The organism is Paenibacillus sp. SER-28, assembly GCF_052906305.1.
In genome coordinates this window covers 1-57,671 of record NZ_JBRECM010000002.1, presented here as the reverse complement: position 1 = coordinate 57,671, position 57,671 = coordinate 1, and the positions used below count along the sequence as shown (strand labels likewise).

The 57,671-nt window shown below is 46.1% G+C and carries 52 protein-coding genes and 1 other annotated feature (1 of these 53 running past the window's edge); of the genes, 4 read left to right on the top strand and 48 right to left on the bottom strand.

Features of this window, described 5'->3' with window-relative positions; all coding sequences use genetic code 11:
* Window positions 1–424, top strand: the 3' portion of a protein-coding gene (locus tag ACUYLD_RS05840) for a TraR/DksA C4-type zinc finger protein (protein ID WP_043882260.1). It extends 311 nt beyond the left edge of the window; only the last 424 of its 735 coding nucleotides appear in the window; its start codon lies beyond the left edge, outside the window; it ends in the stop codon at window positions 422–424.
* Window positions 425–446: 22 nt separating this feature from the next.
* On the opposite strand, the gene ACUYLD_RS05835 is transcribed toward ACUYLD_RS05840, so the two are convergent.
* The 37 genes from ACUYLD_RS05835 to ACUYLD_RS05655 all read right to left on the bottom strand — a co-directional run bounded on the left by ACUYLD_RS05835 (window position 447) and on the right by ACUYLD_RS05655 (window position 41,928).
* Window positions 447–794: a DUF5665 domain-containing protein gene (locus ACUYLD_RS05835; RefSeq protein WP_446674599.1), complete on the bottom strand. Its 348-nt coding sequence runs from the start codon at window positions 792–794 to the stop codon at window positions 447–449.
* Between the two features lie 184 nt (window positions 795–978).
* Window positions 979–4,068 carry an isoleucine--tRNA ligase gene (gene ileS / locus ACUYLD_RS05830; protein WP_446674598.1) on the bottom strand — a complete coding sequence of 1,030 codons (3,090 nt, stop codon included), beginning with the start codon at window positions 4,066–4,068 and terminating at the stop codon, window positions 979–981.
* 79 nt (window positions 4,069–4,147) lie between these two features.
* Window positions 4,148–4,427: a binding site (T-box leader), on the bottom strand.
* Window positions 4,428–4,589: 162 nt separating this feature from the next.
* A complete protein-coding gene (locus ACUYLD_RS05825) occupies window positions 4,590–5,099 on the bottom strand; it encodes a DivIVA domain-containing protein (protein WP_023989434.1) in 510 nt (169 codons plus the stop codon).
* 172 nt (window positions 5,100–5,271) lie between these two features.
* Entirely contained in the window at window positions 5,272–6,054 is a 783-nt protein-coding gene (locus ACUYLD_RS05820; protein WP_446674597.1) for a YlmH family RNA-binding protein, read from the bottom strand.
* 8 nt (window positions 6,055–6,062) lie between these two features.
* Window positions 6,063–6,320: a YggT family protein gene (locus ACUYLD_RS05815; RefSeq protein ID WP_023989436.1), complete on the bottom strand. Its 258-nt coding sequence runs from the start codon at window positions 6,318–6,320 to the stop codon at window positions 6,063–6,065.
* A 7-nt stretch (window positions 6,321–6,327) separates the two neighbouring features.
* Complete coding sequence (locus ACUYLD_RS05810) at window positions 6,328–6,780, bottom strand: cell division protein SepF (protein ID WP_250260940.1); 453 nt, start codon at window positions 6,778–6,780, stop codon at window positions 6,328–6,330.
* Window positions 6,771–7,472 (bottom strand): YggS family pyridoxal phosphate-dependent enzyme, encoded by a 702-nt coding sequence (locus ACUYLD_RS05805; RefSeq protein WP_446674596.1) that lies wholly within the window; start codon window positions 7,470–7,472, stop codon window positions 6,771–6,773. Before ACUYLD_RS05805 ends, ACUYLD_RS05810 begins: the two co-directional genes overlap by 10 nt.
* Window positions 7,473–7,480: 8 nt before the next feature.
* Window positions 7,481–8,365, bottom strand: coding sequence for a peptidoglycan editing factor PgeF (gene pgeF / locus ACUYLD_RS05800; RefSeq protein ID WP_348620096.1), 885 nt, complete (start codon window positions 8,363–8,365; stop codon window positions 7,481–7,483).
* 82 nt (window positions 8,366–8,447) lie between these two features.
* The gene (locus ACUYLD_RS05795; RefSeq protein ID WP_172828260.1) at window positions 8,448–8,792 is read right to left on the bottom strand and encodes a YlmC/YmxH family sporulation protein; all 345 of its coding nucleotides are present in this window, start codon (window positions 8,790–8,792) and stop codon (window positions 8,448–8,450) included.
* Window positions 8,793–8,904: 112 nt separating this feature from the next.
* The gene (gene sigG, locus ACUYLD_RS05790) at window positions 8,905–9,687 is read right to left on the bottom strand and encodes an RNA polymerase sporulation sigma factor SigG (RefSeq protein ID WP_007431182.1); all 783 of its coding nucleotides are present in this window, start codon (window positions 9,685–9,687) and stop codon (window positions 8,905–8,907) included.
* Window positions 9,688–9,783: 96 nt separating this feature from the next.
* On the bottom strand, window positions 9,784–10,524 hold the full coding sequence (gene sigE / locus ACUYLD_RS05785; protein WP_446674595.1) for an RNA polymerase sporulation sigma factor SigE: 741 nt from the start codon (window positions 10,522–10,524) through the stop codon (window positions 9,784–9,786).
* A gap of 106 nt (window positions 10,525–10,630) precedes the next feature.
* Window positions 10,631–11,617, bottom strand: a complete 987-nt coding sequence (spoIIGA, locus tag ACUYLD_RS05780; protein ID WP_069289984.1) for a sigma-E processing peptidase SpoIIGA — start codon at window positions 11,615–11,617, stop codon at window positions 10,631–10,633.
* 188 nt (window positions 11,618–11,805) lie between these two features.
* Window positions 11,806–12,930: a cell division protein FtsZ gene (gene ftsZ, locus ACUYLD_RS05775; protein ID WP_013311084.1), complete on the bottom strand. Its 1,125-nt coding sequence runs from the start codon at window positions 12,928–12,930 to the stop codon at window positions 11,806–11,808.
* 67 nt (window positions 12,931–12,997) lie between these two features.
* Window positions 12,998–14,272 (bottom strand): cell division protein FtsA, encoded by a 1,275-nt coding sequence (gene ftsA, locus ACUYLD_RS05770; RefSeq protein ID WP_061828509.1) that lies wholly within the window; start codon window positions 14,270–14,272, stop codon window positions 12,998–13,000.
* Between the two features lie 199 nt (window positions 14,273–14,471).
* Window positions 14,472–15,236, bottom strand: coding sequence for a cell division protein FtsQ/DivIB (locus ACUYLD_RS05765; protein ID WP_061828510.1), 765 nt, complete (start codon window positions 15,234–15,236; stop codon window positions 14,472–14,474).
* A 56-nt stretch (window positions 15,237–15,292) separates the two neighbouring features.
* Window positions 15,293–16,603 (bottom strand): UDP-N-acetylglucosamine 1-carboxyvinyltransferase, encoded by a 1,311-nt coding sequence (murA, locus tag ACUYLD_RS05760; RefSeq protein ID WP_172828261.1) that lies wholly within the window; start codon window positions 16,601–16,603, stop codon window positions 15,293–15,295.
* On the bottom strand, window positions 16,593–17,498 hold the full coding sequence (gene murB / locus ACUYLD_RS05755; protein WP_069289985.1) for a UDP-N-acetylmuramate dehydrogenase: 906 nt from the start codon (window positions 17,496–17,498) through the stop codon (window positions 16,593–16,595). The genes murA and murB overlap by 11 nt, the downstream gene beginning before the upstream one ends.
* 146 nt (window positions 17,499–17,644) lie before the next feature.
* A complete protein-coding gene (murG, locus tag ACUYLD_RS05750; RefSeq protein ID WP_061828512.1) occupies window positions 17,645–18,754 on the bottom strand; it encodes an undecaprenyldiphospho-muramoylpentapeptide beta-N-acetylglucosaminyltransferase in 1,110 nt (369 codons plus the stop codon).
* A gap of 6 nt (window positions 18,755–18,760) precedes the next feature.
* The gene (gene spoVE / locus ACUYLD_RS05745) at window positions 18,761–19,858 is read right to left on the bottom strand and encodes a stage V sporulation protein E (RefSeq protein WP_061828513.1); all 1,098 of its coding nucleotides are present in this window, start codon (window positions 19,856–19,858) and stop codon (window positions 18,761–18,763) included.
* A gap of 49 nt (window positions 19,859–19,907) precedes the next feature.
* Window positions 19,908–21,329: a UDP-N-acetylmuramoyl-L-alanine--D-glutamate ligase gene (gene murD, locus ACUYLD_RS05740; protein ID WP_446674594.1), complete on the bottom strand. Its 1,422-nt coding sequence runs from the start codon at window positions 21,327–21,329 to the stop codon at window positions 19,908–19,910.
* A gap of 4 nt (window positions 21,330–21,333) precedes the next feature.
* Window positions 21,334–22,302, bottom strand: coding sequence for a phospho-N-acetylmuramoyl-pentapeptide-transferase (gene mraY, locus ACUYLD_RS05735; protein WP_013311092.1), 969 nt, complete (start codon window positions 22,300–22,302; stop codon window positions 21,334–21,336).
* Window positions 22,303–22,324: 22 nt separating this feature from the next.
* Window positions 22,325–23,728 carry a UDP-N-acetylmuramoyl-tripeptide--D-alanyl-D-alanine ligase gene (locus ACUYLD_RS05730; protein WP_446674920.1) on the bottom strand — a complete coding sequence of 468 codons (1,404 nt, stop codon included), beginning with the start codon at window positions 23,726–23,728 and terminating at the stop codon, window positions 22,325–22,327.
* Window positions 23,728–25,215: a UDP-N-acetylmuramoyl-L-alanyl-D-glutamate--2,6-diaminopimelate ligase gene (locus ACUYLD_RS05725; protein ID WP_069289989.1), complete on the bottom strand. Its 1,488-nt coding sequence runs from the start codon at window positions 25,213–25,215 to the stop codon at window positions 23,728–23,730. The genes ACUYLD_RS05730 and ACUYLD_RS05725 overlap by 1 nt, the downstream gene beginning before the upstream one ends.
* Before the next feature lie 55 nt (window positions 25,216–25,270).
* A complete protein-coding gene (locus ACUYLD_RS05720) occupies window positions 25,271–27,187 on the bottom strand; it encodes a stage V sporulation protein D (protein ID WP_069289990.1) in 1,917 nt (638 codons plus the stop codon).
* A gap of 81 nt (window positions 27,188–27,268) precedes the next feature.
* Complete coding sequence (locus ACUYLD_RS05715; RefSeq protein WP_254350276.1) at window positions 27,269–29,623, bottom strand: penicillin-binding transpeptidase domain-containing protein; 2,355 nt, start codon at window positions 29,621–29,623, stop codon at window positions 27,269–27,271.
* Window positions 29,624–29,683: 60 nt separating this feature from the next.
* Window positions 29,684–30,064: a hypothetical protein gene (locus ACUYLD_RS05710; RefSeq protein ID WP_061828519.1), complete on the bottom strand. Its 381-nt coding sequence runs from the start codon at window positions 30,062–30,064 to the stop codon at window positions 29,684–29,686.
* A 24-nt stretch (window positions 30,065–30,088) separates the two neighbouring features.
* Window positions 30,089–31,039 carry a 16S rRNA (cytosine(1402)-N(4))-methyltransferase RsmH gene (gene rsmH, locus ACUYLD_RS05705; protein ID WP_254350277.1) on the bottom strand — a complete coding sequence of 317 codons (951 nt, stop codon included), beginning with the start codon at window positions 31,037–31,039 and terminating at the stop codon, window positions 30,089–30,091.
* Window positions 31,040–31,056: 17 nt separating this feature from the next.
* Window positions 31,057–31,494 carry a division/cell wall cluster transcriptional repressor MraZ gene (gene mraZ, locus ACUYLD_RS05700; protein WP_013311099.1) on the bottom strand — a complete coding sequence of 146 codons (438 nt, stop codon included), beginning with the start codon at window positions 31,492–31,494 and terminating at the stop codon, window positions 31,057–31,059.
* A 330-nt stretch (window positions 31,495–31,824) separates the two neighbouring features.
* Entirely contained in the window at window positions 31,825–33,090 is a 1,266-nt protein-coding gene (locus ACUYLD_RS05695; RefSeq protein ID WP_013311100.1) for an adenosylhomocysteinase, read from the bottom strand.
* A gap of 63 nt (window positions 33,091–33,153) precedes the next feature.
* Window positions 33,154–34,785 carry a bacillithiol biosynthesis cysteine-adding enzyme BshC gene (gene bshC, locus ACUYLD_RS05690; protein ID WP_446674593.1) on the bottom strand — a complete coding sequence of 544 codons (1,632 nt, stop codon included), beginning with the start codon at window positions 34,783–34,785 and terminating at the stop codon, window positions 33,154–33,156.
* Between the two features lie 123 nt (window positions 34,786–34,908).
* Window positions 34,909–35,847 (bottom strand): ABC transporter ATP-binding protein, encoded by a 939-nt coding sequence (locus ACUYLD_RS05685; protein ID WP_013311102.1) that lies wholly within the window; start codon window positions 35,845–35,847, stop codon window positions 34,909–34,911.
* An 11-nt stretch (window positions 35,848–35,858) separates the two neighbouring features.
* Window positions 35,859–36,809, bottom strand: a complete 951-nt coding sequence (locus ACUYLD_RS05680; RefSeq protein ID WP_013311103.1) for an ABC transporter permease — start codon at window positions 36,807–36,809, stop codon at window positions 35,859–35,861.
* A gap of 4 nt (window positions 36,810–36,813) precedes the next feature.
* Window positions 36,814–37,746, bottom strand: a complete 933-nt coding sequence (locus ACUYLD_RS05675; RefSeq protein ID WP_023989458.1) for an ABC transporter permease — start codon at window positions 37,744–37,746, stop codon at window positions 36,814–36,816.
* A 197-nt stretch (window positions 37,747–37,943) separates the two neighbouring features.
* Window positions 37,944–39,644, bottom strand: a complete 1,701-nt coding sequence (locus tag ACUYLD_RS05670) for a peptide ABC transporter substrate-binding protein (protein ID WP_250260931.1) — start codon at window positions 39,642–39,644, stop codon at window positions 37,944–37,946.
* Between the two features lie 153 nt (window positions 39,645–39,797).
* Window positions 39,798–40,187: a DUF3397 domain-containing protein gene (locus ACUYLD_RS05665; RefSeq protein WP_250260930.1), complete on the bottom strand. Its 390-nt coding sequence runs from the start codon at window positions 40,185–40,187 to the stop codon at window positions 39,798–39,800.
* A 4-nt stretch (window positions 40,188–40,191) separates the two neighbouring features.
* On the bottom strand, window positions 40,192–41,151 hold the full coding sequence (locus ACUYLD_RS05660; RefSeq protein WP_250260929.1) for a ketopantoate reductase family protein: 960 nt from the start codon (window positions 41,149–41,151) through the stop codon (window positions 40,192–40,194).
* Between the two features lie 126 nt (window positions 41,152–41,277).
* A complete protein-coding gene (locus ACUYLD_RS05655) occupies window positions 41,278–41,928 on the bottom strand; it encodes an RsfA family transcriptional regulator (RefSeq protein ID WP_165178391.1) in 651 nt (216 codons plus the stop codon).
* A 297-nt stretch (window positions 41,929–42,225) separates the two neighbouring features.
* On the opposite strand from ACUYLD_RS05655, the gene ACUYLD_RS05650 reads away from it, so the two are divergent.
* The gene (locus tag ACUYLD_RS05650; protein WP_446674592.1) at window positions 42,226–43,311 is read left to right on the top strand and encodes a hypothetical protein; all 1,086 of its coding nucleotides are present in this window, start codon (window positions 42,226–42,228) and stop codon (window positions 43,309–43,311) included.
* Between the two features lie 99 nt (window positions 43,312–43,410).
* Here ACUYLD_RS05650 and ACUYLD_RS05645 read toward each other — a convergent pair whose 3' ends face one another.
* The 5 genes from ACUYLD_RS05645 to ACUYLD_RS05625 form a co-directional block, all read right to left on the bottom strand.
* Window positions 43,411–44,742: a PhoH family protein gene (locus ACUYLD_RS05645; protein ID WP_023989462.1), complete on the bottom strand. Its 1,332-nt coding sequence runs from the start codon at window positions 44,740–44,742 to the stop codon at window positions 43,411–43,413.
* A gap of 302 nt (window positions 44,743–45,044) precedes the next feature.
* Complete coding sequence (locus tag ACUYLD_RS05640) at window positions 45,045–46,106, bottom strand: LCP family protein (protein ID WP_250268838.1); 1,062 nt, start codon at window positions 46,104–46,106, stop codon at window positions 45,045–45,047.
* A 125-nt stretch (window positions 46,107–46,231) separates the two neighbouring features.
* Entirely contained in the window at window positions 46,232–48,073 is a 1,842-nt protein-coding gene (gene typA, locus ACUYLD_RS05635; RefSeq protein ID WP_061828529.1) for a translational GTPase TypA, read from the bottom strand.
* 291 nt (window positions 48,074–48,364) lie between these two features.
* Window positions 48,365–48,856, bottom strand: coding sequence for a hypothetical protein (locus ACUYLD_RS05630; RefSeq protein ID WP_446674591.1), 492 nt, complete (start codon window positions 48,854–48,856; stop codon window positions 48,365–48,367).
* A 160-nt stretch (window positions 48,857–49,016) separates the two neighbouring features.
* Window positions 49,017–49,676, bottom strand: a complete 660-nt coding sequence (locus ACUYLD_RS05625) for a TerC family protein (RefSeq protein WP_446674590.1) — start codon at window positions 49,674–49,676, stop codon at window positions 49,017–49,019.
* A 217-nt stretch (window positions 49,677–49,893) separates the two neighbouring features.
* Here ACUYLD_RS05625 and ACUYLD_RS05620 point away from each other — a divergent pair, with 217 nt between their 5' ends.
* Entirely contained in the window at window positions 49,894–50,589 is a 696-nt protein-coding gene (locus ACUYLD_RS05620; RefSeq protein ID WP_025722107.1) for a TerC family protein, read from the top strand.
* Window positions 50,590–50,660: 71 nt separating this feature from the next.
* On the opposite strand, the gene thiI is transcribed toward ACUYLD_RS05620, so the two are convergent.
* The 6 genes from thiI to ACUYLD_RS05590 form a co-directional block, all read right to left on the bottom strand.
* Window positions 50,661–51,887, bottom strand: a complete 1,227-nt coding sequence (thiI, locus tag ACUYLD_RS05615) for a tRNA uracil 4-sulfurtransferase ThiI (protein ID WP_069289993.1) — start codon at window positions 51,885–51,887, stop codon at window positions 50,661–50,663.
* Window position 51,888: 1 nt separating this feature from the next.
* Window positions 51,889–53,037 (bottom strand): cysteine desulfurase family protein, encoded by a 1,149-nt coding sequence (locus tag ACUYLD_RS05610; RefSeq protein ID WP_069289994.1) that lies wholly within the window; start codon window positions 53,035–53,037, stop codon window positions 51,889–51,891.
* Window positions 53,038–53,193: 156 nt separating this feature from the next.
* Entirely contained in the window at window positions 53,194–53,886 is a 693-nt protein-coding gene (locus tag ACUYLD_RS05605) for a lytic transglycosylase domain-containing protein (protein ID WP_446674589.1), read from the bottom strand.
* A 221-nt stretch (window positions 53,887–54,107) separates the two neighbouring features.
* Window positions 54,108–54,500, bottom strand: coding sequence for a hypothetical protein (locus ACUYLD_RS05600; protein ID WP_061828535.1), 393 nt, complete (start codon window positions 54,498–54,500; stop codon window positions 54,108–54,110).
* 44 nt (window positions 54,501–54,544) lie between these two features.
* Window positions 54,545–54,772 (bottom strand): DUF1540 domain-containing protein, encoded by a 228-nt coding sequence (locus ACUYLD_RS05595; RefSeq protein WP_061828536.1) that lies wholly within the window; start codon window positions 54,770–54,772, stop codon window positions 54,545–54,547.
* Window positions 54,773–54,959: 187 nt separating this feature from the next.
* Entirely contained in the window at window positions 54,960–55,466 is a 507-nt protein-coding gene (locus ACUYLD_RS05590; protein ID WP_061828537.1) for a YpuI family protein, read from the bottom strand.
* 186 nt (window positions 55,467–55,652) lie between these two features.
* On the opposite strand from ACUYLD_RS05590, the gene ACUYLD_RS05585 reads away from it, so the two are divergent.
* Window positions 55,653–57,533, top strand: coding sequence for a S8 family peptidase (locus tag ACUYLD_RS05585; protein WP_446674588.1), 1,881 nt, complete (start codon window positions 55,653–55,655; stop codon window positions 57,531–57,533).
* The last annotated feature ends 138 nt before the right edge of the window (window positions 57,534–57,671 follow it).

Genomic DNA, 57,671 nt, shown 5'->3' with positions numbered 1-57,671 from the left:
TGAGCGCCTACTGGCTGTTCCCTATACCATTTACTGTAAAGAGTACAGTCCCGAAACAGAAGTGTCTAACCGCCGCCCAGTAGAGGAAGAATTTCTCGCTCCCTCGTTCGGCAGAACGAGTCTGGATGAGCGTGATGATCAAAACGGCTTCGACGGTGAAGATGCTTGGCAGATCGTCGAAAATTGGGGTACCTCTAACACACCAGCCATGGCCGAAAGTGGAGAAATCCACAGTTATGATGATATGGAAATTGAAGCAGGCGACGATAATATGGGCTTCGTAGAGCCATACGAAAGCTTTATTGCTACTGACATTTATGGACAAAATGTATCTGTTATTCGCAGCTCCATTTATCAGCGTTATATCGAAGATGGCGAGGGCGAAGGTCTACTGGAGCCGGATACGCACGAAGACGAATCGTGAACTTCAAAGTGGAGATCGCTGCCTAATAGGTGGTAAGCTCCAATTGTCGCTGTACGATCCGTACAATATCAGCGATATAATCACCGATAATCGGCAAATTCAACGCTCCGAGCACTTGCAGCACATAAATAATGGTAGCAGCAAAAAAAGTAAAACCTAGCGCGATGCCGATTCCCCGGGAAACGCCTGATATTAGATTTAGCCAGAGTAATCGCCAAGGCTTGTTCAGCAGCAAAGCGTAATCTGCAATACGTGTCCGTTCCATCTGCTCTGACACAGCACGTATCAGCTTTTCAACACGACTTAATCGTTCAACCTGATTACCTGTTTTGCTTTTATCTGCGGCTATGGCAGCCCCTTCTCCGTTCATCCCTCGGAGACTCCTCCCCTGTCTACGCCTTGATCGTGCCGTCATATGCACAATCCCCCTTTTCCATGGCTGCCCTGAACGCAGCAAACGAGCCGAAGCACGTAACGGAGAAAACCCGTTTCCGATGCTTAGGCTCGTTTTTATATGCTGCCTGTTATTGTATTATGGGACAGGGGGCTTGTAATTATTCCCCAATATGAACGCCGATGGTTTTACCGTTCACTTCCACATGTTCTGCCGGTTCGGCTTGACCAAATGTCACAGTAGTAACCAATACGTTCTCACGCAACACAGAGTCGAAGCTTTCGATGGCCAGACGCAGCTCATTATCTACATCCAACGTCAACGCCACATACTTTTCAATCGGCAGATCCAGTTTTTTACGATAATCCTGTACCGCACGAACCACTTCACGTACCCAGCCCTCTTGCTCCAGCTCCGGTGTAATGTCTGTGTTCAACGCTACCGTTAAGCCATAACCGGAAGCAGAAGCGAAGCCTTCTTTCGCTTTTTTCTCCACCAGCAATTCTTCGGCCGTAACTTGCAGTTCTTCACCTTCTGGAGAAGCGACGTTTAACACTCCTTTTTCTACAACAGAACGGGTATCCTCAGCAGACATTCCTTTGAAAAAGTTTTGTAGGAAACCGACATTTTTGCCGTATTTCTTGCCTGCTACTTTCAAATTCAGTTTCAGTGTAAAATCTACAAAGCCGCTATCGTCCGTCTCCACATGAATATGCTTCACGTTAATCTCATCTTTGATGATTTCCTCATAGCCACTCAGTTCAAAATCCTGATCCATGGACAGAATCAACTCGGACAACGGTTGACGCGTTTTCAAACCCGTTTCGTTGCGGACGTTACGCGCCAATTCGACGACACGGCGTGCCGTTTCCATATCTCGTTCCAGTTCCGGATCGATCAAGGATTCATTGGCAGTCGGATAATCATCCAGATGAACACTTTCCCCGTTGCTTAGGTTGAGGTAAATATCCTCTGCAAGCAGTGGTGTAAACGGCGCAAGCAGTTTGGCAGTCGTTAACAGCACTTCGGTCAGTGTACGGTATGCATCCAGCTTATCTTCTGTAAGACCATTGCCCCAGAATCGGTCGCGTGAACGACGGATATACCAGTTGCTCAGCTCATCCACAAACGATTCAATTGCTTTAGATGAGTTCAGGAAGTCATTTACAGCCAGCGCTTTGTCCACTACCAAAATGAGGCTGTTCAAACGGGACAAAATCCAACGATCCAACTTATGAGCCGATGGTTTGAACGGATGCTGTGCCGGATCAAATCCGTCGATATCCGCATACAAGGTCAGAAAAGCGTGTGTATTGACAAGCGTATCGACCAGCTTCGATTTAGCCTCGCCTACAATGCCTTTGGAGAAACGTTTGCTATTCCATGGTGCACTATCGGACAGCAATGCCCAACGGAAAGCATCTGTACCGTACTCGTCAATCACTTCCCACGGATCAATAACATTGCCCTTGGATTTAGACATTTTCTGCCCTTGCTCATCCAGTACATGGCCTGTCGCCATGACAGCTTTATAAGGAGCTTTGCCAGTCAGCATAGTCGAAACCGCAAGCAAGCTATAGAACCAGCCACGAGTCTGGTCAATTCCTTCACAGATCATATCTGCCGGAAATTGCTGCTCAAACGTTTCATTATTCTCAAAAGGATAATGATGCTGCGCAAACGGCATGGAGCCGCTATCGAACCATACGTCGATTACTTCCGGTGTACGAGTCATTTCGTATTTACCGCATTGGCTACGAACCTTGATATCATCTACATATGGTTTGTGCAGCTCGATATCCGCTGGTACGTCGCCGATCGCACGTTCCCTCAACTCAGCAATACTATGCGGAGCGAACTGTTCTCCAGTTTCCTCACAAACCCAGATGTTTAGTGGTGTACCCCAATAGCGATCGCGACTGATGTTCCAATCCACCAGTTCCTCCAAAAACTTGCCAAAACGTCCTTCACGTATATGCCCCGGGTACCATTCGACTTCGCTGTTGTTGGCAATCAATTGATCCTTGATCGCAGTTGTTTTGATAAACCAGCTGTCCATAGCATAGTACAATAATGGAGTGTCGCAGCGCCAGCAGAACGGATAGCTATGCTCGTATTTTTCCTTGCTGTACAGCAAGCCTTTTTCGGACAGCATTTTAACAATATCTACATCACAGTCTTTCACAAAACGGCCTGCAAAATCAGTGATTTCCTCTACATAGTTACCTTGAAGATCCACCACGTTGATAAATTCAACACCATTTTCACGGCATACCCGGTAATCATCCTCACCATGCGCCGGAGCCATATGAACGATACCTGTACCGCTGGAGTCTGTTACGAACTTCGCACCCAGAATCTGATTACCCTTCTCAACCTGAAAATACGTAAATGGCGGGGTATACATTTGGCCAACCAGTTCTGAACCGGATAGCGTGCCAATCACTTCATGTTCGCCTTTAATTACGTCCTCAACCAGATTTTTAGCAACGATGTACACACCGTCTTCCTGCTTCACACGTGCATATTCCAGTTCAGGGTTGACGGCGAGCGCCACGTGACTCGGCAAGGTCCAAGGCGTTGTCGTCCAAGCCAGTACATATTCACCACTGCTATGCAGCTTGAATTTGGCCGTGGCGCTCAGATCCTTCACATCTTTGTAGCCCTGCGCTACTTCATGAGAACTTAGCGTCGTTTGACAATCCGGGCAATATGGACTCACACGATGACCACGATACAGCAGATCTTTTTCATGAATCGTCGCCAAAATGTTCCATACACTCTCGATATAGTTATTATCCAATGTAATGTACGGGTTATCGAGGTCTGTCCAATATCCGATTGCTTCGGTTAAATCACGCCATTGTTGCTCATACTCAAACACGCTCGCCTTACATTTTTTAATAAACTTTTCAACACCGTATTCTTCAATTTCAGGTTTGTGGGAGATTCCCAGCTGCTTTTGTACACCCAATTCTACCGGCAAGCCATGCGTGTCCCAGCCTGCCTTACGTACGACGCGGTATCCCTTCATTGTCTGATAGCGACCGACGAAATCCTTAATTACACGGCCCAGCACGTGACCGATATGCGGTTTACCGTTAGCTGTTGGTGGGCCTTCATAAAACACAAAATTTGGCTTTCCTTCACGATTTGTGATGGATTTACGGAATGTGTCCTCCTGCTTCCATTTGCTCAGGATGCGTAGGTCACGAGACCGTGCTTTTTCTTTAACATCCACTCTGTTCATACTGTCATACTCCCTCTCTGCTCATCATTGATTTCTCTAGCATTTCCTAAAAAAAGCAACAAAAAAAGCCCCATCCCTGTAAAGGGACGAGACTGTGCTCGCGTTACCACCCTGATTCCGTAAAAACAGACCATTAAAAATACAGTCTCATTACGGCTCTCTGAGCCCCACTCAACTACAGCAGGGCGCCATTATAACGCATGGCAAACGGTGATTGCTTACACACGCCATAAATCTTAAGCGCTTCAGCTCACTTCTCCGGGAGGATCTTCGGTCATGTTCTGAACGTTGGCTTGCACCGGAAGGCCAACTCTCTGAGGGACAAATCATGACGTACTCGTTCCCATCAACGAATTAAACATGTTAAATTCATCGAAATCAGCAACATCGTTGCCTTGAATAACAATCATCAGCCGACAGACGGATAATCATTGAATTCAGTATAGTATTTACAGTTATAGCCTGTTTAAAGATAAAAGTCAACCCTAACTAAGCCTAATAAAAGCTTGTCAGAAATGAAATTAGTAAATTTCTTTCATCTCACGCTCGCGCTCCAGTACTTCGCGTTCCCGGTTTTCAAGTGCTTCCCAGCCGTCTTGGCTTAACAAGTCAAGCTGTGCTTCCACCAGTGTACGAAACCGTGCTCGGTAAATCGATGCCTGCTTCTTCAGTTCTTCAACCTCCAACGCAATCTTGCGGGATTTGGACAATGCTTCATTCACAATACGGTCCGCATTTTTTTCCGCTTCCTTCACGATCAGTTGGGATTCTTTCTTGGCGTTGTTACGAACTTCATCAGCCGCTTCCTGCGCTACGATAATCGTCTTACTCAGCGTATCCTCAATCGTCGCGAAATGATCGAGCTTCTCCTGTACGTTCAACAACTCGGTGCTCAGTTCTTTATTTTCACGAATAACGCCCTCGTAATCTTTGATCACCTGATCCAAAAATTCATTAACCTGATCCTCATCATAACCGCGAAGCCGGCGGGCAAATTCCTTGTTATGTATATCCAATGGCGTTAATGGCATGCCGTCCACCTCCTATAAGATTGACAAAAAATACATTTTCCGCGTCACGACGCTCACTATCATCTATCGGTCATCATACCCCGTTTTGTGAATACTGTACAGAGCAAAATCGTTCCAGTTCTTCGCTATAGCTTAATTCTTTCGACAGAAAGCTCGTAATTCCTGCCTACAGCTATACAAACTTACCAATTTTGACACGGAATCTTCCCTTTTTTGTCATCCCGTCTGTTTCAAGCACTTTGAAACGCCCAAAACCCTGCATGGAAATAACGTCCCCCGCTTTAAGTGGAGTGGATGGATTCTCCTCCACCTTCCAATTTACCCGGCACCGCCCCGCCCGAATCGGTGTTAATATTTTACTTCGGCTTAGCTTGTACACGTCGCTGGCAATACCGTCTAGGCGCAAAGAAGAGACCGTCAGATCTAGCGCATCTAATGCAACTTCCTTCGTTCGCAGACTCGCGACAGGCAACAGTTCTGTCCATACATGAACACGATGTACCTGCTGTAAATGCATCGTCATAAAATCACCAATCTCTGAAGCTACCAATACATGGCACCCATCATCCAGTACATGAATATCCCCGATTTTCCCACGTTTGATTCCAAGTCCCAGTAGGGCACCTAGATAATCACCATGCTCAAGGGTACCTATTTTATGATCGTCAGATGTGATGGAAAGGACCTGAATCCCCATCTCCTCACCGTCCAAATACGAATAATCGGGCGCAATTAGCGCCCGCTTTCGTTCTGAAGCCATATATCCGCCATCTACCCTAATCGTGACCTTATCTTCCTTCGAAGCAAGTGTCTCCAATATGTACTGTTGGCGCGGGTCCAAAAAATCAGTCAGCTTCTGCTCATGATAAGCTCCCGCATGACTGATCCATTCGGAAGCGCGATCCACATAGTCCCGTTCATCCGGGTGAAAATGCTCATAAATCTCAGTTCGCATAACTCCTCCTAGACGAAATTACCAATTAAAGAAATCAAGCCGTATGACGCAAAACGCAGAGCAATCAGCGCAACGATGGGCGAAATATCAATCATCCCGAAGATTGGCGGTATAAATCTGCGAAAAGGAGACAAATACGGCTCCACAAACTTGGCAAGTAAATCACCAATTACACTCTCTCTGGCATTAGGAAGCCAAGATAGCAGAACATATGCAATGATCATGTACGAATAAATCTGAAATAGCCAGTAAATTACCTCGATCAAGAAAAGTTCACCTCATTCTGTTAAGTTCTTGTTCAGTGTCAGCCAGTATTTCCGTAATAGAGCCTTGAATCTCAACCGTATCTGGTGTACACAGAAAAATATTATTCCCGACCTTGGAAATACCACCACCCAGTGCATACACAGTACCACTCAAAAAATCAATAATACGCAGCGCCTGATCCTTGCGAATTCGTTGCAAATTAACTACGACGGTACGATGGGAACGGATATGGTCGGCAATTTCCTGTGCTTCATCATAAGAACGCGGCTCATACAGGACAACTTTCACATTTTTCTGTGAATGGATGCTGACAACATTAGCGCCCTTCTGGTTCTTACGTTTATCAAAGCTTGGGGTTTCAATTTCTTGATCTTCCGGCGTATTCATAACCTCTCGCTCTATAACTTCCTCTTCTTCCTGAAGCCCCAGAAAGTTCATGAACTTATTCATTACGCCCAATGGAAATCCTCCTCTCGTCCGACCAGTACGGAACCAAGCCGCAGCCAGGTCGCTCCTTCTTCAACTGCTACTTCAAAATCATTGGACATCCCCATTGACAAGTGAACGATGGGTTCTCTGGTCAAGGCTTGTCCATTTAACGTATCCCGTAATTCACGCAATCCCCGAAACACAGGCCGAGTTTTTTCCGGTTCTTCTTCATGAGGAGCCATCGTCATCAAGCCAATCACGTCCACATGCTCCAACTCGCGAATTTGTTCCAAGAAGGGGGCAACCGCCTCAGAGGACAAGCCATATTTGGACATTTCTCCAGAAATATTGACTTGCACAAAAGCTTTAACTCGCAGTCCCAGAGCGGATGCCTTCTTGTCCAATTCCTGAGCGAGCGATAAGCGGTCAAGCGAATGTATAAATTTAAATTTTCCAATTACATCTTTAACCTTATTCGTTTGGAGATGACCAATAAAATGCCACGTTCCCCGGTCACCCAACTTGCTCCATTTATCCGCAGCATCCTGCCAGCGATTTTCGCCCACATGCTCCAAGTTGCTATCCAATACAGATGTCATTGCCACTGCCGAAACATATTTCGTGACAGCGATCACATTAACTTCATCACGCGAACGTCCGCTTCGGGCACATGCCGCTTCTACACGGGCATTCACTTCTTTAATTCGTTCCTCCAAAGACACGGGAGGACTCACCTCTCTTCCAGACCAATCCAACTCGCCATTCTTCCTGTGACGCCGCCTTCTTTGCGATATGAAAAAAACAAATCGCTACGACTACTCGTGCATAAGGTAGTACATTCGATATGGCTCGGCAATATTCCTGCTTTCATCATAATGTGTCGATTGCATTGTTTCAAGTCAAGTAGTGTTTTTCCGTCGGTTAAGGGGAAGTAAACAGAACCTTCCCATTTATCATTACCCGGGCAATCATGCTCCAAAACCTGAATTTGGCTCATCACGTACTCATCCACCTCATAGGATTCAGAACCAATAGAAGGACCGATAGCTGCTAGTATATCAGACGGCTGAGATCCATATTCGTTCTGCATGGTCTGTACCATTTTCAATGCAATTTCCGCAACGGTTCCCTTCCAGCCTGCATGCGCCAACCCAATCACACGGCGCACTGGATCACAAAAATATAATGGTACACAGTCTGCATAAAAGGATGTCAGCAAAATGCCAGGTACATTCGTCAAAAGTCCATCTGTGTCCTGAAAAGCGGATGCACGATCCCTAAAGCCCCGCCCGCGATCAGCAGCCTTGACGACAGCAACATGATGACCATGAACCTGCTCACCGCACGTCCATGCTTCAGCAGCAAAACCAAGCTGCTCAGCAATGAGCTGCCGATTACGAATGACTTTCTCGGGGTCATCCCCTACATGAAACGCACAGTTCAGACTAGCGTAGGGCACCTCACTGACACCGCCATGACGACCTGTAAAACCCGCTGTTAATCCCTGAACCTGTCGCTCCCAAGATTGAATATATAACAACTCCGGTACGGGACGTCCACCATCTTGCATTGGCTTTGCCCCCGTAGCCTCGGTATTCACTACAAATGGTTCCATTCATTCTCACCTCTACTGCCCAGTGTACCAAAAAGCCGCCGCCGTGTCTTCACAACACACTAAAATACGTAGATCTGCAAGTTCAGAAGCCCCTTCGGTCACTCCGCTCTTGACGTTCGATATACAACTTTTCTTCCCCTTCACCCGGCGGCTCTTGCAATCCTTCCAGTCGTACAAGCACAACATCCGAACCAATTTTCACAATGTTGCGCCACGGAATGACCAACTCGCTTCCGCCTCCAAACCAGCCCATAAAACGACTGCTGCCTGGAACCACAATGGCTTCAATTTTCCCCTGCCGCACGTCAATCTCCAAATCACTGATTTGTCCGAGGCGTCGTCCATCTACAATGTTAATGACATCCTTGGTTTGAAACTCGGAAATTTTCATTGCTCTTACTGACGTTTCCGGTGCACTCACACGCATCACATCCTTTATTTCACTATATGAGCGGAAGAGCCCAAAAAATGTCCTGTAAACGCAAAAACGATCCGAGTAGGATCGTTTTTATCGCTGGATCATTCAAGCATTCATTTCATTAGGACTTTACATGTTTTTGCATTTGCTGTATAGCCGACTTCTCTAATCTTGAAACCTGGGCTTGAGAGATACCGATTTCGTCGGCAACCTCCATTTGCGTCTTTCCTTCATAAAAACGCATAGACAATATCATCTTTTCACGCTGGCCCAGGCGATGCATCGCTTCCCGCAGAGCGATTTCCTCAATCCATGAGACGTCTTTATTTCTGTCATCACTGATCTGATCCATCACATAGATTGGGTCGCCCCCGTCGTGATATATCGGCTCGAACAGCGAAACCGGATCCTGAATCGCATCCAACGCGAACACAACGTCTTCTTTAGGCACATTCAGTGCCTCTGAAATTTCAAAAATCGTTGGTTCCCGCGAGTTCAGATTCGTCAGACTGTCCCGCACCTGAAGCGCCTTATATGCAATATCCCGTAACGAACGAGACACACGGATCGGATTGTTATCCCGCAAATAACGGCGGATCTCTCCGATAATCATCGGCACCGCATAAGTGGAGAACTTTACGTTTTGCGAAAGGTCAAAATTATCAATCGCCTTCATTAGGCCGATACATCCTACCTGAAACAAATCGTCCACAAACTCTCCCCGATTGTTAAATCGTTGAATCACACTCAGGACGAGCCGGAGATTGCCATTGACCAATTTTTCTCTGGCTGATCGTTCATTATTTTGCTGAAGTGATGTGAACAACTCGCGCATTTCTGCATTGGTTAATACCGGCAGTTTGGCGGTATCCACACCGCAAATTTCCACTTTGTTTCGGGTCATCGTGTCTTACCTCCCAAGGAGCAACATTAATGTACATTATCTCCTGAGGGCATTTTTTTATTCGCCGTTTCCATCGCTTCCGGATATACCCATGCACTATACCATTTTATTAAATTCTTTTCGTAAGCGCTTTATAATCCGCTTTTCCAGACGCGAAATATACGATTGCGAGATACCCAACAGGTCAGCAACATCCTTCTGTGTCTTCTCCTCTCCGTCTTGTAAGCCGAAGCGCAACTCCATAATCAAACGCTCTCGATCCGTCAATTTATCCAGTGCCTTATGCAATAATTTACGGTCCACCTGCTCCTCAATATTACGGTAAATGGTATCATTTTCCGTGCCCATCACATCAGAAAGCAACAACTCATTACCATCCCAATCTATATTCAGAGGCTCATCAAAAGAAACTTCCGTTCTTGTTTTACTATTGCGACGCAAATACATCAGAATCTCATTCTCAATGCATCGAGAGGCGTATGTGGCAAGTTTGATTTTCTTCTCCGGATCAAAAGTGTTAACCGCTTTGATTAGTCCAATAGCACCGATGGATACGAGATCCTCAATGTTGATGCCCGTATTCTCAAATTTACGGGCAATATATACGACTAACCGCAAATTTCTTTCGATTAGCATCGACCGTACTGCTGCATCTCCAGAAGAAAGTTTTCCCAGCAAATATTCTTCTTCGTCTCTCGTCAGCGGTGGGGGGAGCGCCTCGCTGCCGCCAATATAATAAATTTCTTCATTTTTCAGCCCAAATAAAAATAAAATACGATAATATTGCAATTGCAATGCTAACCTAATTTTCATCTTCAATTTCATCTGTTCCCGCATATCATTCTCCCCCTTTTAAAAATAGTGCTATTGCAGCTGTGCTCCGCCCATTTCACCATTGGATATTTCTCGTCGCCTTCAAACATCATTTTGTGTTTATGCTCCGTCATCCTGATTCTGTAAAATGCTCACCAATATGTGCATCTTGTTTCTGGTTGGTATCAGCACTGCCCTCTTCTTGTGCCGTCACATCCGGGTGGATGATGGCGCGATACTTACCCTCTGCCGACAATGTCCCCCCATCCAAGCCAATCAACACTCGATGATGTACAAAATGAACCCCATTCATCACCACCTCTACCCGGTCTGGTTTAAGGGCCAGCATAAAGGAATGATTGCGGTTAATTCCACGATAGGGGACGAGGCGAACACGATCCTGCCAGCTAAACGATTCGTCCCCCAGTTCCATCACCAGTTGGTCAGCATTACCCTCAGAACATTTTCGGAGCCAGGAGGCGGGCAAATGCGATTCCCACAAGGCCGCCTCCATGACCATCACCGGGGTTCGGGTCAAAGGATCATAGAGCTGATTACCTGTATCCAACAAGCCTGTACACTCAATATGATCCTGCCCAATCCATACCTGCACTTGTCCCAAAAACCCACTCATCCTTTCTGTGCGCTGCTTTGAGGACTGCACAATACGAAAGAAAAGCATCACTCCGCCAAATGCGCATAAAATAAACCAGAATGCGATTTTGAGTTCAAAGGACATTCCGCCCGAAGCGGTGTACCAGATGCCGTTAAACAATTCCCCCGTATTTTGGAGAAAATAATGCATCCCCAAAATGCCACCTGCAGCTACAAAATTGATCATGTAAAAAGCACCCATTGTACGAAGATACTTTTGCATGCTGCCAAATCCAAAAGCCACCAGCAGCATTATGACCGATAAAGCCAGTTTGATCAGGAACGTAAATAAAAAGGACAGTTCCGGCACAAACATCATGACCACATACATTGCGCCGATTCCAGCTGAAGTCATCAACCTCCACCACACTGGACGGATTTTTCTCATCCAAGCGGTGACCATCAGCAACACAGCATCAATGAACAAATTGGCCAAAAAAATCAAGTCGATATAAACAACCAAGGCTTCACCCGCCCAGCGTTTGCAGGATAGGATTAAGTATAGTAGTCATGCTGTTCAAAGTCTGTCTAACGGTGGGAACGGTGACCGACTAATTTTGTCGGAAAGAGGAGAAGCGCCTGAACTGCAGGACACGGAAAACAGAAAGAAGCCCGCATCTCCAGGGAGAATGCGGGCAATCCGAATTGAAACTAGTTATCGTTATTATTATTGCGCGAACGGTTACGTAAGAATGTAGGAATGTCTAATTGGTCACTGCTTTGAGTATTACCAAATGGACGCAAGTTAGGAGAGCCTTTCTCCGCCGATTCGGAAGTAGCCGGGTTGGCTGCCGGTTTACGTCCCGGTGCCGGTTGACTTGGCTTGCCTTCAAAGCCAGTGGCAATGACGGTAACCTTGATCTCTTCTTTCAACTCTTCGTCAATGATAGCACCGAAAATCATGTTTACTTCCGGATCGGAAGCCGATGTTACAATTTCAGCTGCCTCATTAACCTCATACAAGGACAGGTTGTTGCCGCCAGTGATGTTCATAATCACACCACGAGCACCTTCAATGGATGTCTCCAACAACGGGCTCATGATAGCCTTGCGTGCTGCTTCAGCCGCACGATTTTCACCAGTTGCTTCGCCAATCCCCATCAAAGCGGAGCCACGCTCCGTCATGATCGTCTTAACGTCAGCAAAGTCGAGGTTAATTAGACCCGGTACAGCGATCAAATCTGAAATACCTTGAACCGCCTGACGCAGAACATTGTCTGCTTCACGGAATGCTTCCAACATTGGGGTTTTCTTGTCCACAATTTCAAGCAAACGGTCATTCGGGATTACAATCAAAGTGTCTACTTTTTCTTTTAATCCCTCAATACCAAGTTCAGCTTGATTGGAACGCTTACGCCCTTCAAACGTGAATGGTCGGGTTACCACGCCTACAGTCAGCGCGCCGCATTCCTTGGCAATTTCAGCAATGACAGGAGCCGCTCCGGTTCCAGTACCGCCACCCATTCCCGCCGTTACGAATACCATATCCGCACCTTTGAGCGTATTCATAATGAGCTCACGCGACTCTTCAGCCGCTTTTTTACCCACATCAGGGTTAGCGCCGGCACCCAGACCGCGGGTCAGCTTATCCCCAATTTGAAGCTTATGCTCAGACTTTGCTAAATGAAGTGCCTGGGCATCTGTATTGACTGTAATGAACTCCACACCCTGAACACCATTTTCGATCATTCGGTTAACCGCATTGCTGCCGCCGCCTCCGACGCCGATCACTTTAATTTGAGCCAAGCTCTCCATTTCAAAATCAAATTCCAACATACTATTCCATCTCCCCCTCAATGTGCATGGATGGCCCGTCCATGATTGGCATAATTAGCAATGAACGTTATATAAATTCACTGAACATATTTTTTAAGCGTTCAATCAACCCCTGCTTTTGCTCGCCTTCCGCAGCGGGACTACTACTACTTTTGGTTCGGTTAGTCGGCTTCTTGGTACTTCCGCCACTGTTGCTAACGCTAGTCGATCTTCCGCGATAGTAACGAATAGCATTATGCAAGATTCCAACTCCGCTCGTGTAGCCCGGATCCCTTACACCGATAAAATCAGGTACGGCGATCCTTACGGAAGCGGCCAGTTCGCTTTGTGCCACCTGAAGTACACCAGGCATGGAGACGGTGCCTCCGGTAAGTATATAACCTCCCGGAAGCTCTGTGTAACCCAAGCGCTTAACTTCCGCCTGAATGAGTTGAAAAATTTCCTGCACTCTCGGCTCAATAATAGCAGCCAAATCCTGCTGGTTGAATTCCTTATCCACATTACTGCCGATACGCGTCACTTTAAAGACGACATCGGCTGCCGCATCATCATACCATGCGCAGCCGTATTTAAGCTTTACTTTTTCGGCTTGATCGGTAAGGGTTCTCAGTCCGTAGGCAATATCATTGGTTACAAATTCTCCACCAATCGGAAGTGTTGATGTGGCAACAATCGTTCCTTCCTGGAAAATGGCAACATTCGTAGATCCTGCACCAATATCCACCAGCACTGAACCCATCACCTTTTCATCCTTCGAAAGAGACAATTGTCCGGCTCCAAGAGGCAGCAAGACCAGATCTTTAATCCTCAAGCCGGCTTTCTCAACGCAGCGCAACAGATTATGTATCGGGGTCTTGCCTCCAGTAACAATCGTAGCCTCTACTTCGAGACGAACTCCAATCATACCGCGAGGGTCCTGAATGCCTTCAAGGCCATCCACGACATACTGCTTGGCTACCACGTCAATAATTTCTCTCTCCGGTGGTACGGCAATAACCTCAGCTGCCTTCAGTACACGCTCAATGTCCTCCTCACCGATTTCACGGTCCTCGTTGGACACGGCTACTACGCCATGACTATTTTGCAGGCCAATATGATTGCCTGAAATCCCCACATACACTTCTGTTATTTGAATACCAACCATGCGTTCTGCGTGATCCACGGCGTTACGGATTGATTGCACGGTTTGATCAATGTCTACAATTGCACCTTTGCGAATCCCTTCCGAGTCGGCAGATCCAACTCCAATAATATTAAAGGTTCCATTATTCATTTCCCCAATAATAGCCCGAACTTTGGATGTACCGATGTCCAAACTAACAATGATGTCATTGTTGCTCAAGTCTGTGGCACCTCCTGACTCCAAAATGAATTTCGTTCTTTAAACACACTCTGTACATATTCAACAAACTCCATGCTTTCCCTCTTTTTTCTACAAATTTTTTAGAAGCCAATTTATGGTTGCAGTCACATAAAAATTTGAAGAAAAAAGAAGGAGGCAAGTCTATTACCCATAAAATCAATTCTAGCATTTTTTCACATCACTGAGTAGTATCTTTTTCTTGGCCCTCTTCACTCGTATCCGGTTTGAACGGAACGTAGGAATCCGCCTCCAACATGGTGATCAAACCTGGATCTTCTGTTTCTAGCACCTGGTTCAAATAGCTGATTTTAGAATTCAGTAGAGAAACAGTTGTAATAACCTCAAACTGGGAACGTGTGTACATTTTGATGCGATCCGGAAAAGAAGGAATCGGTGCGGGAATGATTTCCGAAATATCGGCTGTCCATTCCCCCGGAATGCGCGATAAAGCATCACACAGCTTCGCTTTGTACGGATCATCAGATTTCCATTTAGTCAAAATAGGCTTCTCAACAGCTATTCCGCTACTTCCCACGCTCACGCTTGTCCCATTCGCTAGAATAGCACGAAGGCTCCCATCACTCTGCAGCTCGTAAGCGACCGTAGCAAACTCTTTAATGTGAATAGCAATAATACCCGGAAACTGCTTGTCCACTGTGACTTGCTGTATCGATTGAATTTCCCGCAGCTTCTCAGAGATGTCGGATGAACTGACTCCGAAATACTGGTCTCCAACAGCCAGACCGCTTCGATTAAGAAGCTGATCTCGGGTCGAAAATACATTACCATCAAAACGAATTTCAGAAACCCGACTCAACGAAGAACGGAAAAAGAGAACAGCGAGCAGTACGATAAACAACAAAATGAGAAGAATAGCAATCTTCCGGCTTGTTCTTTTTTTCGTTCTGTTCTTTTTAAGAACAGGTATTTGAGCATTTGGCATAGCTTCTCTCCACAAAAGCCTTTTGTCCCCCCGTTAACGGAGGGACATTACAGGCATTAATTTACGAAATCCAGGTGCTCCGGCACCGGAGACTGACGGCTCATTCGGGCACCCAGTCCCTGGAAAAGACGTTCGATCCGGTCATACCCTCTGTCAATATGATGAACCTGCTCGACAATAGTACGTCCTTGAGCCGCTAGACCCGCTATGACCAGCGCTGCCCCTGCCCGCAGATCGGTAGCCTCTACCGTAGCCCCGTACAGACGAGAAACTCCTCTTATAAAAGCAGCATTTGCATCAACCGTAATATCAGCACCCATTACATTTAGTTCATCCACATGTTTGAATCGGCTTTCGAAGACGGTCTCTTTCATGACACTAAATCCGTCCGCCAAAGAAAGCAGAACCATGACCTGAGATTGCAAATCTGTCGGAAAAGACGGGTAAGGGGAGGTAACGATCCTCTCCACTGCTTTGGGACGACTCATACAACTTACGGTCATTATATCATTCAAGATGCCGATTTGAACACCAGCCCGCCTGAGGACGTGAATCAGAGCAGACAAGTGGGATGGATTGCAGTGGGTCAGCGACACACTTCCTCGTGTAGCTGCAGCTGCAATCATAACCGTTCCAGCTACTATGCGGTCAGGAATGACCTCATACGTACACGGATTGAGGCGGCTGACCCCCGTGATTGTAATCGTGTCGGTTCCAGCACCAATAATACGGGCTCCCATGGCATTCAAGAAGTTTTGCAGATCCTGAATCTCCGGTTCCCTCGCTGCATTGGTGATCGTTGTTCGTCCTTCAGCCAACGCAGCGGCCATCATAATATTTTCCGTTGCACCTACACTCGGGAAATCCATGTGGATGTCCGAGCCGATTAGCTTGTGGGCTCGAAACGTAATTTGCTCGTCTTTTTCCTCTATCTCTGCGCCAAGAGCTTTTAAGCCCTCTAGGTGAAGATCAATTTTGCGCTCGCCTATGGCGCAGCCTCCGGGCTGGTAAATGGAAACTTCTCCATATCTGGCGAGCAGCGGTCCCATCAGAAAGATAGATGAGCGCATTTGCTTCATCAAATCTTCCGGAATTTGGAACGTTCGGACGGACGACGTATCCACGTATACCGTTTCCTCTTCATGTCGGCATGTACAGCCGAGTCTTTCAAGGATGTGCAGCATGACCTTAATGTCTAAAAGATGGGGCACATTCCGAATTTCTACCTTACCTTGTGCAAGTAAGCTCGCTGCAAGAATAGGTAGTGCCGCATTTTTTGCCCCATGGATACGTATGGTGCCTGACAGGGGACGGCCTCCCTCAATCACCAATTTGTCCAATGTATCACCTCCGAGTTTACCGCTCACCCACTACGAAAACCTCCGGAACTAGCTTGATGCCGGTTTGAGATGATATTGTACTTTGAATATGCTTCATTAGGGTAAGCACGTCCTCTGCTGTCGCTTGACCGGTATTTACAATGAAATTGGCATGCTGTACAGATACCTCAGCGCCTCCCGCCTTCAAGCCCTTGAGACCTGCGCTCTCAATAAGACGAGCAGCATAGTCACCTGGAGGATTACGGAACACGCTTCCTGCACAAGCTAACTGTAGCGGCTGGGTCAGCCGACGGCGGTCTTTAAAAGCCGCAAGCGCTGATGAAATTTCCTCCCGATCGCCCCGCTTCATCCGAAACACTGCCTCTGTCACCATTCCACGTTGCTCATGCAACACGGAGTGACGATAGCTGAAATGCATATTGTCAGCATCGTACACAGCCAATTCCCCTGTATCCAGCACAATCTCAGCGGACTGGAATATTTGTGACACATCAGACCCATGGGCACCGGCGTTCATGTAGACAGCCCCACCGACTGATCCTGGGATACCACCAGCAAATTCAAGACCGGACAGGCCCTGCTTGCTGGCCATAACGCACAGTTTGACCAGTGAAACGCCTCCTCCAGCAACGATCTGTTCATTCTCAAAATGAACATAATCAAATCCTGGCCCCAGCTTGATCACAAGTCCCCGTATCCCTTTGTCAGAGACGAGCATGTTGGAGCCCCGCCCCAACTGCATCCAGGGAATTCCGTGCTCGCTAGCCAGCTTCAAAACTCTTGCCAGCTGCTCTTTGGTATCCGGGATGACAAGTGCATCCGCAGGGCCTCCAATCTTCCATGTCGTATATTTGGACAGCGGCTCATGCTCCAGCACTTTTCCGATATCATGCTCCGCTAATAATGGCATCCATTGCTGCATTGTACTGAAACCTCCTTGTTGCTTGCCCCGCATGGTTGTAAGGCTCTCACCTGACAACCGGCAGCCTGAGTGATGGTCACAATCTATAGGGTATCCTATGTAAATACCATCCGGTGTGTGACAACCGCCCAATTCTGCGCTGCAGACTACCTTTTATGGGCAAGACGTTCCATTTCTTTTACTAAAATATCTGCTGAGTCAGGCTTGCCGAGCGCAGACGCCGACTCTGCCATGCGACTTCGCCGTGCCTCATCCTTCATAATTCCCGCTATAGATTGAAACAGAGCCGGACCACTCAGTTCCTTTTCTACAATCATGACGGATGCGCCTGCCTTTTCAAGTGTACGAGCATTAGCCTCCTGATGGTTATTCGTCACATTAGGTGATGGGATCAGAATAGACGGAATGCCCAACGATGTGATCTCTGCCAAGAAGGAAGCACCTGCGCGATTAACAATTAATGAGGTACAAGCCAGCACCTCTGGCATATTGTGAATATAGGGAAGCACATGTAGATGATTGGGCAATGAGCCGATCTGATTCCGTATGCTATCCAGCGTTTGCTCATAATAAGATTCACCGGTTACATATACAAAATGGACGTCTTTCAGTTGTGAAAGTTGCGGAGCCATTGCAATCATGGCGTCATTAATGGCCTTCGCTCCCCTGCTGCCACCGACCACAAGGACGACCGAACTGTTCATCGGAACCCCAATTGTAGCAAATCCCCGATCCCGGTTAGCCAAACGAACTGTTGTAGCACGCGGGTTCCCAGTGTACAGTACATTTTTAGCTTTGGGGAAAGCTCCTTCTGAGCCTTCAAAGCTAACAGCCACTGTATCCACATAGCGACTCAGAAATGTATTAGTCAACCCTGGAATTGCATTTTGCTCATGAATAATGCTGGGAATTCCCAACTTGGAAGCTGCATAAACGACGGGTCCGCATACATATCCCCCAGTGCCAATAACGACATCTGGCTTAAATTTCTTTAATAATGCTTTGGATCTGCGAACCCCTTTGAAAAAGCGCATGATCGTTTTTATATTTTCCACAGACAAGCTGCGGCGAAATCCTGTGATATCAATAGCCTCAAATGGAATTTTTTCCTGAGGAACCAACTTGCTTTCGAGTCCTCGTTGACCGCCAATGTATAAAAATTCAGCGTCCGGATCAATCTCTTCGCACTGTCTGGCTACGGCCAGCGCCGGATAAATATGCCCTCCGGTACCGCCGCCGCTCAACACGACGCGCATAAACGTTCACCTCGCATAACGTGATAAATTTAGTAAAATGCCCAGAGCTGTTAGCATTAAGGTCAGAGAAGAACCTCCATAGCTGATTAAGGGCAGTGTTATTCCTGTCACCGGCATTAAACCGATAACGACACCAATATTAATGACGACCTGTACGGCGACCATTGCGACAATACCCACCGCAAGCAAACTGCCATAGGTATCCGGAATAGTTATAGCGACACGCATTCCTCTCCATACGAGGACCAAAAAGAGCCCCAGCACCGTCATTCCACCGATAAAGCCAAGCTCCTCCGCCAAAATGGAAAAAATAAAATCAGTTTGCGGCTCAGGAACGTAGCTATATTTTTGTCGACTCATGCCGAGTCCCAAGCCCGCCAGCCCGCCAGGACCAATCGCATATAGCGATTGAATAATTTGATAGCCTGCGCCAAGCGGATCGGACCAAGGGTCCAGAAAAGCGGTGATGCGCTGGAGTCGATAAGGCGCAGCTGCAATCAGTGCAGCAAACCCTGCTGCTCCCGACAAAGCCAGCAGACCGAGATGCTTCATACGCGCGCCTGCCGTAAATACGATGAGCATGGACGCTCCCATCATTACCGTGCCTGTGCCCAAATCGGGCTGGAGCATAATAAGCCCAAAAGCCAGTCCCATGAGTCCAAGCGGGGGCAACAGGCCGCGCGTAAAAGAGCTAATATCATAGTCAGGACGACTGAGCCAACGAGCGAGAAAAAGAATCATACCCAGCTTCATAAACTCGGAAGGCTGAATGCCGAAAGAGCTAATACCGAGCCAGCTTCGTGCCCCGCCTCTTACTACACCAATGCCGGGAATTAATACGGCAACCAGTAGCGCTAGACAGATCAACAACACGACCTTGGCATATTTCTGCCAGATCCGGTAGTCCGTTCTGGCAGTAAAGTACATCGCTACAAGGCCGAGCCCTGCAAACAGCAATTGCCGCTTTACAAAATAGTAGGAGTCCCCGTACTCGTGAAAAGCGAGGACGGCGCCCGCACTGTATACCATAACCATGCCGATGGCTAATAAGCTTACAATACAAACGAAAAGCCATAGATCCGGCGCTGGACGAGATTGCTTCATCAGGAGGCCACCCCTTGCATAAAAGTAGGGGCTTATCCAACCCCCCTACTTACAATTTATGCGCCGCCTCTTTAAAAATACGTCCACGCTCTTCATAGGATCGGAACATATCCCAGCTTGCACAGGCGGGTGAGAGTAATACTACATCTCCCGTCTCAGCAAATTCAGCAGCCTTGTTCACAGCCTCCACGAGCGTAGCGGCGGCATCCTCCCCATTATCGACGACCTTGACATGCTCTATTCCAGCCTGATGGGCCCGCTCAGCCAGCTTATGCCGTGTCTCACCCAAGAGCACAACGGCTTTCACACCTTCCTGCAAGGAAGGTACGAGCTCTGTATAATCAGAGCCGCGATCCAATCCTCCGGCAATGAGTACAATGGGTTGCTTAAAGGAAGATAAAGCCATCATTGTTGCTTTCGAATTGGTTGCTTTGGAATTATTGTAATAAGCTACACCAGCGTGTTCTAAAACATATTCAAGCCGATGTTCGACGCCGCGAAAAGTACTTAATGGTTCCGCCAAATTTGCTGGTTCTGCGCCTGCAGCAATGGCGATTGCGCAAGCAGCAAGAGCATTTTCTACGTTAAAACGACCCGGAAGTCCAATCTCAGCTACGCCTATAATGGGATGCAGCACACCATTTCCATCGCGGTATACGATGCTACGTTCAATATCGTCCTTCACATCCGGTATGTATGGCGGGTCAGCGAACAACCCTTCCTGCAAACGTTCTGTCATAGAGAACGGAAGCAGCTTCGCTTTTATATAGGGTACGAGCTCCCCGCAGACGGGGTCATCCCAGTTCACCACCGCAGTATCCGCTGCCGTTTGATTGGCAAATAGACGCGCCTTGGATGCAACGTAGTCCTCCATGCCTCCGTGGTAGTCCAAATGGGTCTCAGCTACATTGAGCAGGCAGGCCACAGTGGGCTTGAAATCTTTTGTTCCTTTTAACTGAAAGCTGCTCAGCTCCACAACCATCCACTCGTCCGACTTGGCATCCACAGCCGCCTCACATACGGGCGTACCGATATTACCAGCCACGATTGGATTCATGCCGGATGCTTCCAACAGCTTGCCTACCCAAGTGGTCGTGGTCGTCTTTCCGTTGGAGCCAGTAATTCCGATGATCGGAGCTTTACATAGATGGTAGGCGACCTCAACCTCGGTCACGACCTCAATGCCGAGCTCGACAGCTTTCTGTACGGGAGGGGCCGTATAAGGAATCCCTGGATTTTTGACAACCAGCTTCACTCCAGGATGAATTAGCCCTTCTGGGTGACTCCCACATAAAACGGAAATTCCCAAAGCCTCTAATTCAGAAGCTTCGGGACATTGTTCCCTATCCTTTTTATCATTGACTGTCAGCTTGGCTCCGGCCTGGTGCAGCACCTTGGCAACTTGCACGCCGCTTTTAGCCAGACCGATAATGACGACTTCCTGATCTCTGTATGCGTCTGGATGGTTCATTTGTCTACAACCCCTTGTTGAGATAAAGTCCGAGTCCTGCCAACAGCAGTCCTACAGCCCAGAATGTAATGACTACGCGCCATTCGGACCAGCCGGACAGCTCGAAATGATGATGAATCGGGCTCATTTTAAAAATACGCTTGCCACGTGTTTTAAAGGAAGCTACTTGCAAGACTACGGACAGCATTTCAATTACGAATACACCACCGATAATGAGAAACAAAATTTCGCTTTTCGTAACGATGGCAATGGCACCTATGGCGCCTCCGATTCCCAGCGAGCCTGTATCACCCATAAACACCTTGGCAGGATGAGCATTATATACAAGAAATCCGAGTACAGCGCCAATCATAGCCGCTGAGCATACTGCTGCCGGAAGCGAGGTCGCCTGAATCGCGACAATGGCATAAGCAGCAAAAGCAATGGCACTTGTACCGGACAGCAGCCCGTCCAGCCCATCCGTGAAATTGACAGCATTGCTAATCGCCAGCATCATGATAATGATGAACGGATAATAAAACCAGCCGCCCCAATCAAATGACCATGACGTTCCAGGGATGCCGATCGCAGTACTATGATCATTGCTAAGCAGAAGCCAGCACATAATTGCGCCGAACAATAATTGCCCAAACAGCTTTTGACGCGCCGTCAGACCTAACGAGCGTTTGAATACAATTTTGATATAGTCGTCCAAAAAGCCGATCAGCCCAAAACCGAGCGTAGCAACCAACAGAACGTAAAAGTCCGTATTTTTGATAGCTGAAAACTTAAGAAAGGTCAGCGTAAAAGCCACCAGAATCACGATACCGCCCATTGTAGGCGTACCTATCTTTTTAAGATGGCTTTGTGGCCCGTCATCCCGGACCTGCTGGCCGAATTTCATTCGCCGCAGCAGCGGAATGAGCAGTGGAGCGGCAATGACCGCCAGTATAAACGATACGACGATCGTCAGCAGTAATAATTGAATATCCATGGGAGTCTCCCTCTCGTCAACATCAGTTCTGTAGCGGACCGTTTTTCAGCGCATCCACAATTTCTTCTAGTCGCATCCCTCTGGATGCCTTAACCAGCACAATATCATTGGCGTGGAGATGAACCTGCAAATGCTGGATCAGCTCTTGCTTATCTGTATAAGCGTGCACGTTAGCAGTTGGCATCAACCCTTGCGCACCCTGCGCAATCGAAGTGCCTAACGCACCGTAGGTATACAGTACCTCTACGTCGTGCTTTGCCGCGAAAATTCCAATCTCCTCATGGAATTGCTTTTCCTCAGGTCCCAGCTCCAGCATGTCACCAAGCACGGCGACTTTACGTCCGTCCGTTTTATACGCAGACAACGTCTGAATAGCAGCCTTCATTGAAGCCGGGCTGGCATTATAAGCGTCGTTTAGCACGGTAAGTGCATTAGGACATTTCACGACCTCAATGCGCATGCCCGTCAGTTTTAAAGACGACAACCCTTTACGTATATGGTCTGCATCGACATTGAAATGACGCGCTACCGCCAGTGCTGCCAAACCATTTACAACATTGTGCTGTCCAAGCAAGGGAAGCCGGAAAGCCTCTTTGCCAGATTGGGCTGTTATGAATAAGCTACCTTCTTCATCCGAAGTGATTTCAGTCGGATAGTCATCGTTGCCTGTAGCTAGCCCGAACGTAAACAATTTTAAACCTTCAGGCTTGACCGTTTCAGACTCCGCCAACACTTGTGAAAGCAGTGGTTCATCCCCATTGTAGATCAGCAAGCCACCAGGCTTAAGACCACTTGTAATCTCCAACTTTGCACGAGCGATTTCCGTTCGAGAACCAAGCTGCAGCAAGTGCGATTCGCCTATGTTCGTTATGATAGCTACATCTGGTTGGGCGATATTAGCCAGCAGACGAATCTCTCCGCGCCCACTCATGCCCATCTCCAGAATGAGAATATCTGTATCCTGCGGCATGGAAAGTACAGTTAAAGGCAAACCAATATGATTGTTATAATTTCCTTCGGTTTTGTGTACTTTAAAAGTCGTGCCCAGCAGAGCGTTTACGATGTCTTTCGTTGTCGTCTTGCCATTGCTTCCCGTGATCCCAACGACAGAAACGCCAATTTCGCGTAAGTATGCAGCTGCTAGATGCTGAAGGGCTTCTAGCGTATCCTCTACCTCAATAGCGTTCTCAGCCGGAGGTGCTCCATGATCCTTTTGCCATAAAAATGCAGCTGCACCTGCCTCGCTTACGATCTGCTGCACATAATTATGTCCATCAAACCGTTCGCCCACGAGTGGAACAAACAACCCTTGGCTCTGCAGCCTGCGAGAATCTGTAAAAACGCCTTCGACCATCTGTTCGGCGTCCGCTTCTCCGTGAAGTGTTCCTCCACACATAGATGCAATCTGACCGATTGTTCTTTTCATCACTTGGATAAACCCCTTATCGCTTCTTTGGCTACGATGCGGTCATCAAATTCATGCACCGTTTTTCCGATCAACTGGTAAGTCTCATGACCTTTTCCCGCAATCAATACTACATCGTCAGGGCTTGCCATTTCAACAGCTTTATGAATTGCAGTTCTGCGATCCACGATCAATTCGTATCGTTCTGCGGGTACACCTTCGTCAATCAACCCTTGTTCGATGTCTTTCAAAATCACTTTCGGGTCCTCTGTTCGCGGATTATCGGAAGTAATAAACGAATGATCGCTGTAACGCGCAGCAATTTTCCCCATCAACGGACGTTTTGTACGATCTCGGTCACCGCCGCATCCAAATACACACCATACTTTACCGACCGCAAATTCCTTTACGGTGCGAAGGACATTTTCCAATCCGTCCGGTGTATGGGCATAATCTACAATAACAGCAAAGGGCTGACCCGCATCTACAGGCTCTACCCGCCCATCTACGCCTGCGATAGACTCTAGACTGCGCTTGATATCCACTAGCGAGATTCCTTCCAGTAAAGCAGCGGTAATGGCCGCCAGTGCGTTGTACACATTGAACTTGCCCACCATTCGAAGTTCAATATCGGTATCTCCTTTAAAAGTAGACACATGGAAGGAGGTTCCCTTGGAACCTATAGTGATACGAGATGCCTGCACATCAGACTCCTTTTCCACGCCGTATGTAATCACTTGGGCCGCAGTTTGAGCCTGCAAATAGGAAGAAGCCGGATCGTCTGCATTCAGAACAGCATATTTGCTATCTGATGCATCCCGCGAGAAAGCATTTCCCAACCTAGAGAACAAAAGTCCTTTTGCAGCACGGTACTCCTCCATTGTGTTGTGGTAGTCCAGGTGGTCCTGCGTCAGGTTTGTAAATATAGCGGTGCGAAAATCAGTTCCTTTGACGCGGCCCTGCTCCAACGCATGTGAGGATACTTCCATGACACAGCATTGAACCCCCTGCTCTGCCATATTTCCGAGATAACGTTGCAGTTCCACCGCTTCGGGCGTAGTGCCAGACATTGGGTAAGACTGACCTCCGTAACGCATTTGAATCGTACCAATCAGTCCGGTGTTCACCCCGGCATCCTTCATGATCTTTTCAATCAGATAAGTTATCGTTGTTTTACCGTTGGTTCCGGTTATGCCGATCATGCGCATACGTCGGCTCGGTGAATCAAACATATAATCCGCCAAAACCGCCATGGCATGTCGTGCATCCTTAACTACAAGCTGCGGAACAGGTACATCCAGTTCCCGTTCAACGACCAAAGCTGCCGCCCCGGACGCAATTGCCTGCTCAGCATAGTCATGTCCGTCCACTGTAAAACCTGGCAAACATAGAAATAAATCTCCCTGTTGCACTCGACGTGAATCCGCCCCGATTCCTCGGCAATCCACTGTACCGTCACCCACCACACGGGAGACGGCCAGCAGTGAAGCCAATTGTTGAAGCTGCATCTTTCATTCCTCCATTGCTCTCTCGTTATTCATAGTATGGTATAAAATGAACCTATCAATCCCCCATGTAAATACGGATCGTTGATCCCCGCTCCAATCTGGAGCCCGGCTTCGGCGCCTGACTCACGACCGTCTTGCCTGACCCAGATTTCACGAGCATAAAGTTCATATTCATATCTTCGTACAAATCAGCTGCAGTAGCACCTACCAGATCAGGTACCGTTTCGATCGGATTTTCTCCATACTTGTACTCTTTGGCAATTTGATTGGTGCGAGGCGGTATTTTCAAGGCAATCAGCGCGTCCTTTAAAATATTTTGCACGATTGGCGCAGCAACCACCCCGCCGAATTGAATGCCCTTCGGGTTATCGACAGCGGTATAAACGACGATTTGCGGATCATCCGCCGGTGCAAAACCAATAAAGGATACAATATGCTCCGAGGAAGAATAACGCCCGTTAATCACCTTTTGTGCTGTCCCCGTTTTACCTCCCACCCGGTAGCCTTCAATAAAAGCAGGACGACCTGTACCTTTAGCAACGACGCTTTCCAGCGCTTCCCTTACCTGTCGGGAGGTTTCCTCTGAAATAACCCTACGTACCAGTTCTGGCTCTACTTTTTCCAGCACTTTTCCGGTTCCCGGCTGAACCCAACCTTTTGTAATGTGAGGCTTATAAAGATTACCGCCATTGATTGCCGCTGATACAGCCGTAACCTGCTGGATCGGAGTAACAGACACCCCTTGACCAAAAGCGGTTGTCGCCAGCTCTACAGGACCGACCTGAGGTAGTTTGAACAAAATACCGTTGCCCTCACCAATCATGTCGATCCCCGTTTTGCTGCCGAAGCCAAAATTGCGAATGTATTTGAACAGTGTTTCTTTACCTAATCGCTGCCCCAATGTTACAAAACCGGGGTTGCAAGAATTCTCCACCACTTGAAGAAAAGTTTGGCTTCCATGTCCGCCTTTCTTCCAGCAACGCAGTCGTGCTCCACCGACTTCAATATATCCCGGATCAAAAAAACGGTCATTTTTGAGATTGACCTTCTTTTCTTCCAAGGCAGCCGCCAGTGTAATAATTTTGAAAGTAGACCCAGGTTCATATGTCATCCAGATAGGCAGATTTCGATTATAGATTTCAGGCGCATATTGCTTGTATTGCGCTGGCTCATAGCTTGGTCGTCCAGCCATGCCTAATATTTCACCCGTCTTAGGGTTCATAGCTATAGACAATGCGGACTTCGCCTGAAATTTGACCATGGCTTGGTCAAGCTCCCGTTCCATAATGGACTGCACAGACTTATCAATGGTTAATTGTAAATTTAGTCCATCCTTCGGTTCAATGTATTTTTCAGAAGAACCAGGCATTAGACGACCACCTGCATCCGATAAATACGCAATGCTTCCGTCGATTCCCCGAAGCTTACTGTTTTGCTGCTTCTCTACGCCTGTCAGCCCTTGATTATCAATTCCTGTAAACCCAAGAATATGAGCCGCTAGATCACCATAAGGATAATAACGTTTGTTGTCTTCAGCAACAACGATACCCGGCAGCTTCAAATCACGAATTTGCTGCGCTTTCTCCATCGTAATTTTTCGTCCGCCGGGCTGAAGTTTTTGGCTTGCTGTTCGTTTGGTAATCAGCTTGAGTACTTTATCCTCACTCATATCCAGCAAGGGCGCTAGCCTGCGTGCCGTTTCTTCCGGCTTCTTAATTTGTACTGGTATCGCCATGACTGTCGGCGAACTGACATTATAGGTGAGCGCCGTACCCTGCCTATCCAAAATTTCGCCACGCTTGGCGGCAAATGGAATATTGCGGCGCCACGAATCCTCAGCCTTGGCCGAGAGCTCGCCTCCTTTACCCAATTGAACATAGGCGAGCCGGATCGACAAGGCTGCAAACAGTACAAATAATCCCATTAGCCCCCATACTAGCCTCCGCCGCATGGTCACGTTAGATTTTTTCAAACGCGCTCCCTCCGTTCCTCAAATACTCATGACATGTCTTACCTCATGAATATTCAAAAGAACGGACATTAGAACAAGCTATCAGTTATCCTCGCCTTTAATCGCAGCAGCACTTTCCTCATCTGCAACAGCAGATATTCCTCCCTTAGGAGCTTCCGAGTCTGTTCCAGCATCAGCAGTAGTACCGGAATCGGTTTTAGTATCGACCTCCGTTTTTGTTGCGCTGCCGGTCTGGTTAGCTGCAACTCCATTGGTCGAGTCCTGTGTTTCCTCCGGTTTCACTCCGGTCACCGTTTCTTTGGCCGGCTGAAGCGTCACGCTGACGATCCGCTTTCCATTTACCATTTGCGCCTTTTGAGAGACAACATAACCTTCGCCACTTACCTGCACACCAACCTTCATAAGGGTCAGAACTTGAAGTGTGTCACGCAACGAAACACCTGTAAAATCAGGAATAGTCATGTTGGCACTATCCTCAGTCAGCAAGTAAATGCGTTGTCCGGGTTTCATTTTGACGCCTGCTTCAGGATACTGGCGAACAATTTTGGAGCCTTTGCCTACCGTTTCATAGGCAATTCCCTGTTTGAGCAATGCATTTTGCGCATCCTTCTTCACCTGACCAGTTAATGTTGGTACCGTTGGCAAATTCACTGTTTTTACAACAGTGGCACCTGATTTATTCGTTTTAGTTCCCGTTTTTGGAACCCCCATATATTGCAACGATTGGGATACAATTTTTTTAAATACAGGTGCTGCTGCTGTACCGCCGCCTACCGATTTGTTAGGTTCGTCCATAACAACCAAAACAGCTATTTTCGGATCATTTACCGGTGCAAAACCTATAAAGGACACGACATCCTTCGAATGGTCATATACTTTTCCGACGACCTTCGTCGCTGTACCTGTTTTACCAGCTACACGATATCCGTCAATATAAGCAAGGCGTCCCGTACCAATTTCTTGGTCAGATACGACCTGCTCTAGATAGCTGCTTGTCTGGACTGCCGATTCCCGAGTAATCACTTGACGGACTTCCTTCGGTTGAATCGTCTGAACTTCGCCTGTATCTGGGTTGATGATTTCCTTCACCAGATGAGGCTGCATCAGCTTCCCCCCGTTAGCAATTGCCGAGATGGCAGCTACCTGCTGGATTGGCGTCACCTGAACACGTCCGTGTCCATATGAAGCGGTTGCGACCTCGGATTTGTACTGGGTATGGAACGTAATAGCCCCGGTAGACTCACTTGGAAGATCAATGCCCGTTTTCACGCCGAATCCAAAGTTATTAATATATTTCTTCAGTCTCTCGCCACCCAACTTATCCAAACCCAGATGGACGAAACCAACGTTACTTGAGCGCTTGACTCCCTGAAGATAGGTTAACGTTCCCCAGTTGCGGCTTACATCACGAATATCCCAGCCTCCGACCCGAATCATACCAGATTGGTAAGATTCATTTGGATTGAACACCTTTTCTTGAACCGCAGCTGCCAAGGTTACAATCTTAAACGTGGAGCCAGGCTCGTAGATAGATTGAGTAGCATTATTACGGAAATATTCCAAGGGTGTACTCCCATATGTATTGGGATTAAAATTCGGATAAGTTGCCATACCAAGAACATCCATCGTCTGGGGATCAGCAGCTACTACAGTCATCGTTTTCGGGTTGTATTTTGCAATAGCTTCCTGCATGGCATCCTCTATATAATACTGAATCGTATCGTCAATCGTCAGCTTTAAATTTTTACCATTTTGTGCCGGCTCATAGACACTTTCCGATCCTTGAAGAGGAACTCCCTTCCGATCCCGCTGATACAGAAGCTTTCCAGCCGTCCCCGAGAGCTCTTTATTATAATAAGCTTCCAACCCCATACCTGCTGTGCCATCTTTTCTTTGATAGCCAAGAACATGGGAAGCCAGCTTATTTTCCGGATAATAGCGTTTGGATTCTTGAACGGTGTCCACAGCTCCAATTACTTCATACTTATCCTTCAAATACTCTTTGAACGTATCCACTTGTGCCTTGATCTCAGGATCTACCTTCCAGCCCCCATTACGAATCTCGCGATTTTTTAAGTAGTTCCCCTTTTTATCCTTTGCAGAAAGATGTCCTCTCAGCTCATCCTCAGGCGTTTTGAGTAACTGGTGCAGCTTAGCTACAACCTCATTCTCCAAATCATACTCCTGAATGATGCTAGGATTGACAACTACCGTATAAGCCGGTGCATCCGTAGCCAATACGTTTCCTTTACGGTCCGTAATGGTTCCACGCTTGGGCTGAATCACCTGATCTCTTTCTACTTGATTAACTACCAGGTTATGCCAGTACTCCCCGCTCACAACTTGAATCCAAAATACCTTAAGTAGCAGAACAAGAAAAAAGAGGGTAATACATCCCCCTATTAGCAGTGTGCGAAGCTTTATTCTTTTGACCATAGCTCAAACCTCTCTGCAAAAAAATGTACGTCAGAGCATAGCTTGATGCTATGCCCTTAACTATTTGGCAGCCTGCTTTTCCACACGAATGGGCTCTCTTGTTGGTTCGATATATCCCTGTTGCTTTGCAGTCGGCACGATCTGATTTTCCAGACGCTCCTTTTGCATCTTCAGTTGGGCGATATTGGTCTGTAATTTGGAAATGTCCTTGCTTGCCGTATTAATCGAATAATTGATTTGATAAATGTGAGCGTACCTGCTAATCAACATACCAGCAATGACAATGCACGCTACAAGTGTCAATAGATACAGCAGCTTTTCTCGAATCGGCAGCTCTCTGCGGCGTGTAACGACTTTGGTGGTCTCACGATACCGTTGTTGCTGAACCTGTTCCTGACGGGCTCTTTCTTTTACAGCCAAATTACCGCGTGTATAAGCCATGTCGCCTCTCCTTCTCCATTAAATTTACAATTTCTCGGCAACTCTCAGCTTCGCTGACCGGGACCGAGGATTAAGCTCCAGTTCCTGCTCTGACGCCACAATCGGCTTACGGTTCACCAGCTTCAGATCGCCTTCCATTTTGTCTTCCAAAATAGGCAAATCAGATGGATAGATGCTTTTCGCCAAATACTCCTTGAAAATATGCTTGCATATCCGATCCTCCAGAGAATGGAATGTAATGACCGAAATTCTGCCTCCTGGAGCCAGACATCTTACTGCCTGATGCAAAGTATCTTCCAGTGCACCCAACTCATCATTCACAGCAATCCGCAAAGCCTGGAAACTGCGTTTAGCCGGATGTCCCCCGGTTCTGCGTGCCGCAGCCGGAATTCCTTCTTTGATAATATCGACAAGTTCCCCAGTTGTGTGAATAGGCTTGTTCAATCGACGTTCAATCATGATCTTTGCGATCCGCCGTGAAAACTTCTCTTCTCCGTAATGAAACAAAATACGCGCAATCTCTGCTTCCGACCATTTATTGACAATTTCGTAAGCCGTAAGCGAGCTACTCTGATCCATCCGCATATCAAGCGGCGCATCATGATTGTAGCTAAATCCCCGTTCCCCCTCATCGAACTGGGGCGAGGACACACCCAGATCGAACAAAATACCCTGGACCTGCGGGACGCCGTCTTTCTCGGGCAATCCCAATTCGGTCAGCTTGTCCTGCAAGTGGCGGAAGTTGGATTTCACTAATGAAATCTTGCCTTCATAGGCTGACAGCTTCTCTCGCGCATTGTTCAATGCCCAGTCGTCCTGATCAAAGGCAATGAGCCTTCCCTCAGGGCCAAGCTGTGATGCAATGACGGAACTGTGTCCTGCCCCTCCCAACGTGCAGTCCACATAAATCCCGTCCTGCCTGATGTTTAGTGCCTGTGTTGCTTCTTCTTTGAGTACGGTAATGTGGTGAAACAAACGGCTGACCTCCTAAATTACAATTCAAAGTTGAAATCAACCAATTTCTCAGCAATGTCGTTAAATGCTTCTTCTGATTGGTTGAAATATTGCTCCCAAGTGTGCTTGCTCCAAATCTCTACACGGGTGGACACTCCCAATACGACGCACTCTTTAGTGAGCTTGGCGTATTCGCACAAATTCCCCGGTAAATTTACCCTGCCCTGTTTGTCCAATTCGCATTCAGTCGCCCCCGAGAAAAAAAAACGGGTAAACGCCCGCGCATCGGCCTTCATCAGAGGCAGTGCTTTAAGTTTTTTCTCCATGACAGCCCACTCATCCATGGGATACACGAAGAGGCATTGGTCCAACCCGCGGGTAACCACGAACGAGGCACCAAGAAGTTCACGAAACTTGGCCGGTACAGTAAGCCGACCCTTCTCATCAATGCTATGTTGGAACTCCCCCATAAACATTGGTTTCGTCACCCCTTACCCCATTCTCCCACTTTGGCCCACTTTCCACCACCTAAGCATAATAGATTCGCTTTAAAAAATCAAAGACCTCTTTTTCATTACCAAAAAGTGATAGAAGCCGGATCCATACCATTATGTCTGTTATTGTAGCCCCGCGTCACAAGATGCAAAAAAGCCCCTTATCCCATGAAGCCGGCCCCCGACAATATGCATCAGGTTTCGAAACAACACGGAATAAAGGGCTTACTCTCTGTCCATTATGTCAACCTAAACAAATACTTGCATTAAAAACGCAACACTTTGCAGCGAAAATCGTGATGGAAAATCCGATTACGCGTTCCAGCTGTCCAAATAGATCTTTTGGTCTTCAGTTAACGTGTCAATTTGGATTCCCAGACTATCAAGCTTGAATCGAGCTACCTGCTCATCAATTTCATAAGGTACATTAATAACGGCTTTGCCTAGTTCATTGTAACGATCATTCACATATTTCAAGCCAAGCGCCTGAAGCGCAAATGTCGTATCCATAATTTCCGCAGGATGTCCATCAGCAGCAGCCAGATTCACGAGGCGTCCTTCTGCCAGCAAATACATTTTACGTCCATCTTTAAAACGATATTCCTCGATATTGCGACGCACCGTACGAATGGATTCGGAACGTTTAGCAAGCTCAGGCTTACTAACCTCCACATCAAAATGCCCTGCGTTACACAGCACAGCTCCATCCTTCATCACATCAAAGTGTTCTCCTGTAATTACAGCCTTGTTTCCAGTTACTGTAATAAAGAAGTCGCCCAGTTTGGCAGCCTCTACCATCGGCAAGACATGGAAACCATCCATATGGGCTTCTACTGCCTTGATCGGATCAACTTCGGTTACAACAACGTTGGCTCCCAGCCCTTTCGCACGCATTGCAACTCCTTTGCCACACCAGCCATAACCTACCACAACCACTGTACTTCCTGCTACAACCAGATTAGTCGTACGAATAATGCCGTCGAAAGCTGACTGTCCTGTACCATAGCGGTTATCAAACAAATATTTGCAGTAAGCATCATTAACAGCGACCATCGGAAAGTGAAGTTGCCCTTCTTTTTCCAAAGCCTTCAAACGAATAATGCCAGTAGTTGTCTCCTCTGCTCCCCCACGGATCGTAGAAATCAGATCAGGCCGTTCGGATTGCAACAGAGTAACCAAGTCACCACCATCATCTATAATGAGATCCGGCTTTGTTTCCAGTGCCTTAATTTGCAAATTCTTGAATTCTTCTGGGTCTGGATTGTATTTAGCTAATACCGTAACGCCATCTTCAACTAATGCGGCACAAACATCATCTTGTGTAGACAATGGATTACTCCCCGTAATAGTTACCTGCGCTCCACCTGCTTGTACCACTTTAGCTAGGTAAGCCGTTTTGGCCTCCAAATGTAGACAGATGGTTACCTTCAGACCAGCAAAAGGTTGCTCTTGCTCGAATTGTTGACGTATACGGTTCAATACCGGCATATGGGCTTCTACCCAATCAATTTTCAAATGACCTTCAGGGGCCAATTTAAGATCGTGAACTATGCTATTTTGTAGAGAATGGGAAGTCATACTTTGTTTCCTCCTTCATATTGGTTGAATTTGCACCATGATAAATCCTATATAAAATAACAATCATACATAAATAACACGATGCGTACCTGTCAGATCCAATGGTACATTCATAATCGTATCAATCAAGCTGAGACCATGACGATTTAGAAAATGATAGACCGTATACGCCCGCTCCTGCGGCTGTCCAAATGGAAAAAGCGACCATTCAATACGATCCCACTGGCGAAGTGCTGTTTCATTTTGCCGAAGCAACGCTTCCTGAACTTTTGCCTCCAGATAGGCGATCTGTGCCAGAATCTTCTCGCGGTTGGTTTCTCCGAGCCGTAGCAAACCTTTTTCAATCAAACCTGTCTGCTGCACAAGTGGTTCGTACATGCGGACAAAAACTTCCTTAGCCCCGGAAAACTGATCCTGCATTCCAAGCTGATCTTGAGTGGCAATCCATTGCTTTTTCCGTTTCTCAAGTCCGTCTCTAACTTGACCAAAACTTAATTCATACTTAAGCATATGCTTCTCCACACCTGGCTCTACCAACGTAAAAGACATCCGTGGCAGCAGTATCGGCATCTGTATCTCCAACACCCCGAAAGCATCCCGTGTAATCGCCCAGTAAGCAATCTCTCCTAGACCCAGCACAGATGCCAGCACCGGAAACAGTGAATCCTGCATTAGAGGACGAGTTAGCACATTGTTACTAAAACGTTCGGGATGTCTATCTATCTCTTCAAGCAGTTCATCCACAGTAAACGCCACCAGACCGTGTCGATCCGTGAATAGTCCAGCTTTTTTGAAAAGCAGCAAGCGTTCATCTTCATGGATATAAAAGAGATTCGCGCCACCTTCATGCACATCGGCTTGTAAATGATATCCATAATCTACGATTCGTGTGGCAGCCGTCCGATAAGCCTGCTCCAACTCATCATTGTGCTGAACCAGCCGCTTAAAAACGGATGCTTCCAGCTTGCGTAGCGAAGGATCTGCTGAATCCAAGAGTACTAATCCATAGGTACCGAACAAAAGGCCCAGCAACTTGGCAAAGGCTTCACTCAGTCCATATGAATCCGTTATCCCGTTCTCAATCATGCGCATTATATCAGCCTTATGTTCTGAATCTGGCAAGCTTTGCTCTATATCCGCTATCACTTGCTTCCATTCAAAAGAGTCAACTTTAATGGCACTAACCGAAGAACGGCGTTCAGGTTGCTTATTCAGCTTGATTTTGACGGCTTGTGGGTCATTTGCCATTACGTATGTATGATTGACCTCGTCCCAGTCATGATCTTCGCCAGCAATCCAGAAGACGGGAATAACCGGACGTCCAAGCCGTTCCTCTGCTTCTCTCGCCGCCTTAATGAGGGTAGCGGCTTTGTAAATGACCAACATCGGACCTGTGAACAGTCCGCTTTGCTGACCGCCAGCTACTACCAGAGCATCTGGACTTTCCAGACGGTCCAATGAAGCACGAACCGCCTCATACGAATTGTATTTCTCATTGTATATACGAAGACATGCTACGACATCCTTACGGTTTAATCGCAGATGCCCCGTCTTATCCAGCCACTTCGCCCGTTGGGCATAAGCATCGGCTTGCAGCACATTATATTCATACAAGTCGCTTGCGCGTCCTGTACCCTGTATATAATCTTCTGCCAAAGCCGACCCTCCGCGAAGCGTTTCCGGAATTATTTTCATGGGTCTGCCTCCTGTCTCCACCAAAACCTTACTGCTTGATTGTACCGAAAGCCTATGTCCACGTCAAAGCTTCCTACAAAAAAAAACCGCCGAATAACTCGGCGGTTGGTGCATAAAACAAGATCAGGCGTAAGGCTCAGCTACAAAATGTCCTTTAGACACTTCGATGAGCGTGGCATTTTCCAGGTTATAAGCCCCTGTCTTACTGCCAGATGCATCATGAATCGGGCCTGCTTGGTCGCCTGGCATAATAATCCGTTTTTTGTTGGCTTCTACTTCTGGATCAGGAAGTGGGATCGCCGACAAAAGCATTTTCGTATAAGGATGGATCGGATTTGCATACAACTCAGCACTTTCTGCAAGCTCAACCATTCTACCCATATACATTACAGCTACCCGATCACTGATGTGCTTGACCATCGACAGATCATGCGCAATGAATAGGTATGTCAGACCCAAACGTTCTTGAAGCTCTTTTAACAGGTTGACAACCTGAGCCTGAATAGATACGTCAAGAGCTGAAATCGGCTCATCACAAATGATGAATTTAGGATTAACAGCCAGTGCACGTGCAATACCGATCCGTTGACGTTGACCACCAGAAAACTCATGCGGATAGCGTGTTGCATGGTCAGGGTTCAAACCAACCAGATCAAGTAACTCTTCAATCCGTTTCTTGCGTTCTGCACGGCTACCCGCCATATTGTGAATATCCAGTGCCTCACCAATAATATCAGAAACGGTAAAACGCGGGTTCAATGATGCATACGGATCTTGAAAGATCATCTGCATATCACGGCGCATTGCTTTCATTTTACTTGGTGATAATTTGTAAATATCCGTACCGTTAAAACGTACGCTACCTGCTGTAGGTTCATACAAACGCAAAATCGTACGACCCGCTGTAGACTTACCACAGCCGGATTCGCCAACCATACCCAGCGTTTCACCCTCGCGAATATAGAAATTCAGGTTGTCCACCGCTTTGAGCACACGGTTTTTGCCAACATTAAAATACTTTTTAAGACCTTCAACCTCAATTAAATTGTTGCTACTCACCATGATCTCACCTCCTATTTCTTCAACTTCGGATCAAGCGCATCACGCAAGCCGTCGCCAAAAAGGTTGAACGCAAGCATAATCAAACTGATCAAACCTGCTGGGAAAAGCATCCGCCACGGGTAATACATCCACCCAGTCAGAGCTGATTCAATCATTGAACCCAGCGACGCCTGAGGAGCCTGTACCCCTAATCCAAGGAAACTCAGGAATGCCTCAGAGAAAATAGCACTTGGAACTGTCAAAGTCAGTGTGACAATGATCGGTCCTACCGCATTAGGCAACAAGTGACGGAACAGCAAACGACCAGCACCTGCACCCATTGAACGGGAAGCGAGTACGAATTCTCGGTTTTTAAGTTGTAACATCTCACCACGTACAATCCACGACATGTTAATCCACCCTGTTACACAGAGCGCAATAATAATTGTAGTGATACTTGGCTCCAGTACAACCAGCAACAGGATCGTAACAAGCAAGTAAGGAATGGAGTACAAGATTTCAGAAAATTTATTCATGATTTCATCAACGCGGCCACCAAAGTAACCCATAATTCCACCATAAATAACTCCAATCATCAAGTCAATCATTGCAGCAGCCAAACCAATAATCAAGGAAATCCGAGCGCCCATCCAAGTACGTACAAACATATCACGCCCCAGATCATCTGTTCCGAACCAATGTTCCGCCGAAGGAGGAAGATTGGTGCTCAACAAATCATTCGTGCGGTCATCGTATGGGGACAGCATCGGACCAACGATTGAAGCAAGCACAATGAGAACCAAAACACTCAAGCTTGTCATAGCCAGTTTGTTTTTACGAAGTCGCTCCCAAGCATCTCGCCAAGCGGATAAGCTTTCGCGCTGAATAACTTCAGACTGCTTTTCATCCGCCCCGACCTTCTGGAAATCTTCCGGTTTCACCTGAAGCTTATCCAAGTTCACAGCATTATCTTTAACAGACATAAAGTTATCCCTCCTTCCCGCCAGTAAGCTTAATCCGCGGATCAATAAATCCATATGCAATATCTGTAATAAAACGCGCCACCATCAGCAAAATACCGTAAAAAATAGTAACTCCCATAATCATGGTATAATCGCGGGTTGTAATACTATCTACGAATACCTTACCAATACCGCCAATCCCGAAGATACGTTCAATAACAACTGAACCCGTAATAATATTGGCCGTCATTGGTCCCACATAGGTAACAACCGGCAGAATAGCATTACGAACAACGTGTTTGAACATAATAGTAATGGATTTCAAGCCTTTAGCCTTGGCAGTCTTAATGTAATCTGCATGAAGCACTTCCAGCATACTAGAACGCGTTAGTCGAGCGATAAACGCAATAGGGGAAGCAGATAGAGCTGCAACAGGCAGAACGTAGTCCATCGGACCGTCAAAGCCCATAACATTAAACCAACCTAACTGTTGAGCGAAGAAAAATTGAATCAACGATGCCAGAACGAAGCTGGGAACCGCAATCCCCATGATAGCTAATACCATTGCAACGTTATCTATTAGCCTACGATGATACAAAGCTGCTAGCATACCTAGCAAGAGACCGACAATTATCGACACGATTATGGCAACAAAACCCAGTTTAAGGGAAACCGTAAACGTTTGTCCGATAATGTCAGTTACACTTTGATTCAGCTTTTTCATAGAAATACCAAAATCACCTGAAGCAATATCACCTAAGTATTTAAAATATTGGACATATACAGGCTTATCCAGCCCATATTGCTCCATTAACCGGGCTTGAATCTCAGGAGAAGTCGCTTTTTCACTCATGAAGGGGTTACCCGGAATTGCTTTCATGAGAAAAAACGTCGCAGAGATCAGAATGAACAAAGATAGCAGCATGTAGAAAAATTTACTGATCAAATAACGCGTCATTGCCCGTTTACACCCCCCATAAATTTTTTTCGACACCATTCGATTTTATCGAAATAGAATTGGACTGTCCAATCTACTTATTTGCATGGTTACATGATGATGGAAAAGACCATGACACACAAAAAAAACGGGATATATATGGTTCTATCCACATATATATCCCGAAGTAACTATGAAACTTCAGAATCGAGCTTTAGTTACTGTGTAATATACGCTCTTGTGAAATCAACTGCTCCACTAAAGTCAAGCCCAATGTCTTTTACATTCGGTTTTGTTAAAGAAACATTTGAGTAGTAGTAGATCGGAAGCATTACCATATCATCTTGAACCAGAATTTTCTCCGCTTTCGCAAAATCTTCCATGCGTTTTGCTGGATCAGTTTCTTTCTTAGCTGCTTCAATCAAAGCATCATATGCCGGGTTAGCATAACCTGCATTGTTGTTGCCATTGCCTGTTGTCCACATATCCAGGAATGTCATTGGATCATTATAGTCAGCAGACCATCCACCACGAGCGATTTGGAAATTCAGCTTGTTACGTGTTTGGATAAATACGCCCCACTCTTGGTTTTGGGTTTTGATGTCAACGCCAAGGTTTTTCTTCCACATATCAGCAACTGCCAAAGCAATCTTTTGGTGACTCTCACTGGAGTTATACAGCAATGTTACCGGAGGAAGTGTAGTTACGCCTTCTTCCTTCATACCTTCTTGAAGCAATTTTTTCGCTTCAGTGAAGTCTTCTTTGAAGTAATCATCTTTATTCTCAGTGCGGAATTCTTGAGATACTCCTTTGATACCTGGAGGTACAAAGCCGTATGCAGGAATTTGACCGCCCAATGTTACTCTTTCAACGATTGGTTGGCGTTGAATAGCCATTGCAAACGCTTTACGGATTTTAACATTGTTAAATGGTTTTTCAGTTACATTAAACAGATAGTAGTACGTACTTGCAATCCCTTTTGCCTTAAATTCGTTAGGCAGTTCTTTTTTCACAGCCGGAATTTGGTCGGTAGGAATTTCACCGTTTGGCATACCTGCGTAATCGAGTTGTCCACTTCTATAAGAAGCCAGCTCTGTTGCACCGCTATTTACAAGGGACATCGTAATTTTGTTCAGCTTGATATCATCTTTACCCCAATAGTTTTCACTCTTGGTTACTTCGATCTTTTGACCGCTGTCCCAAGTCGTTAATGTGAAAGGTCCGTTAGTGATCATGCTATCTTTCTTAACAGCCCACTTATCATTACCTTTAACAGAAGGATTTACAGGATAGAAAGTGTAGAAAGAAGTCAATCCCAAGAAGTAAGGAGTTGGGTGCTCCAACTCTACTTGCAATGTATGATCGTCAACAGCTTTAACACCTACATCTTTAAAGTCTGTAACTTTAGTGCCTTTAAAAGATTTCGAAGTGCTCAGGTTGTAACCCTCAGCATTTTTGATATAGTACAATTGGTAAGCATATGGAGGTGCAGGAGCCGTGGAAGGATCCAATACCCGTTGCCAAGCAAATACGAAGTCGCTTGCTTTGACTGGGTCGCCATTACTCCATTTTGCAGTATCACGAAGCTTGAACGTATAGGTTTTGCCGTCATCGGAAATTTTCCAAGATTCAGCTACGCCAGGGATTTCTTTGCCGTCAGGACCCATACGTACGAGACCTTCATACAAAGTTTTCAGAACCGTGTTAGTTTGACTATCCTGAGCTTGTGCCGGATCGAACGTTGGCGGCTCGGATGCAAGGTTAATGCGCAAAATTTGCTTGTCGGCCGCAGCCGGCGTAGTCGAAGTGTTTTCTTGTGCGCCCTTACCATTGTTATCGTTCTTGCCGCCGCAACCTGCGAGCAGTGCGCCAACTGCAAGAATGAGTGTCAAAAGGACTAAAAAGCTTTTCCTTTTCATCTAGCGTTTTCCCCCTAGTTCTAAAGTGGTATATGTTTATAGATTATACAACCAGCGGTCAAAAAAATCTACATTACATTTCTTCAAATTGAGCTTTTTTTTCAAAAAAACATGATTAATTCATATTTTTTCACCTTTTCATGTCACCTTATATCACACGGTATTGAATATATTCTTAAATATACCAACTACAGTCAACAAAATATACGCCAATGTCATCGCCATAAAAGTTAATCTCCAGACCGCTCTACATAATCTTTTACCATCAACCTTCCCTTTTATTCGATTTTGAGCTCCTCCAATTAAACCCAAGGCCAGTAATAGGAGCAGTAGAATCAAATAAAAACCGAATCGAGATGTAAAAATGACGTTAAAGAGTGCTGCGACGGAAAATATCAGAAAAAACGTGGTAATATCCATAGAAGTAAGTAACGATTTCTTTTTTTCCATTTTAAGAATGTAGCGACAAACCGCAAACACGATCAAAAACGGAAAAAAGGGAAGAATACTGAAAGTGATAATAGTACCTTGTATAAGACTCAACTGATCACCCCTCTTTTAGCCGCATGCCTTCAATTAATTGCCACAATAACTCATGAGTTGGTGCAGTAACTCCAGCCCGATCTGCCATCTGCACCAGTTGTCCGTTAATCGAAGCAACTTCCGTCATGGACTGTGCAAGTACATCAGCTAGCATGGACGAGTGATTCTCTGCCGTTGCCCGGCATACACTCTTAATTTGCTCCCACCATGCGTTTTCCCAGTGGATACCATGAGCTTCATACACTTGAATGCCTTCATCGTACAGCCTGCGCATCATATGTATTCGAATAGGGTCCGAAAGCAGCTCGCCATTACGAACTCGCCATAACGCCGTCAGCGGATTGATCACAGCATTGATCAACAACTTGCGATACATACCGTTCTCGATTTCTTTCGACAAGCAAGCGTCAAATCCTGCTGCAACCAGCCGATTTAGCACACATTGATTAAAATTATTGTTCTTCGGCTCCTCCTCTTCCTCCGAACATCCTATTTCAGTAACACCCGATCCTGCATGTACAATAGATGCTACTCCCTGCCTCTTGGCTCCTTCAGTCGTCACAGCAGGGTATACTACAGCTTTAGGCCAAGCCTTTCTAATGCGTTCTATATGGCCGATTCCATTCTGCAAGCAAACAATTCCTGTAAATCTATCCTTTTGAGCTGCAGGCTGGATCTGTTCTAATACTTCCTCAATCGCCCCCTGTTTGGTCATAAGCATTATCCATCGTGCCGGAGCCTGTGAATTTAACAGTTGCCAATCTGCCAATGGCGCTACCTTCAATTTATTCCCGGACACATGTACTGCCGTCTGTCCCTCCTTATCAAACACAGTAATCCCTTCACGAGCAATGATGCGTGCCTGCTCAAGTGTACGCGTCCACAGCCTTACTTTTGTACCTGAGGCAGACAACCTCCCGGCAAACAACAATCCAAGCGAACCCGCTCCAATAATATCAATCACCTTTGTATCGTCTCGCTTCCATCTTTTTTTCTACTATATCATATGCACTCTAAAGAAATACAAAAAACGCCAACTACAGCAAAGCGCTAGTTGACGTTTTATTTCAATATTGCAGAAGTAATCTTGTTACTCAATGCGCTCCAGATTCCCATTGGCGTCCATTTTGAATCTGGATTTAAGCTCTTCCTCATCATCAGTGATTAAAGCCAAGCGCCGAGCCCGGTCCATAATCTGAATCAGAGCTTTATAATCATCATTCACAACACGATAGTCGGTTTGCACCTCATTCACTTCTTTGGACAGCCGGTCATTAATGGAGCGAAGCTGATTCAATTCTTCTTCCTTTTCCCGTAAATCTTTCTCCAGCATCTTAATCTGCCGATTCGTTTCCTGGACGGATCCCTTCCATTGACGCAAGAAGCGAATTACTGCATCAATAGATAACGTATCCTCACTCGTACCATCCGTTCTGTACCCACCTTCGACTGCATCAAGCGAGGCAAAAGCCGCAACCTGTGATACACCTACCGGGTTCTGCTTACGGATATAACTGCGCTTCTGGCGCTGTGCTTTGGCAATGCTAATCGCTTCATCATAACGTTTGCGCACGCAGCTGTTCCAACGAAAGCCACATGCTGCAGAGGTTCTTCCGATTTTTTGACCAACCTCCTCAAACGCAGCGAGCTGCGTCCCACCTTCACGGATATGCCGCAATGTCACCTCCGCCAATATCAAGTCATCTTCCACACTCCATGCATCTTGTCTTATTGCAGTCATGCCTCTAGCCCTCCTAACAACATCCTGAAATAACCGTCTTCATGAACCGATCTTGCCGGTATTTGAATAGGGTATAAAAGCTGTTTATTCATTCCTATGCCTCTCGTAGAGTTCATAGAATCTATTTGATACTAAATTGTATTTCCATTTCTGCAAGAACTCATACGTGAACGTAAACAGTTTCGGGTTTCAAGCATGCTCAGACTGCTGTACAATAAAATGAATGGTTAAAGAAACAGAAAGGATCATATACATTACTATTAGTTTTTTTCGGGAATACATAAAAGGGGAAACCAAATGAATAAACGAATAAAAATCACAATCAGCACCCTGCTGACCACCATTATGTTGCTAACTTTCATATATGTAAGTCCTACTCTGGCCGCTCCCTCCCATGAAGAAAGTCAGATTTTACAAGATAGCCTGTCGATTGTAGAGATAGACCATGAAATTGAGCGAATCAGTCAAGAGCAGCAGACTCTTTTGCAGCGTCAGCGGGAATTGCGAAGTAATCTCACCGTTCAGCAAGAGCAAATGACCATACAACGGAAGCGTGCAGGTTCTGTGCTGCGATCGTATTATATGGGAGAAAGGGACAAGCTGTTGAGTGTAGTGCTAGGGGCGAAAAGTATAAGGCAGCTTCTCTCTCTGTACGATTACTACTTATTATTGATTAGTCACGATCAGGATGTGCTTCAAGAATACGAATCCAATTATCAATCTATGCGAAAAACAGAACAACAAGTCACCCAAGCCTCAATGGAATTGGAGACAGTCAAAACAAACTTACTGGCACAACGTAAACGAATTATCCTGCTTCAGTCGCGTGTAAATAACGGCGTTAACGCCAGTAATGACCCGGATACCCTACGCAAGCTTATTGGCGAAATGACAGCTTATTGGGAGAATGTAGGTGTCTACGAGGTAAATAAGCACTTTAAAGCATTAGCTCAAGCTATGCAGGATTTACCGCAATTCATTCAACAACAACAAGGTGCCATGGTTACAAATGGAAAAGTGATTACGATAAGCATTCGCGAAGAGGACTTTAACCGTTTTTTAAAGTCAGAAAATGAATTGTTTAATCACTTCAACTTTACATTTGCACAGGATCGAATTATGGTAGAAGGTCAGCAGGGAACGATGAAATTAAGAGTAGAAGGTCACTACACGGTAGAAAATGAACCGAAAAATGCAATTTTATTTCATGTAGATCGATTGGTATTTAATGGTCTGGAACTACCTGATACGACCCGCAACAAGCTAGAAAAAGATTTTGATCTAGGTTTCTACCCACAGCAGCTTATTTCCTATGTCAAAGCCACAGAAGTACGCACTTTAGCAGGAATGCTTGAAGTTAAGCTCGAATTAAACTTTAAGTAGACTTTTGCTCACCGTTCATTGTTCTGAATTTTACGTATACAAAACAAGAGACCCCGGGATACTCCCGAGGTCTTTATTATTGTCATAACGATAGGGATTTTATAGCAGATCGGCTGCCAACTGCGCGAGCTTGGAGCGTTCTCCTTTTTCCAACATAATATGCCCGCTAATTCCTTCTTGCTTAAACCGCTCCACCACATAGGTTAGACCGTTACTGGCTGCATCCAGATAAGGGTGATCAATCTGCTCCGGGTCTCCCATCAAAATAATCTTGCTTCCCTCACCCACCCGGGACACAATCGTTTTGATCTCATGTCGGGATAAGTTTTGCGCCTCATCGACTATAATAAATTGCCCAGGTATCGAACGCCCGCGAATATAAGTAAGTGCCTCCACCTGAATACTGCCCAAGCCCATCAAAATTTTGTCGATATCACCTGATTTTTTGGCATCAAACAGATACTCTAGATTGTCGTAGATTGGTTGCATCCACGGGCGAAGTTTTTCATCCTTTTCTCCCGGTAAATAACCAATATCCTTACCCATAGGAACAACAGGCCGAGCAATCAGCAGTTTCTTGAAGCGATGTTCATCCTCTACCTTAAGCAAACCTGCCGCCAGCGCCAGCAGCGTTTTGCCCGTACCCGCTTTTCCTGTAATGGTCACGAGGGGGATATCGTCATTAAGCAAAAGCTCCAATGCCATCCGCTGTTGAGCATTACGCGCGCTGATTCCCCATACCGATTCGTTACTTAAGTACAGCGGCTCTAATCGCTCTGCCTCCTGATTTACTTTCAGCAAAGCTGATTTTCCAGTTCCCATTTCATCTTTCAGAATGACAAATTCATGTGGATACAGCGTATAAGGTAGTTCCAGTGGCTTGATTGGTAAAAAACGGTTAGAGTAAAATTCATCTATGATGGACGGGTGCACCTGTATTGCCGAGTATCCGGGATATAGCTCACTTAGATCGCCTGTTCTATCGGATAGGTAGTCTTCGGTCAGCAGTCCCAATACATCTGCCTTGATCCTGACCAGCACATCTTTACTGACCAAAACGACCGAACGTGGTTCAGGCTGCTCCTGCTCTTCCAGATGATAATTTAAGGCAACCGCCAAAATCCGGTTATCGTTCGAAACCTCCCCGAACATCTCCTGAACTTTCAAAAAACTTCGGTGGTTTAACTCAACCTTAAGCCTTCCACCTTGGGGAAGTGGAACGCCACTATGCAGATGACCCACTTCTCTCAACCCGTCCAACAATCGCGATACATTGCGGGCATTCCGTCCAATCTCATCCGCGTTGCGTTTTTTGGAGTCGATTTCTTCCAGAACTACAGCTGGAATAACAACTTCATGTTCTTTGAAGGTAAATATGGCTTTCGGATCATGCAGCAGCACATTCGTATCCAGCACAAAAATTTTCTTCATTAAATCCCCTCCAAAGCGGCGTGGACAATCTCGTGTTTCATACCTATACCTATTCACCGGGTACCTAATACTTGCTGATTCCCTGAAAAAAGAACCCCAAAGCAGCATAAAACAACGAAAAGTTGTAAGTGAAGATAGCCTCTGAGCCTGTCCATTTTTGAAATTAGACACAAAAGGCCCAGTGATTGCTCACTGGACCTAGACTTGGTTCACTATAACTTTAGACATACCTCAACCCCCTTATGTTATATAAGAGCTTTACTCGCTGCGAGTATAACATAAGTGGGAAGAAAGATACATACTCAGGAATTGGAAGAAGCTGCGGTATTGTCGCTTGCTTTTTTAGCTAATTCCTCTTGTAGCGCTTGCTTGGCCAAATCGAGCTGTTGCTCATCAATGTACACATACGGGCTACGCCACGTTCCTGCTACAGGATTGTATTTCACATTTTGCTTGGAAATATTCCAATAGGTTTGTACGATATTTTTCATTTGCTGTGACTCGATATCTGTCATCATATTCTTATCAACCGATTTAATAATTGCACTAAACTTGGTCAAAGCGTTAAAGGATTGCATTTGGTCAATTAGGGAATGAAGCACCTGATTTTGTCGACGATTACGATCAAAATCGTCAGATTCAGCTGTTCTCGGACGACAATTCGATTTGCGGTAGCGAACAAAATCAAGAGCCTGATCACCGTTCAAATGCTTGGCTCCAACTGTCAGGTTAATATCGGTACCATCTGCACGGTCACGATAACACATGTTTTTATCAACCGTCACATCTACGCCACCCAAATTATCTACTACATCTCTAAAGCCCTGGAAGTTAATAACCGTCACATAATCAATATCAATGTTTAAATATTTGCCAATCATCTTCTTCATTTGTTCTTCAGCAACTTCGCCAGATTCTTTCTCTCTAGCCTTAAACACCGGATAATACTCATTCAACTTGCGAGGTTTATATCCATCCATTTCTAGACGCGTATCGCGCGGTAAGGACACGATGGTAGACGATTTGGTATTAGGGTTCAACGTAGCTACCATAATAACGTCGGACAAATAAGTCGGATGATCAGGGCGGTAATCGGTTCCTAGCAATAAGATAGTCAAAGGCTTAGCTTCTGCCAATTGTGTTTTGGGTACTTCCTTGTTGATCCCCGTATCCAAAACTTCTTCTACCTGATTGTAAATATAGTAGGTATAACCACCTGCTGCCAAAATACCTATAATAAGCAGAAACAAGACAAACTTCATAAACGATCTGAAAAAGCTTTTTTTCTTTTTCGTTTTTTTCGGTTTGGCGGATTTTTTCCCGCTTTGTGTCCGGGGAGGCAATCCGTTCGAAAGATTACTCATGCTTCAACACCTTTTCCTGCGTTTTGAGAAATATAGCTTTCTCCAAGTTTACAATCCTAAAACACACACAGCGGCGCATCCCGTTCCCGGGCGTCGCCGCTGTGGCCAAAGACCAATCCAATCAATTACATATTTGCTTGTGCTGTTTTACGTTGTTTCTCCGCACGCTCGCGTTCACCTTTGTTCAAGATCTTTTTACGCAAACGGATAGCGTTAGGTGTAATTTCGCAATACTCATCATCATTCAGATATTCTAGCGCCTGCTCCAAAGAGAAAATAACAGGTGTTTTCAGTTTAACTGTATCGTCTTTTGTTGCTGAACGAACGTTTGTCAGTTGTTTTTCTTTACAAATGTTAACGACAATGTCGTTATCACGTGTGTGCTCCCCAACGATCATACCCTCATAGATTTCAGTACCTGGCTCCAGGAACAAAATACCGCGGTCTTCCACGCCCAGCATACCATAAAAAGTAGAGCTGCCGTTTTCCGTTGACACGAGTACACCCTGATGACGTCCACCTACTTGACCGCCAACAAATGGTCCATAGCTGTCAAACGCATGGTTCATTACGCCATAACCACGAGTCAAAGTCAGGAAGTTTGTAGTGTAGCCGATCAGACCACGTGCAGGGATCAAGAATTCCAAGCGAACCTGTCCGGTGCCGTTATTAATCATGTTAACCATTTCGGCTTTACGGGAGCCCAAACTTTCCATAACCGCGCCCATGCTTTCTTCCGGAATATCAATAAGGAGACGTTCGATTGGCTCCATTTTCTTACCGTCAATTTCCTTGACGATAACTTCCGGCTTGGACACTTGCAGTTCGTAACCTTCACGACGCATGTTTTCAATCAGGATACCCAGATGCAACTCACCACGTCCGGATACAATAAAGGCGTCTGGGCTATCTGTTTCATCAACACGTAAGCTGACATCCGTTTCGAGTTCTTTCAGAAGACGCTCACGCAATTTACGTGATGTTACCCACTTACCATCGCGACCTGCGAATGGGCTGTTGTTAACCAGGAAGGTCATTTGCAGTGTTGGTTCATCAATCTTCAGTACAGGCAATGCTTCAGGATGATTTGGATCAGCAATGGTTTCACCGATGTTGATATCTTTAATTCCCGCAATCGCCACAATGTCACCAGCGCCCGCTTGGTCAGTTTCAATACGTTTCAGACCTTGGAAGCCAAACAGCTTCTCAATACGCGCTGATTTACTGCTACCATCACGCTGCATAACTGTGACTGCTTGCCCCTGCTTGATGATACCGCGGTTTACACGACCTACTGCAATTCGGCCAAGGTATTCGTTATAGTCCATCAGTGTTACGAGGAATTGAAGAGGCTCATCTACTTTCTCAGTTGGAGCCGGAATGTGCTCTACAACTGTTTCGTACAATGCTTGCATGTTATCGTCTTGCTTTTCAGCATCCATGCTGGATGTACCGTTCAGCGCCGAAGCGTACACAACAGGGAATTCCAATTGCTCGTCATTCGCACCCAGCTCGATGAACAGATCCAGTACTTCGTCAATAACTTCTGCCGGACGAGCTGCCGGACGGTCAATTTTGTTTACTACAACGATTGGCGTCAGATTTTGCTCCAACGCTTTACGCAGTACGAATTTCGTTTGCGGCATGCAACCTTCGTAAGCATCAACGACGAGCAAAACACCGTCAACCATTTTCATAATCCGTTCCACTTCGCCACCAAAGTCGGCGTGCCCCGGTGTATCTACAATGTTAATCAGATAATCTTTGTAAGTGATAGCTGTATTTTTAGCCAAAATCGTAATACCGCGTTCACGCTCCAGATCGTTGGAGTCCATGGCGCGCTCCTGAACAGCCTCGTGTTCTCTAAATGTTCCGGACTGTTGAAGCAGCTTGTCGACAAGCGTCGTTTTTCCGTGGTCGACGTGGGCAATAATCGCAATATTGCGAATGTTTTCTCTAGCATGCATGGTTTGTATCCATATCCTTTCCGTATATCAAAATAGTGTCTCTATCCTGAAGCAGTGCTGATTCAAGGCTAACAATCGTTCTTTAGGCCCACTCCCTGCCAGCCTTCTATATGTTTCAGGCTTTGTACAGACAGCTTCTCTCTCCGATTCGCGTGAAAACCTTAAAATAAGCGTCAGAAATCATTCCGACGCTCTTATCATATCCATTATATTATAGTTGAAATATGTCATAAAGCAAGACATTATTGCCTGTTCCGTAATTTACCGCCATAAAATCTCACAGCTTGTCGTTTACCTTTTGCGTTTGCCACGGTTGTCTAGGACCAACCAGATTCCAGCGCCAATCAGTAAAACTGCAATAACATATATGATACCCGTTCTTAGGGAGGTAATAACCAATAAAAGCACCGATACCAAGCCCAATATTACGCCCCCTGTATATACATTGCGAGAAAGCGAAATATCATTAATGGCGTACTCCCATAATCCAATCGCCACACCTAGAAGTAACAAGGGCCATAAATAGGCCATTAAATGCCAGCCCCAAATATTGCAGAGCAAAAATAAGAAGCCATAAACCGACAAAATCCCTGCCGGCAGCAACATAAAGGGTGAAACTTTACGCTTTATGTACATTGCATGCAGTACGATTCCAGGTATTAAAAACAGCAAAGGCCAAAAGTTTCGTCCCAAAAAGGAGAACGCCCCCAGTTTCCCCAACAAAATAATCAGTCCTACGGCAACAATGCCCACTCCGATCATACGCTCTTTTCCGGAATTCATCGTGGTCTCCTTTGTTTGCTGAATTTGTTTTTAGGTCTCTTAATGTGATTGTTTTTAAGTATATTTTTGTGAATATAGAGTCTTTACAAAAACCGAGTAAACCTGGCATTTGCAAAAACTCTATGTCTATTTTAGCCGATGTTTTCCAAAAAAACTACGTTCAAATATGGCGAGCTCGTAACTGACGATATATACCTGCAACGACAACTGCTGTTGCCAAGAGTCCCGGTAAACATGCATGTATAAGCTCTCCCGTACCTGCTAACCATACACCCAATCGGGGATCACGCAGTAGCATTTCTCCTGCCGTAAAAGCCAGGATTGCAGATCCGAGCAAAACAAGTACAGGGAACCGATGAAGCCAGATCGCAATCACGTTGCTGCCCCAGACGACAATTGGAATGCTAATCGCAATACCAATGACAATAATGGCGATATCCCCATCTGCTAGGGCTGCAATAGCTAATACATTATCTAGACTCATCACAAAGTCCGCTACCAGAATCACCTGTATAGCCTTCCATATGGTTGTTTCTGCTCTTACTCCCACATGATCCTCATTCTCATAAAGCAGCTTAAACGCAATCCATAACAGAAGTAGACCGCCTGCCGCCTGAATAAAGGGTACGCCCAGCAAAATGACAGCTACAAAAGTCAAAACACAGCGCAGGAGGACTGCTCCGACTGCCCCCCACCATATAGCTTGACTCCGCTGCCTTGCAGGCAAGTTTTTGCTCGCCATGGCTATAACAACTGCATTATCACCGCTTAACACCAAATTAATCATTAATATTTTCAACAGCAAAATGATATGCTCCATGTGTACAAACACCCCCATCCTACTTGTATGCGAAATAGGACGAGGCTATGCTTATAAGCCTTGTCAAATAAGTCATCATTTATTAAAAATTGATGTCAAATTTGTTGAGCAAAGACCTTGAAATCAATAACAAACAGCAATATAATGAATCGTATTTCCGAAAAACGGGTATTAAAATAAACAACATACAATGATTTTAGGATGTTTAATCAGGGAGATGAGAACGATTGATATGTCCGGACTTCAGTTCTTTTGGCTACTGCTTAATGTGATATTTATTGACCTTCTGCTCGCAGGAGATAATGCGATTGTAATTGGACTTGCCGCCAGAAAGCTGCCTCCTGCAACGCAAAAAAAAGCGATACTGTACGGTACCGGTGGTGCCCTTCTCATTCGCATAGCAGCCACCATTGTGGTACTCTGGTTGCTTCAAGTACCATGGTTGTTACTCATCGGGGGTGTCATGTTAGTCTGGATCGCGTATAAGTTGCTCGTAGACCAGGAGGACCATACCGAAGTCAAAGCGGGAACAACGTTATGGGGTGCTATCCGCACGATTGTTGTAGCCGATGCGGCTATGGGTCTGGACAACGTGATTGCTGTTGCTGGCGCGGCCCAGCAGCATTTGCTCCTTGTAGTGCTGGGACTATTAATCAGCGTACCGATCGTTGTATGGGGAAGCACTCTTTTTATCAAGTTGATCAATAAATTCCCTTGGATTATCTATTTAGGATCGGCTGTGCTTGGTTATACAGCCTCTAATATGATTACTGAAGAACGTAAGCTGGAACCCTACTTTACTGAGCACCCTGCGCTGCGTATCTTGTTTATTGCCGCAGTCATGGCAGGTATTTTGCTCACAGGATATCTTCAAAATCGCAGAGCAGTGTCCAGTCGAGAAAAAGCCGTCTAAAATCATTCAAAAACTGTTTTAATTAAAATAAAAAGGCAGACCCAAAATAGCTGGCGGGTCTGCCTTTTTGTTTAAAACCAATCTTCCTGTATAACTTCCTCTTTGCGCCCCTCTATAGCTCCGCCTGCCTCCAGGACAAGCGTCTCTGTTGTAGCCACAGCCTGTTCAATCAACACATTTAAATCCCGAATAGAGGCTTCAATTTTTTGAACAACCCACAAATTTGGATTGGTCGTTGGGGATTTAGGAACAAACAATGTGCAGCAATCCTCATAGGGGAGTATCGATAGATCGTAGGTGCCAATCTGCTTTGCGATTTCCGTGATCTCCTGTTTATCCATCATTACGAGAGGTCGTAGCAATGGTAATTCTGTCGAGCGGCCAATCACATTCATGCTGGATAACGTTTGACTAGCGACTTGCCCCAGACTGTCGCCTGTCACGAGTGCCAGTGCTCCTTCACGCTCAGCCAGCATCGTTGCAATTCGCAGCATAGACCGTCTCATTAGCGTAATAATCAGATTATCCTGTCCAGTGCGCGTAAAGGCCGTCTGCACCTCTGTAAACGGTACAAGGTGGATTTTGATCCGACCCGCATAGCCTGCTAATACCCTTGCCAAATCAATAACCTTTTCTTTCGCACGTTCACTTGTAAATGGATAGCTATAAAAATGTACACATTCGATTTCCAATCCTCTACGCATGGAAGACCATCCTGCTACCGGGCTGTCAATTCCACCAGACAGCAGCAGCATAGCTTTACCGTTCGTTCCTAACGGAAAGCCCCCTACAGCCATAATAACATCGCTGAATATATAGGCCGCCTGCTCTCTAACCTCCACACGTAACTCAATATCTGGCTGATGTACATCGACCCTCAACGCTTGAAACTCTCGTAATATAGGAGAACCAATTAAATGATTCATCTCTTGTGAGGAATGAGCAAACTCCTTCCATACTCTGCGGGCATTTACCTTGAACGTCGTTCCCTCGGTCACATTCAGCTCACGCATCAAAGCTACAGCGGTCTCAATGATAGCACCCAGCTCGACAGGAGCCATTTTGACAGGACTTATTGTCGTGATGCCAAACACTTTTTGTAACACCTGAATGATCTGTTCATAAGGCTCTCCTCCAAGAACCACATAAATCCGTCCAAATTCCTTCCGCAAAGAAGCACCGGGAAAGGGTTTGAGCAGCAGCTTCACGTGATTCAGTACTGCCTTTTCAAAACGAGTCCGATTCTTCCCTTTTAATGTAAATTCACCAAAGCGAAGTAACAGCATATCATAGTGCATTTTAACGTTTCCACCTTTCAAGGGATTCCAGCTTGGCTACAGCCTTTCGCAGTGCAAGTATAAGCTCATCGATATCCTGTTCCGTATGTTCATCACCGAAGCTGATACGAATGCCGCCAGACGCTTCTGCCTCATTGCATCCCATCGCCAGCAGCACCCGACTGGGTTCAGCCAATTTCGAAGAGCAAGCCGATTTGGTGGATACTACCACACCTAATTGCTCCAGCGTATGCAGCATTACCTCGGCTTTCATGCCCGGATACGAAAAGTGGACAATATGCGGCGCTTCTTCCCCGCTATTCAGCCGCAGTTGAGGGAGTGTCTTCACTTCTGCGACCACCCGTTCTCTCCACTCGGTCATACGGCGTGCTGTCTCTACTTGCCGTTCGCCCGCCAACCGTATCGCCTTAGACATACCGACAAGCACCGGTACATTTTCCGTACCTGCACGAAAACCCTGCTCCTGAGAGCCGCCACTATGCAGTGGGAAAAGCTCTACACCTTCCCGAACGAATAGTAGTCCAGCACCTTTGGGTCCACGCAACTTATGCGCAGAGAGGCTGTACAGATCAGCCTGCCATCCCCGGATATCAACCGGTAGCTTTCCAAACCCCTGTACACCGTCAATATGAAATAGTACACGGGGGAACTGTTTCTTCAGCGCAACTCCGATATCATGCAACGGTTGCACCCTTCCCGTCTCATTATTGACATGCATGATACTGACTAAAATCGTATCTTTACGGACAGCGGCACAAACCTGTTCGGCGCTCACATGCCCTTCTGCATCGACAGGTAAAAATGTAACCTCAAATCCCAGATTTGTCAGTTGTCTGCAAGCTTCATACACCGACGGGTGCTCTGTCGATACAGTAACAATATGCTTGCCTCTGGTCTGATACTGCAAAGCTGCTCCCTTGATAGCAAGATTGTTGCTTTCCGTTGCCCCAGATGTGAAGACAATCTCTGATGGATACACTTCCAAAGCCGCAGCACATACTTCGCGCGAACGCTTAAGTAACTTATCCGCATCCTCTCCATATCGATGCATCGAGGATGGATTCCCGTAGTGGCGTCTCATGATCTCGGCAACTGTTGTAATCACCTCTTCAAAAGGCGGAGTTGTCGCGGCATAATCAAAATATTTCATTGCACTCCCCTTTTCCGCTCTATAACTGCTGCAACAAAAAAAGACCAAAACAGGGAAAGGCCGCTACATTATAGCGACACCCTTTCCCCATATTGATCCTGTCTGCGGACCTAATCTAATTGAAATTACGCACTTTTTCGTTGTAAGCTATAGGGCTTAGATCGTATATTTTTCACGTGCATTTTGAATTTTGGTAATATATCTTTGCGTTTCCACCGGAAGCTTGTCCAGTACAGCCATTAACTGTTCATCACTATTTACACCAAGCCGCTGCACCCGTCCGGGACCTGCATTATATGCAGCCAGCGCCATATTTTCTTGTCCGTTAAATCGTTTAATCTGGTAGGACAAATAACGAACACCGGCATCAATATTTTGAACAGGATCATATGGGTCGCTGACTCCCAGGCCTTGAGCCGTAGCATCCATAAGCTGCATAAGCCCTTTGGCTCCGGCCGAAGAAGTGACCGACGGATTAAACGAAGATTCCGTATCAATAACCGCTTTAATCAACGCTACTGGAACGCCGTATTTCTGGCTAGCCTCGTTAATCAAATCATCATATGCTGTAGGTGTTGTGGGTCCGTCTGTTGCTGTGCTGGAAGGAGCGCGGTACAATGACGAAGCCGTTCCCCTCGAAGGTCCCAATTGAAGCCATAGCAAACCGTTTTCGTCTCTGGTAACATCACTTGAATTTTCTCGTGTCACAGCACCATCTGTTTCCAATTGACCTACTTGTTCCAGTAATCCGGAAAAAGCGTCCGTTGTACCCGTCTGGGTTGTAGCACTCATATTATTTAACAGCTGCATGTCTAACATGGACTTGGACACGCGCGGATCAATTTGCATGTGGTGTTCCCAACTTTCTATAGTTGTTATATCCCAAATAGCTTGTCATTACTGCTATGATACAACTTTTTACTATGTACTTCCATACCTTTTAATGAAAAAAAGCTCCGTTTCTGTCGAAAAGACAGCGGAGCTTTATAAATCAGCTTTAATGTAATTATATCACTAAGATGATTTTTCTCGGATATACAAAAGAAAACTGAGCTTGTTCTCCAGTAGGGTCAACGAACAAACGGGATAAAAGCAAAATAACTCAATGTCGCCAGCGCCCCAAGACCAATCGACCAAATGCCGGTCGTTTTGCTGCCATTCACATAAGCAAAAAAACCTAAAACTGCAGCAATAGGTCCCAGCACAATTGACCACATAAATAATGAGGCAATTCCTGCAGCCAGACCAATATAGCCAGAAATACGGCCACTATTGTTTATAACCTGCTCTTCACCCTTAACCTCATGTCGAGTCACAGCTGAGCCGGGAGCAACCTCTGCTGCATATTCCTCACGATCATTACGGCGCTTGGCAGATCGTTCATGAATGTGACGGGGGTAATCTACACGTTCGCGGCTAACATGCTCTTTACTCTGATGCTTGTCATTTTCATGATCTTCCATAATAAACTGCACCTCCAAATGCGAAATGAATCGCGCAATAAAATTTACACGGACTTCGGCTTAAAAGTGTGGCAACAGGTTGCGGCTGACGTGGCAGCCTTATCACGTTCTTCTGAACTGAAGCTTTCTCCCGCATATTCTTCTTTAAATTTCTTACCGGCATGACCATCAACTTCAATCATGATCAAATCTGCCTTGCAAAAGTTGTTTTCTCCCCAATAATGGCAATTGGCTACGCTACACTTAACGATTGGCTTGGCCTCTTGGCTCATGATTATCACCTCGGATACATTGTCCCCCCGCTACCCTGCACCTATGCGTTCATGGTATATGGCAGTTGGTGACATACGAAAAAAGCCGCTTCCTTCACCTCCTCCAAAATGGCAGGAAGCAAGTAGAAAACGGCTTGCTTGTCTTGTTTTAGTTTTTGATTAGAAATGATCTTCCCCGTTGAATGCTTTAGGCATGAGTACGTCGAGTCTGCATCCGGCGCTGAGTCAAATAGTCACTTTCATAATAAGTCAGATCATCACGCAATTCTTCAAAATTTTTCGTAATGTCCATGATCACTTCGCGAGCGGCTGGCACTGGCGTTTTACGGAAGCGAATAGCATCTTGTCCCGTATACGCATAGCGTCCATCCTCTGCGTAAGATTCATTTTTGGGATAAAAAAAGCTGTTCACGCAGTCATGGTAAACGTTATACAATGCCTTTTCCGCAAAATCGACGTCAAAATTGGCACGGCGTAAAGCCACACCCAGCTTTTCATAAGATACTTCGGAAAAAACAAGGACATGACGGAGATCCGACAAAAGGCCTTTGTAAAAAAGCACGGACTCCTCATTGCCATCTGCAGCAAGTTGCGGCAGAGCATGCTCATTGAGGAATGTTTCCACCCGTTTCACGGCAGTTTTCAGTCTCTCCTGCGCCGACTCACATAATTTTTGTACGTTGACTGCTGACATCAAGGCAGCTCCCCCTTATTTGTTGCTTGTTCATCAATTTGATTACCCGAAAATAGTCCCTTCTAACCGAAAGAGCTGTAATTTTCAGTATTTATCCTACCACAAATGAGCATTGAAAGGTATAAAAACATGCCAACCTCCTCACGCTAAACCATAAATTTATGAATACTCAAGGAGGACGGTCCCATGTCTCGGCGAAAATGGTTAAAACCCCTGCTCGGAGCAGCTGCCGGGGTGCTTCTCATCACACTGATGCTGCCTTCCCGTGATCACCGCCATACACCGCAGCCCGAATATACGGCCAAGATGGTGCCACAGCAAGAGAAGCAGCTCAAAAAAGGAATGTTGGCTTTGGACCTGTCCGCTACGGATACCCTCACACGCATGGATGCAAGGCAGGATATTCAATACGTGATGCGGGAGCTTGATGGTAAAACTGCTGATCAGAAAAGGCAGTTTACCCGCACGCTCCAGCAATCGCACAGTCATCTTCATACGTTACTGTGGATTCACACACGCGACGGGAACACGAGCACCTATACGGGCGGTAAATCACAAGCTCGTCTGCTGAGTCATCCTCAAATTAAAAGCAGTTTGGCCGCGGCTCGCCGTTCCGTTATGCAAAATAAATCCTACGAATCTGCTGCATTTCAGGCTGAAGGCGGTAAATATTTTGTCATGGCAGAACCATCGGCTGACGGAACATGTGGTGTTGCTGCCCTGGTTAGTCAGCAAGTATTGCGTGACGTGGAGAAGCATCAGCGTAAGAATTTGCGGTTGATTCCCTATCCAAAAGAAGGCAGCTACAAAATCGAATCCGTACATCCCGACACATTGCACGATATTACTGTCAAGACGGGCCACGACAACGAAAATGCAAGTCATTATTTTGAAAACGAAATTGTCGTTCGCTTCCGTCACAATCCTGATTCACGACAACTGCAGGAAATTGCAGCAGATTTACACTGTGCGCCAGGCCGCAAGCTTGGTTATACCTATGTATTTCATTCGGATAAGATGAACTTCAAGGAGCTAAAGCAATATTTTTCAAGAAAGTGGAACCCGCTTTATATCGAGCCTCACTATATGTATCTAACCAATGAGAAAACACCTATCCAAGCCGACAGCTCTATCCCCAATGATTTGCTCTTTTCCCGCTATCAATGGAATCTGCCGGCTACGGAAACCAACCGGGGTTGGAAATTAAGCAAAGGCAGCAAGGATGTAATTGTCGCTGTCGTAGATACGGGAGTAGATTTGGATCACCCCGACCTAAAAGGTCAAATCCTTTCAGGGCATAACGTGGTAAACCCGTCTGAAAAACCTTATGATGACGTCGGTCACGGAACGCACGTCGCCGGCATCATTTCTGCCCTCGTGAATAATGCTGAGGGGGTCGCTGGCATGACATGGTACAACAAAGTCATGCCGATTAAGGTACTTGACCAATCTGGCTCCGGTACGACTTACTCGGTTGCAGAAGGTATTATATGGGCAGCTGATCATGGGGCCAAGGTCATCAATTTGAGTCTGGGCAATTACGCACAAGCTGAATTTTTGCATGATGCGATCAAATACGCCTATGATAAAGATGTCGTATTAGTTGCAGCCACAGGTAATGACAATACGGAACGACCTGGCTATCCAGCAGCGTATCCAGAAGTATTTGCCGTTTCCGCTACAGATTCTTCTATGCACCGTGCTTCCTTTTCTAACTATGGAGATTATGTAGACGTCATGGCTCCAGGTGCAAGTATCGCCAGTACGTACCCAGGGAATCAATATGCTGCACTGTCGGGCACTTCCATGGCCAGTCCCCATGTATCAGCGCTTGCTGCACTGATTCGATCCATTAACCCCGATCTGACCAACAAAGAGGTAATGGAATTAATGAGAAGCAGCGTAATTGACTTGGGCACACCAGGGCATGACAAATATTTCGGGTATGGTCAAATTGACGTGTATAAAGCGTTGAAAGCAGCACAACGTCCATATGTTCCTTTGCAATTCTATCCACAGCATTTAAGTGACAAGTTAAAATCAATTTTAAAGAAACTGGAAACGTAAGATTTCTTATTGGAAAAAAGCAGCCATGTTGCTCCTGAACTGCACCCCATTTGTTAGACACGACTAACAATGGAGGTGCAGTTTTTTGCCTAAATTCAGTTTAGATGAGAAATTGGAGGCCATTCGTAGGTATCAAAG

Bases quoted from the DNA above. Each gene is read 5' to 3' on its own strand.
- ACUYLD_RS05620 (WP_025722107.1), top strand. From the start codon at position 49,894: ATGAGAACGATTGATATGTCCGGACTTCAGTTCTTTTGGCTACTGCTT.
- mraZ (WP_013311099.1), bottom strand. From the start codon at position 31,494: ATGTTTATGGGGGAGTTCCAACATAGCATTGATGAGAAGGGTCGGCTT.
- ACUYLD_RS05695 (WP_013311100.1), bottom strand. From the start codon at position 33,090: ATGACTTCCCATTCTCTACAAAATAGCATAGTTCACGATCTTAAATTG.
- typA (WP_061828529.1), bottom strand. From the start codon at position 48,073: ATGCATGCTAGAGAAAACATTCGCAATATTGCGATTATTGCCCACGTC.
- ACUYLD_RS05715 (WP_254350276.1), bottom strand. From the start codon at position 29,623: ATGGTCAAAAGAATAAAGCTTCGCACACTGCTAATAGGGGGATGTATT.
- thiI (WP_069289993.1), bottom strand. From the start codon at position 51,887: ATGCACTATGATATGCTGTTACTTCGCTTTGGTGAATTTACATTAAAA.
- ACUYLD_RS05710 (WP_061828519.1), bottom strand. From the start codon at position 30,064: ATGGCTTATACACGCGGTAATTTGGCTGTAAAAGAAAGAGCCCGTCAG.
- ACUYLD_RS05820 (WP_446674597.1), bottom strand. From the start codon at position 6,054: ATGCGAACTGAGATTTATGAGCATTTTCACCCGGATGAACGGGACTAT.
- sigG (WP_007431182.1), bottom strand. From the start codon at position 9,687: ATGACCCGAAACAAAGTGGAAATTTGCGGTGTGGATACCGCCAAACTG.
- ACUYLD_RS05655 (WP_165178391.1), bottom strand. From the start codon at position 41,928: ATGACTGCAATAAGACAAGATGCATGGAGTGTGGAAGATGACTTGATA.
- ACUYLD_RS05600 (WP_061828535.1), bottom strand. From the start codon at position 54,500: ATGGAAGATCATGAAAATGACAAGCATCAGAGTAAAGAGCATGTTAGC.
- ACUYLD_RS05645 (WP_023989462.1), bottom strand. From the start codon at position 44,742: ATGAAGAAAATTTTTGTGCTGGATACGAATGTGCTGCTGCATGATCCG.
- ACUYLD_RS05825 (WP_023989434.1), bottom strand. From the start codon at position 5,099: ATGCCATTAACGCCATTGGATATACATAACAAGGAATTTGCCCGCCGG.
- ACUYLD_RS05835 (WP_446674599.1), bottom strand. From the start codon at position 794: ATGAACGGAGAAGGGGCTGCCATAGCCGCAGATAAAAGCAAAACAGGT.
- ACUYLD_RS05650 (WP_446674592.1), top strand. From the start codon at position 42,226: ATGAATAAACGAATAAAAATCACAATCAGCACCCTGCTGACCACCATT.
- ACUYLD_RS05765 (WP_061828510.1), bottom strand. From the start codon at position 15,236: ATGCCAAATGCTCAAATACCTGTTCTTAAAAAGAACAGAACGAAAAAA.
- ACUYLD_RS05590 (WP_061828537.1), bottom strand. From the start codon at position 55,466: ATGTCAGCAGTCAACGTACAAAAATTATGTGAGTCGGCGCAGGAGAGA.
- mraY (WP_013311092.1), bottom strand. From the start codon at position 22,302: ATGGATATTCAATTATTACTGCTGACGATCGTCGTATCGTTTATACTG.
- ACUYLD_RS05675 (WP_023989458.1), bottom strand. From the start codon at position 37,746: ATGACGCGTTATTTGATCAGTAAATTTTTCTACATGCTGCTATCTTTG.
- ACUYLD_RS05795 (WP_172828260.1), bottom strand. From the start codon at position 8,792: ATGCGTGTGAGTGCACCGGAAACGTCAGTAAGAGCAATGAAAATTTCC.
- ACUYLD_RS05605 (WP_446674589.1), bottom strand. From the start codon at position 53,886: ATGCAAATTGATCCGCGCGTGTCCAAGTCCATGTTAGACATGCAGCTG.
- ACUYLD_RS05670 (WP_250260931.1), bottom strand. From the start codon at position 39,644: ATGAAAAGGAAAAGCTTTTTAGTCCTTTTGACACTCATTCTTGCAGTT.
- murG (WP_061828512.1), bottom strand. From the start codon at position 18,754: ATGCGCGTCGTGTTGAGCGGCGGCGGTACCGGAGGGCATATTTATCCG.
- ACUYLD_RS05625 (WP_446674590.1), bottom strand. From the start codon at position 49,676: ATGGAGCATATCATTTTGCTGTTGAAAATATTAATGATTAATTTGGTG.
- ftsZ (WP_013311084.1), bottom strand. From the start codon at position 12,930: ATGTTGGAATTTGATTTTGAAATGGAGAGCTTGGCTCAAATTAAAGTG.
- spoVE (WP_061828513.1), bottom strand. From the start codon at position 19,858: ATGAAGCAATCTCGTCCAGCGCCGGATCTATGGCTTTTCGTTTGTATT.
- ACUYLD_RS05725 (WP_069289989.1), bottom strand. From the start codon at position 25,215: ATGCAGCTTCAACAATTGGCTTCACTGCTGGCCGTCTCCCGTGTGGTG.
- ACUYLD_RS05585 (WP_446674588.1), top strand. From the start codon at position 55,653: ATGTCTCGGCGAAAATGGTTAAAACCCCTGCTCGGAGCAGCTGCCGGG.
- ACUYLD_RS05685 (WP_013311102.1), bottom strand. From the start codon at position 35,847: ATGGTGAGTAGCAACAATTTAATTGAGGTTGAAGGTCTTAAAAAGTAT.
- ACUYLD_RS05610 (WP_069289994.1), bottom strand. From the start codon at position 53,037: ATGAAATATTTTGATTATGCCGCGACAACTCCGCCTTTTGAAGAGGTG.
- ACUYLD_RS05640 (WP_250268838.1), bottom strand. From the start codon at position 46,106: ATGAGTAATCTTTCGAACGGATTGCCTCCCCGGACACAAAGCGGGAAA.
- murD (WP_446674594.1), bottom strand. From the start codon at position 21,329: ATGAACCATCCAGACGCATACAGAGATCAGGAAGTCGTCATTATCGGT.
- ileS (WP_446674598.1), bottom strand. From the start codon at position 4,068: ATGAACAGAGTGGATGTTAAAGAAAAAGCACGGTCTCGTGACCTACGC.
- pgeF (WP_348620096.1), bottom strand. From the start codon at position 8,365: ATGGAACCATTTGTAGTGAATACCGAGGCTACGGGGGCAAAGCCAATG.
- ACUYLD_RS05595 (WP_061828536.1), bottom strand. From the start codon at position 54,772: ATGAGCCAAGAGGCCAAGCCAATCGTTAAGTGTAGCGTAGCCAATTGC.
- sigE (WP_446674595.1), bottom strand. From the start codon at position 10,524: ATGCGGGAACAGATGAAATTGAAGATGAAAATTAGGTTAGCATTGCAA.
- ACUYLD_RS05630 (WP_446674591.1), bottom strand. From the start codon at position 48,856: ATGAATTCCGGAAAAGAGCGTATGATCGGAGTGGGCATTGTTGCCGTA.
- ACUYLD_RS05730 (WP_446674920.1), bottom strand. From the start codon at position 23,728: ATGAAAAGAACAATCGGTCAGATTGCATCTATGTGTGGAGGAACACTT.
- murB (WP_069289985.1), bottom strand. From the start codon at position 17,498: ATGCAGCAATGGATGCCATTATTAGCGGAGCATGATATCGGAAAAGTG.
- bshC (WP_446674593.1), bottom strand. From the start codon at position 34,785: ATGAAAATAATTCCGGAAACGCTTCGCGGAGGGTCGGCTTTGGCAGAA.
- ACUYLD_RS05680 (WP_013311103.1), bottom strand. From the start codon at position 36,809: ATGTCTGTTAAAGATAATGCTGTGAACTTGGATAAGCTTCAGGTGAAA.